Source organism: Chryseobacterium sp. (assembly GCF_029240215.1).
Lineage (GTDB): Bacteria > Bacteroidota > Bacteroidia > Flavobacteriales > Weeksellaceae > Chryseobacterium.
In genome coordinates, this window is record NZ_JARBTK010000013.1 from 1 (window position 1) to 50,491 (window position 50,491).

Here is a 50,491-nt window from a genome sequence, read left to right on the forward strand (position 1 = left end):
AGACAAATGTACAACCAACAAAAATTAGTAAGTTTATAAACCGAAAATCCTCCTTAAGGATTTAAACCAAAATGTCTAAGTTGGTTTGAAGACGTACAGCAGATCAAATTTGTAATATTCTTTCCAATAAAATTCCACTTTACCATCTTTCCTAAAGAGTTCGTCAAGGCCTGAAAATCCATGATGAATATAGCCTGAATATTCATTACAATACATATATCCTTTATAAACTCTGTCATAAAACAGAAATAATAAAACAAATATTATTGTAATTTTAAATACTTTTTTTAAATTTTTCATAAAAATCTGAAATAGTTTTGAATCTATTTTGAGGAATATAGTTTAACCCTAATGTCAGCAATTCTTCAATGCTATCATTGTATTTTGAATATCTAAAAGATAAAATTTCACTTCGTGTCTCTAAAAAGGTTTTTCCTTTAAAAGGAAAATCTAAATAATATAAATAATAAAGAATTAATGACAACTGATAAACTTCACCCAATCTATCAGATGGTGTTGTAAATTTTTTGAATATATTATCTCCTATTCTTTCGGGAGGAGTGAAATAAATATTTGCAGCATTCTTTTTTAATGTATTTTCATCATTATAAAAACTTTCACCAAAATCAATGATCTTAATATTAAGATATTCATCAATAAGAATGTTTTTAAGATGTATGTCACCATGAAAAAAATTTATTTCTTCAAATTTTTGATAAATATTTAGAATTTCCCCAAATATTAATAATCTACTTTCAAGTGTAAGATTATCAATTTTTTTGTCTTTTAGATTTTCTGCATCAAAACACTCTAAATATAAACCATGATCTATATTTTCAAGATTTAAAAGCCTAGGAACAAATTCAAATTTCTGAAGAGATTTTAATATTTTGTATTCATAATCTATAGCCTCCTTGTCAATAGTCAAATCTCTTTTATACAAAAGTTTGTTTATACAGTAATCTCCTCTTAAGTCCTTCAATTTGACGACGATTGATTTTGACGATTGATATAATTTTTCATCAATTATATATAGTTTTTTATCAATATAATCAGCAATGTCAATTTTCGGGAACTTAATAAATTCTTTACCTTCATCGTAAGAAAAAATAAGATTAAAATTTATTATATCATCAATAAAACTGTTTAATAGTTCAGTTACTTTTTTATTTTTTTCAATATTAAATTTGGTTATAAATAAATCTATAACTAATTCTACCGGAGATGGATTAATAAATAATTCTAAAATATCAAATATAGTTTTATTTATTTTGAAAAATTTAGTGTTAATTCTATATAAGAAAAAATAACCATCTTCATTACTTATTAATTCTATATTATTATTTAGAATGTATTTCATATCGTAAAAAATGAAGAAGAAAGGATTAAAAATCCTTTCTTCTATAAAATTAGTTAATCGAAGAACTTATATCTTGCTGACCACCTTGGATTTGTTTGTTCCAAAGATTTGTTGTGTCAGTAGCTCCCCCTTCTCCAGACGTGTTGGGTCCTCCAAACATACCTGTGGTCCAAGAAAATCCACCAACAACCTCATCAATTTGTTTGATGTCAAGATCCTCTACTAGTTGTTCTAATGTAATCATAATAATTAATTTAGAAATTATACAATCCTTGTTCTTTATTTTTCAAAATCCGTACACAAGGCTCTATAAAAATTTTGATAGAGCAAAGATGTAGGATAAAAAAGTGAAAAGCATTAAGAAAACATAATGCTTTTGAAAGATTTGGTTAATTTTTAGTTAAAATATGGTTAACATATTAACAAGTAATTCTTCATTCAAAAAAAGCATAGAATTCAATATTAATTTAGTAAATTTCTTTTTTGCAGCAGAACAATGCTCTGGAGTAGTATGTATAAATGATGCTAATATTTTATTTGAGATACGACCTTGTAGATTAGGGAAATACAAATCTATTTTTTGCAACCGTTCTTGTAAGGAAAGATTACTTATAAATTCAAATCTTTTGACATGGTATACTTGGAACTTTTCTAAAATTTTTGTATAAATTTTATTTAATGATTGAGAAGAATTAACCAATTGATAAAAATCTTTTTGTTCAACAAAGACCACTTCGCTCAACTCTAAACTCTGAATAAATTCATTATTGCTGGATAAATTATGAAAACTTGCCCAATTACCACAGAATTCATTCTCTAGCGCGATAACTCTTGTTTTCTCTGTTCCTTTTTCATCAATGGAATATGCTCTTAGCATTCCTTTTGTTACAAAGAATACTTTATCACAAATTTCGTTATTTGATATTAAAATTTCTTTTTTCTTGCAAATTCTATGTTTAAAGACTTTTTTTACTTTTTGTAAGTCTTGCTCTTCTATATTCTCAATAGTTTTTATATAAGCAATAAATTTTTCGATGCTCATCATTGTCGGTTGTGTTTTTTTTATTAGATAGCATAAACGAAAAATCATTATTTTTATTTCTTAAAATATAAGATTTCAAGAAATAATCACGTTAAAAGGGTGTGAATTAACTAACATCTTTCGTTCAGGTTACTGGTGTAACCCATCTAAAAAATGAAACAAAATACATCCAAATGGGTGCATCTCACAGTTGTTATTCTTAGATATTTTAATATTACCAGTATTTAAACGAAGAAAAAACTGCTAAACGCAATATTTGTAATATAAAGTTCCCTTAACTTGTATCTATAATTTTTCGATTTTGTTATTAGTACAAATGTAGAGAAAAAAAATAGTTTCATAATTTTTGAACATTGGATGAAATTTTAATCTTGCATTTTAGAGAATTATCATAGTATTCTATATTTGCAAACCATTTTATTTAACACAATGAAGCAAATTATTGAAAGAATCAGCGCTTGATTTGAAGCTTCTCTAAAAAAACAAGCCAACAAGTAGAAAAAAAGAAACAAAGAGACTGCAACAAGAGCAAGAACAAGCTGTATAAAGAATTCAGAAAAGTTTCTGTTGAAGAAATTAAAAATGATTCTATCTTCCTGATAGATAGGTGTTTTTAATTTTATAAAGTTAAAGTAGAAAAATTTAGTTTAAAAATTTTCATTTTTTATTGTAGAATAGGAAAAAATCTATATACCTGCACCATAATTTTTAACACAAAAAGATACTTTAGATAATATTTAAAAAGGTGCTAAGATGGAACATAAAAAATAAGATGTTTCGAGCCAAGTGTGGGTTGTTAAATTTGGCTAACATTCTGGTTTATAGATGTAAATGGTTCGAGATTATGTCAGCCAGGACCACTTTTTAAATCAAGCACTTACAGAAATGTAGGTGCTTTTTTGTTGACAGGCTTAAATTTTAGAGAAGTAAGGGGTTATATTCAATTGGTACAAATTGCTACGTCTCATATAAAAAAGGAATAATGTGGAAACGCTCTAAAAAACAAAATCCCCAGTTTACAATAAAACTATGGGGATTTTTCAATGAATATAATGATGATTTGGGTGTCGGTTATTTATGAAATCTTTTGCAATTGTTATGCCCAAAATATATTTAAAGATTTCTAAATATCATTTTTTATATATGTTCAAAATTATTTTGAGATACGATAGATATTAATGATGATGATATTTTTTGTCTTTGAGCATACGTGAATCCGAAAAGTTTGATTTTTACCGCATACTTTTTGTTTCTTTTGGATCTTACCTTTAATATCAGAGATCCCAAAACAATGTGATTATTAACATTGTAATCATGAATGTAGTTTTGTGGAAATTCAACTGCGGGAGATGTGAATTTCCTGAAGCTGAAAGGATGAATTTTTCTGATAGTTACACATCCGCCTGAAAACTCATACGTGACGATTCTGATTTTTGTCAATATGATACTCAGTAAAATAATTACAGCAAAAAATAGACTGTTTAAAAGAGTTTGATTGACAACTACTACACACAGTAACATGACCGTCATGATAATCAGAAGACTATACGCTGTAATTTTTGCAATGGTACAATTAGAAACCTTCATTTTTCTATTATAGTATTTTGTAATTGGTTTATTTGTTTTTTCCGTGTTATTACGGATTGTTTAAATCCTAATGATTTGGTATTGTCAAAGATAAAAATGTTAATCGTAATTTGCAATAATATTTTGAGTAATATTTATTTATGATGTAAATATTCATAAATTTTTACAATTATTAATATGGTAATCGTACTGATAACTAGTTATGTGTGGTTATTTTAAAATCAATAATTTTTTTTTGTTAAATGTTTTTATGTAAAAGTTTATCGTGAGAGATTAGCTTCATGTCAGATAAATCTGAATATTGAGCGAAGGAATTTTATCATTCAATTGATTAAACAATTATTTTTAAATATAATAGTTAAGACATAAAAACTCTTAAAAAGGAGATGTTTTAATTTTTTTTAAACTTCAATCATAGCGGTAAACTTAAAACAAACATAAACTTACAGCAACATTCAGTTGATAATGAAAACATACCTTTCAGTACTAAAATTTCTGTTTTGATAAATTCTTATACATATTCTTTTCTTCTTTTCATTTTTTCTTTATTTAATATAAGTGCCCAACAAAAACCTGTACAGATTGCATTTTTGGCAGACATCCATTTTCAGGATTTGTACGGAGATTTTTCGGATAACGCTTTCAAAGGTGTCGAAAATCCAAAAATAAAAAAGAAAACACTGTTAAGAACAATGGATTCTCAGTTGCATTCCACCAGAATATTTAATGAAAACTATTTTGCATTGTTAGCAGCTTTGGACGATGTTGCAAAAAAAGGAATCAAAATAGTAGCACTTCCCGGAGATTATACAGATGACGGACAAGCCTATAATCTTCGTGGATTAAAAAGAATTCTGGATGAATATCAAAAAAAATATGCAATAAGGTTTTTCATGACGACAGGAAATCATGATCCTGTAAGTCCGTTTTTAAAACAAGGCGGAAAAGATGATTTTTTAGGCGAAAACGGAAGTCCTGTTAATATCTTCAGTGATCAGAAGTTGGTGAAAAATAAAAATCGGGAAACGATCATTACTAAAGATATCGCAATGTCGGGTTATCTCGAAATATTGGATGAACTGAGGACTTTTGGTTTTACCCCGTCTGAAAAAGACCTGTTTTGGCAGACTCCGTTTGACAATGTTGCTTATAAGAATTATACATTCAGAAATGCTTTAAAAAAATCTGAGTATGTGGAGAGAATCTATGAGGTAAGTCCGGGATTTAAAGTTCCTGACCTCAGTTACGTCGTAGAACCAATAGATGGAATCTGGCTTTTGGCTATTGACGGAAACACATACATACCTAAAGATGAAGGTGGGGATCCAATGGATCCGGACAATTTTCACGGAGCATCTGTTGGGTACAACAATGTCTTATCAGGTAAAAAACATCTTATCGATTGGGTAAAGAAAATTTCACAGGAAGCCGAGAAAAACAATAAAGTTCTTATCGCTTTTACCCATTATCCCATGCTCGATTTTAACGATAATGCTTCTGATGATATTAAAAATTTACTCGGAAAAAATAAATGGCAACTCGACAGAGTACCAACTGATGAAGTCGCTGAGGTTTTTGCGGATGCAGGTTTGAAATTGCATTTTGCTGGACACATGCACATCAACGACACCGGAATAAGAAAATTTGAAAATGGAAAGATATTGGTCAATATTCAGGTTCCTTCATTGGCAGCTTATCTTCCGGGATATAAAATTCTGACTGTCAATTCTCAGACTGATTTCGAAGTACAAACGGTTTCTGTAAATAAGGTTCCGCATTTTAATGAGCTCTTTCCATTGTATCAGAAAGAATATGAAGTCTTAAAAAGTAATGGTGGTAATGAAATCTGGAACGCAGATATTTTAAAAAGCAAAACATATCATGATTTTACTTTGTTTCATTTAAAAGAATTGGTGAGATTGAGGTTTATTCCATCAGATTGGCCTAAAGATTTTATCGAAAAAGCAAGAAAACTTTCCGGCGAAGATTTACTTTGTTTAAGTGTTGATAACAAAAATTCAATTAAAATAAATTCAGTAAAATTCAATAAGTGGAATTTTGAAGACGCTTTGTTGAATCTCTATCAATTGCAGTCTGCAGACGAACTGGCAAAAAAAGATATTCCAAAAGATAGACTTTCACAGTTTAAAATACTGAATGATAATTTCAAAAATTTAAATACAAAAGATGAGTTTCTCTTACAATTGAAATTATTTTTTAAAATTTTGAATAAACTGTCTTCAGGCGATCCTGCACATCATTTTAGGGTTGATTTTAAAAAAGGCGAAATTTTTAAATTAAAGTGATTATGAAAAATTCTGGCAAATTATAATTTATGCAGCTTTTCCTGCGTCAAAATTTTCGCAAACCAGACAGTATAAATCCCGTCTCCAAATTCGGTTGATCTTATAATTTAATACAGCATTGATTTCCTTAATGATATCAATATTTTGTATTGCAATAGATGTTTCTGTATCAGGACATTTTTTTGTAGCTCCAATCCCCTTTGTTTTGTTCGCCACCGAAGTAGAATCTAAAAGGCTCTTTTCTGAATGATAAAAACAAAGATTTGTCGAATCTTGTTTCAATTTCTGTTCAGATATATTTGCAGAGCCTTGAGCAAAAATAAATTGACAGCAGAACAGAGCAATAAATTGTATAAGTAATTTCATCGATGATTATTTGTGAAAACTAAGGTATGAAAAATTACTTTTATTGATCTATTTATTTGTGTAAACAATTCTCCCTTCATTCTCCACCAGCAGATTCTTTGTAACCAAATCATCAATACAATATTTTATCACCGTTTCAGTCTGCGCACCTACTTTTAAAAAACCAAATTGTTTTGCAGTTACTCTGATTAATTCATCTTTATTAATACTTAAATTTGATTGCATAATTTCCATCATCGCAATAGAAATTTCTTCTACAGCAATATCATCAATCGCTCTTTTTTCAACGGAATTATCTCTGTAATTGGATAGATTTTTAGGTTTGATTACTTCTGTCCAGTAAAATTTGTGATACGTTTCCGTGGTAGTTACATTAGGAATAGAATTCAGAATTTCATCCAGATAAATACTAAGTTTCGTACCCGCTCTCGAAATATTCCAGAGTTTCAGGATTTTTTTAAGCAACATATTCTGGCTAATCGGTGCTTCTGTTTCAATGATCTTCGTAATCTGATTTTTCAAAAGACTTCTGTTCTCCGGAAAATAAATAGACTCAGAATTCGCATCTTTTGAAGGAAAAACCTCTGCAGAAATATAAGGTTGGCAAGAGGATGTTTTGTTTTCATGCTCAATCTCGCTCAAAATATTTTTTATCGGAATTTCAATTGCCGAATTTTCCTCCTCTTTGATTTTTACATTGTTTTTAATCTGTTCAAGCTGCGTTTTGATCTCAATAATGATTTTCTCCTTGTTTTTAATCCAGTCCAGCGTCCAGATTCGGAAAACATTCCAGCCAAGACCTTTCAGAACATTCGGAGCAAGAAGTTCACGGTCGTTTGTGGTGCTGATTTTAAAATAATTTTCGCTGTCTACCAGAATTGCGAGAAGATATTCACTTTCATTTTCAGGATCGATAATCCCGATGTCGATTTTATAATCTGATGTTCCGATGTTGGTTTTCACTTTCAGATCATGAGTTTCCAAAAATTGGGCAATCGAGCTGACAATCGATGTTTCATTTTGATTCTGAACAACCAGATTTTGATTCACCAAACCTTTTTCAGAGAAATTCAGGAAGTTTTTCAGACCTTTTACGCCTTCAGCATTGGTACGGTTGAGGTCAATCTGATCAGCTTTCAAAGATGAAAATACTTTCATTTCATAACGGGCTCTCGTTACCGCAACATTCAGCCTTCTCCATCCGCCGTCACGGTTCAGCGGTCCGAAATTCATAGAAACTTTTCCTTCTTCATCCGGTCCGTAACCCACAGAAAATAAAATAATATCTCTTTCGTCACCCTGCACATTTTCAAGATTTTTAATGAAAATCGGTTCTTCACTATTGATCGAAAACTCTTCTAAATGAGGATTTTCCTGAAATAATTTTTGTAACAAATCTTCAATTAAATTCTGTTGAGTCTGGCTGAAAGTTACCACACCAATCGACTTTTTATGGTTGTTTTCAAAATGATTTTTAATGAAATTAATGATTACCTGCGCTTCATTGATATTGGTTCTCGTTTTTCCTTTGTCATAGAATCCGTCCACAAACTCAAAAGTAACTTTTCGGTTGAGATCATCAGGAGAAGGGAAGGTGAGCAATTTATTGTCGTAAAAATGAGCATTGCTGAACGAGATCAGACTTTCATGTTTGCTTCGGTAATGTCTCAGAAGATAATTTGACGGAATTGAAAGAGCTAAACAATCATCGAGAATGCTTTCAAGGTCTTCCAGTTCCATATTGTCTTCGTCAATTTTTGAGGAAGCAAAAAAGCTTGTCGGCGGCATTTGTTTCGGATCTCCCACAATGATCGCTTGTTTTGCTCTCGCCAAAGCACTGATCGCTTCTGAAGTTGGCAATTGAGATGCTTCATCAAAAATTACAATATCAAAATGTTCCTGATTCACATCAAAATACTGCGCCACAGAAATCGGACTCATCAACATACATGGTTTCAATCTCGGAATCAATGTGGGAATCTGGTCAAACAGTTTTCTGATCGACAAGCCTCGACCTTTGTTCCGGATGGCTTTCTGTAAAATTCCAATTTCTGAACTTTGAGCGGCTTCCTGTACAAAATTTGGGATTCTGTCGCTCAGTTTTACGATGAGTTGATTTTTTGTTAATTGCGTAAATTCTTTATGCAGATCTTTATATTGCTGAATCTGAGATTCATAAATGCCTGCGTCGAAACTGTTTAATGTCTGGAATTTATAAATGGTTTTAATGAATAAATTCAGATGAATAATTTTCTCAAATTCTTGTTCGATAAAATTTGTGTTGAGTACATCCTGTTCCAGAAATCGTATAAACCAACCGAGTTCCAGATCTTTAGCCTTTGCTTTTAATACATTATAGTTGACCCAATTGTCGAGTTGGTCAATATTTTGAATGATGTTTTGAAGTTCATGATTTTCCGGAATTTCAGAAACAAAATGTAAAAGATGTATTCTGCTTTCCTGAAAACTTTTAATATCATTAATATAATCAGTCAGTTTTTGCTGTATTTCGGGTTTGTTTAAATGTTCTTTCAGCCAGATCTGCAAATTCTGAATTCCTGTTTTCTGACCGAGATCTTTAGTTATCTGAATGATATTAAAATCTTTTTCTATGCTCAGAATATCATAAGAATTTCCATTAAAATATGCTGTTGCAGAAGAAGTGATCGCTGCAAAATTTGCGTTGTTGAGTTGATTTTTAATTTGCTTAAATTCTTCAAGCTTTGCAAAAAGATCATCAATCTGCACATCAGATTCGATTCCCGATTTGCTGTAGCCGTTCAATTGCTGTTTTACTTTTCTCTGCTTAAACCACTTCGGAATAAACCAGGTGTGTTTCGCCTGATTCCATAATATATTCAAGGGCTGGCTGTCAACATTGAAAATCCCTGAATTGAATTGTAGCAAAATCTGACTTTCAATTTTCTGAAGCAAATCTTGCTGAGTCAGCCAGTTTTTAAACAGATTCGATTGCGTTTCGTCAAAGCTGATATCGATAAGATTGGTTTTAACTGCATTGGTGTGTAAAAATTCCAGCAAATCAGTTACCGAATTATTATCAGATTGTTGCAACTGAAGGTTTTCTTTGATTTTTAATGCTACATTTTCCTTATCTAGATATTGATTGATCGCATTAATAATCAGATTCTTATTTTCGTACTGATGACTTTCGGTTTTTATTAATTGTAAAGAATGCGAAGAGGGTTTCCCGATTTTCTGAACAATCGATGCAAATGGAATCAGCCAATCTTTCCAATTATTCCAGGTTGTAACGTCAATGTTTTCTAACGGAATATCAATTACAAAACAATCATCCATTTTTATCTGACGCATTTCGAGATAGGAAATAGTATCAAAAAGACTCCATCCGATTTTAAATTTTTTATGAAGCTGATTGATGTATTTTCCTAATTCCAATTTGCGGTTATCAAGACGTCTTGCCTCTTCCGCAAAATTTGCATTGATTTGATATTTCGGAACCTCCAAAGTTCTCTCAAACTGTTTCAGAACATCAGATTTTTTTGATTTGTTGGAATGAAGTTCGAGGCAGAAAGCTCCCAGACCAATATTTTCCAGTCTGCTGTGAACAACATCTAAAGCGGCTTTTTTTGCAGCAACAAACAAGACTTTTTTATCATTCGCCAAAGCATCTGCAATGATATTGGTAATCGTCTGCGATTTTCCTGTTCCCGGCGGACCGTGGAGGATGAAAGTTTTATTCTGATGGGCATTTTTTACTGCATTCAGTTGAGAATTATCTGTGGAAATTGGAAGCATCAGTTCTGCAGCTGACATATTTTCCAGACTTTCAGCGTCCATTTCAATCTGTTCCAGAGTTTCGGAAAGCTTCCCGTCAATCAGACTTTTAACAATCGAGCTTTTCTGGATTTCTTCAGAATATTTTGAGATGTCCTGCCAAAGAATCAGTTTATTAAACGAAAAAGTTCCGAGAACCATTTGTTCCAAAATATCCCAACCTTCCAGATTTAGAATTGCATTTCTGATAATTGCCAAAACTTTAGGTACATCAACACCAAAATCATCGGTTGGTAAAGTTTCTAAACTGTTTAAATTTAATTTAAATTCCTGCTTCAGATACTCAAGAAGCGTAATGTTGATCATTGTTTCTTCCTCACGGCTTCGAAGCATGAATTTGGAGTTCACTGATTTTCTCGAAAGTTCAACCGGAATCAATAGAATCGGGGCAAACCTAGGAACATCTTTATTTTTAGGTTCGTACCATTTTAAAAGTCCGATTCCTAAGTACAAAGTGCTTTTTCCGTTTTCTTCTTCAGCTAATTTTGAACTTCTGAAAAGATGAGTCAGAATGGCATCCAAATCATCCTGATGATAATATGTAAGGATTTTATTGTATTTAAATTCATCATCTGCCAATTGGAAAAGCGGTTGCGATGGATGAAGTGGCTCGTGATACAGATTATATTTTCTCAGAACCGGCTGATTGTTATTCGGGTGAATGGTAAAAGCTTTTCCATCCGCCAAACTGTCTTCGAGCAAATTGACTTTATAATCTACCAGTTGCAGCATACTTTTGGTAAAGCGCAGATTGAGAAGATTATTTCGTAGTGACAGATCGAGCAGTTTTCTTTCCCAGATTTTCTGTTTGGTGAGGTTTGAAGTGTCTGTCAGTTCGAGGTCGGAATATAAAGTTCCCATTTCAAAATCATCATCCAGATCGACATTATCTGCATGAGAATTTATCTTTAAATCTTCATTAGATACATTTGCAGTTTTCAATAACGGAAGAGGAGAAATACCGTTGGATCTTGCATTTTTTATATCAATCGACAAGATAAAGTTGTGAGAATCCATGATCTGCATTTCGGCACTATTCATAGCTTGTTTAAATGAAAGATTGCTTCCTTTACATAAATGGGTAGATTCTACCAAAGCAATTTCTTTGATTCCGCTGGCAATTCTTTTCGAAATGGCGGTCTGATCAAAATTGACCATCGTATCAAATCTTTGATTATCAAGCCAAACGCCGACAAAGGCGTGACCTTTTGTAATCAGCAAGATAGTATTGAGATTAATTGCCTCCAGACAAGCGGCAAAAAGGAGCGAAATATCAATACAATTCCCGAATTTGGTTTCGACAACCTGATCAATCAATCGAATTCTCTGACCGGTTTCCTCAAAACTTGGCGGCATTGAGCTGTAAATCAATTCTAAATTCTGAATAGACTTGTAAATAGCCGAAACCATTTGTAAAACACGTTCTTTATCTTTAGTCTGATAAGCTTCAAAAGAGGGATTCAGATTGTTCTGCTCAAGAATTTTTATCGCATCAGATTTTATTTTATAAATCAGCGAATTGTTGGGAGTGACGTATGAGGCCAGCAATTGAGGATACATCTGCAAACCACCGAAATAATCCACCGGAAGAACTTCTACAGAAAAATTTTTTCTGTAAAGTGATTCGTTATTTTGAAGAACCTCAACGGTAATGGTGTCTAAATCTTTTTCCGAAAGACTTTTGAGCAAGGCATTATCAAAAACAAAATCAAAAATAGATATTTTATACAGCGAACCTTTTTTCAATTGGTCGATATAAATAGTATAGGTTTCAAATATTCCCAGCGAAGATGAGATTTGAAGATTTAAATTTTCCAGATCTTCTGTGATTTCTCTGAACGAAAGATTTTGAAGGAAATTGTATTTGTTTAAAACAAATGTATAGTTGATGTATGAATTATGCTGTATCAGCAGTTCAAATTTTGGATCTTGGGTCATGAATTTTTGCTATTTTTAGACATCATTTTCAGGGTTTACTTTATGAAGCAACCAAAAAGCAATTTACAAATATTTGCCGAAAGCAATTTTAATTTGCAATTTAACTTAACATCCGGATCAAAACTACATCCAACCTATAAATCATTTAACAAAATTTACGATTTCTATTTAAACTGATATTCGAATATTTTGTTATTTTTACTCAAACTATAAATATGTTTTTAAGCAAAAAATCTTTTCTCAGAATAATTTGCGCAATCGATTGCATTGTTGGCGCTGATTTCATGATGGCGCAGAATTCTATTCAGGTGAAAAATACTCAGGATTTTGAAAGAAATGAAATTGTTTCAATTCCTGTAAGCCGGTTGACATCTTTTTTGAAAGAAAATAGAGAATCAGATTTAAGAATAAAAAATACTCAAAATCAATATATTCCTATTCAATGGATTGATTATGAAGGCGATGGAAAGAATGATGAATTGCTTTTTCAGACAAATATTGCTGCAAAGAAAACAAATTCTTACACAATTGTTGCTGACGCAAAAACACCGCTTCCGGAAACCAAACTGACGACCTATTCAAGATTGGTACCTGAAAGAGCTGACGATTACACTTGGGAAAATGATAAGATTGCTTTCAGAGTGTACGGTCCGAAAGGTCAGGCGGAAGCTTTGGCAAAAGTGAAAGGAAGCACGCTTTCAAGCGGTGTCGATATTTGGTTGAAAAGAACAGATCAACCCGTTATCAATAAATGGTACAAAGGATATTTGACAGATCCTATGTTTTACCACAAAGACACGAGAGGAGAAGGTTACGATCCTTATCACGTAGGAGACAGTCGCGGAACAGGTGGAGTCGGAATCTGGAAAGACGAACAACTTCAGGTTTCCCGAAATTTTATTACCTCCAAAACAATTGCAGAAGGTCCGTTGAGAACAGTTTTCGAACTAACTTATGCTCCGTGGAGTGAATTTGGAGTAAAAGAAACAAAAAGAATTTCTCTTGATTTGGGTTCAAATTTTTCTAAGTTTGAATCAACTTTTGAATCCGAAAAATCTGTTCCGAATTATACTGTGGGAATTACCTTGCACAAAAACGAAGGTGAAAGCAAACTCAATGATAAAAACGGATATTATCTGCACTGGGAAAAAATAGATGATGCTTTTGTAGGTGAAGGAATCGTAATTGATCCGAAAATCGTTCAAAAATCTGTAGCTTTCAAATCTGAAACTCCGGATCAGAGTAATTTGCTGGTCGTAACGGAACCTAAAAATAAACTGACTTATTACGCAGGATTTGCATGGCAGAAAAGCGGACAGATACAAACTCAAAATGATTGGGAGAAAATGCTTCAAAAGCAGGTGCAAATTGTTGCCAATCCTTTAATAATTACTATTAAATAACAAAATTTTAATGATTAATTTAAAAATCACAATAGCATCATTTTGTTTAATAACATCAGCAATTTCGGCTCAGGTAAAAGATACTTTGGCGGAGAAAATGATGATTTACCAGCTTCCGAACGGCGGTTGGGGAAAACATAACAGCGACAAAAAAAATGTTGATTACACTTTAAAAATAGATCCGAAACTTTTAAAAATAATCAAAGCGAACGACAATGATCTTGCAACAATCGATAATAATGCAACATCAAAAGAAATCAACGGGTTGATAAAAGCTTACGGCACAACAAAAAATCCGGCTTATCTGAAATCTGCAGAAAAAGGAATTCAGTATCTTCTTTCGATGCAGTATGAAAATGGCGGTTTTCCACAGTACTATCCGAATTCATCAATCTACAGAAAACAGGTGACATATAACGATAATGCGATGATCAATGCGCTTACGGTTTTGTATAATATAGCAGAAGGTAAAGACGGTTTTGATGTCGTTGATCCTCAGTTAAAAGAAAAGTCAAAAATCGCTTTACAAAAAGGAATTGCCTGTATTTTGAAAACTCAGGTTCCACAAAACGGAAAGTTATCCATCTGGGCAGATCAATATAACGAAATTACTTTAAAACCTGAAAAAGCCAGAGCTTTTGAACCGATGTCTTTAGCAACAGGAGAGTCAGTAAATATTGTGAAATTTCTCATGATGCAACCCGTGACTCCGGAGATTGAAAGATCAATTAAATCAGCAGTACAGTGGTTTAAAGACAGTAAAATAGAAGGCTACACATATAATGTTTCTAAAGACAGTGAAAAAGCAATTCGTACTTTAAGCAAAAAAGAAGGCTCCTCAGTCTGGGCGAGATTTTATGATATTCCGACCAACAGACCAATCTTCGGCGATCGTGACGGAAGCGTAAAGTATAATTATGAAGATGTTTCTGAAGAACGAAGAATGGGTTACAGTTGGTATAACGAAGCCGGAACAAAGCTTATCGCAAGTGACTTTCAAAAATGGCTGAAGAAAAATAAAATTTCTGAATAAAACATAAAATCCTGATATTAAAAGTATCAGGATTTTTTTACTTTAATAAAGTTAATGGTTACTCGCAAAGGCGCAATTTTTTTTAAAAATTACACATTATCAATTACTTATTAATTACCGTTTTCAGCCAGTCCGAACATAATTTTTTCCAGTTGTCCGTCAGTTCGGTTTTATTCATGATCCCGATTTTATGTTCCCCTTCAGGAAAAATAAACATAGCGCCTTTTACCTTATTTTTTGTCATTGCCTGATAATACAAAATGCTGTTCATCACAGGAACTGCTTTATCATTTTGTGCATGAATCAAAAGAGTAGGCGGTGTTTTCTCTGTCACACGGTTTTGCATAGAATATTCGCTGATTTTTTCCTGAGAAGCGTTCTCACCAAGCAGGCTGTTGCGGCTTCCTACGTGTGCAAACTCTCCCAAATCAATAACAGGAGAAACCAGAATAGCAAAATTCGGAATGGTAGAAAAATTTCCCCAATCGCCTTTTAATTCTGTATAATCTGTAAAAATATTACTTGCCATTGCAGCTAAATGTCCGCCTGCAGAAGTTCCTATAACTCCGACCTGATCGGGTGAAATACCATATTGATCAGCATTTTTTCTAAGATATTTTATCGCTGCCTGAATATCCTGTAACGGAGCGAGTTCTCTCTGTTTAACGTCAGGAGAAATCGGTAATCGGTAATTTAAAACGAAAGCAGAAATCCCTAAAGTATTGAACCATTTTGCAATTTGGAAACCATTCAGATCGTAAGTAAGTTTGTAATAACCACCGCCGGGAATGATGATGACAGACATTTGTTTTCTATCTTCTTTGGGAGGTAAAAAAGCAAAAAGTTCAGTTTCTTTAATTTGTGTAATTCTTCCTTCTTTTTCTTCGGTTTTTAAATATAATCCTTTGGAATTTGGCATCTCACCTTTTGGCCACACATTAATTTTTTCTTGTGCAGATATTTGATTAAAAAGCATCATTAATATAATTAAAACAGATTTTTTCATTGCTTGTCAATTTTTTAATTGCAATAAAGCATATTTCTCTAAGTCTCAAAGGTTTCAAAAACCTGTGAGGTTTGAATTTGATCAATTAATCTTTAAGAAAATCTTCTCTAAACGGTGTAAAAGCATCGATCAGCTGCCCTTCTTCCAGACATTTTACGCCGTGAAAAATATTTGGCTGAGCAAAAAATCCGTCACCTTTCTGTAATATTTTAACCTCACCATCAACGGTTACTTCAAATTTCCCGGAAGCAACATAAGTGATTTGTGAATGAAAATGCTGATGCAATGCTCCGACCGCATCTTTTTCAAATTTTACAATCACCATCATGACCTGAGAATTGTATCCTACGAATTGTCTTGAAACTCCTCCGCCTAAATCTTCCCAGCCCGAATTGCCGTTGAAGAATGGTTCTTTTTTGAAATTCATTTTATACTTTTTTAAATTATAACTAAATTTTTACATTCACTTTGTCATGCTGGAAGCATCTTAACAATGAAAAAAGTAATTTAGATCCTTTCAGGATGACAAACAGAATGTTTAATTGGTGAGTGAAATGAAAAATAACAAGAATGAAAATCCTTACGTCTTTGCATTTAAAACTATTTAATATATTTCTCCAAACCGATTTTCAAGCTCTTCAAATTTTTCAAAGCCAGTTTTGCAACCGTTTCTGCACCCAATTTTGATAAATGTGTATCATCATCTTTTCCTTTAGGATAATAAGGATTCTCTCCTTCTTTGAAATGCAGGTGAAGCAGTTTTGATTTTTCCGGACCGTTAGAGATTTCCATTTGTTCGGTCAAAAGCTGTAAATCTACGAAAGCAACTTTCATATCATTGGCAACCATTCTCACAACCAAAGGATAATCGGTATGGGTATCAATTAAAACTCCGTTTTCATTAAAATTTCTTCTGACAATTGACGTCATCAAGATGGGTATGGCTCCTTTTGCTCTGGTTTCGTTTACATACCTCTCAAGATTGGCTCTATATTGCGTATGAGGATTGGTGAATTTTGTAGAATCTTTCAGTTTCTGATCGTTATGACCAAACTGGATAACGACAAAATCGCCTTTTTTAAGCTGTTTCTCAACTTTATCCCATCTTCCTTCCGTTCTGAAACTTTTTGAACTTCTTCCGTTCATCGCATGATTCTGTACTTCAATTCCGGTTGTTAAAAATTGAGGTAAAACCTGTCCCCATCCGTGTTCCGGATTTTTATCGGGATTTTCCTTATTTGCCATTGTAGAATCACCGATTAGAAATAAGGTTGGTTTTTTCTGTGCCAATATTAATGTTGAAATTACAGTGCTCAGAATTAAAAGTATGTTTTTCATTTTACAATTGATTTTTACAAGATGCTTCCGACAAGCTTAGCATCTTAATTATTATTTGGGTTCCAGCCTTCAAAAATATTTTTGATGGTGTAATTTTTCATTTCTTTTTTAGTCAACTGATACGACCAGGGAACTCTTTGAGCAATATTTCCACCTTCTCCTTTGCTGTTGTATTCTGCGTAATAAGCTGTTTTTTCTTTTTCGGGGAACATTTTGTCACCTTTCCAGGGATTCCAGCCTTCGGGAACGATGTGTTTTCCCATTTCGGTATTGATGAACACTGTTTTTGCATACGGTCTCCAAGGTCTTCCGAGGAAAGCTTTTGTAATCCCTTCTTTTGCAATCAGCTTACAATCAAAAAATACATAACCGTATTTCTTGCTTTGATCCGTCGATGCGGCGGTAATGTAGGAATTGGCTAAATTTTTAATTGTACAATTTTTAAAAACAACTGTTGCCGAGCCAAAAATAAAGTCAGTCGTTCCTTCGATATAACAGTTTTCGTAGTATTGTCTGCTGTGATTTCCGCCTGTATAAATTGTGTCCTGACAACCTAGAATTTTAGAATCTTTTATCACAAACCTGTCACCTTCCACATGAAGTGAAACCGCCTGACCTTCATTACAAGAGCTGTTTTGAATGGTAATATTAGAAATTTTAATATCATCCGCCATCACCAAAAGGGTGTAAGAATTGAAAGTGGTCATTTTTTCATTCAATGGATCAAGTTTGCCGGAAAAATCATTGTTGGTGATGATTGTATTGTCCTTGCTTTCGCCCTGCAAAGTGATTTTATGTTTTGAGGATGGAATAACAATTTTCTCATTATAAGTCCCTGTTTTTATTTTGATTAAAACTTCACCGGGACCTAAATCTCTGACGGAATTGATGGCTTTCTGAACCGCTGAAAATTCTCCGCTTCCGTCTTTTGCAACTATTATAGTACGGTAAGGAATATTTTGAGCCAAAAAAAATTGAGCTAAGCTAATAAAGAATATTAAAAGAAACTTTTTCATATAAAGTTATTTTAAATTTTTATCTAAAAACTGAACCGTTAAATTTAAAGTTTCTGTGAACCAAGGTTCTGCTGACCAAAATGAATGCGGTGTATCTTTAATTTCATGAAACTCTGTCGGAATATTAAAATTTTTCAGTTTTTTCATCATGTCGTCTCTTCCGGCGTGAAAACGTGGTTGTGAGCTGTTGATGAAAAGGGTAGGAGGTGTATTTTTATTTACATATTCTAAAGGAGAGGCTTCTGTCCAATTTTTGAGATTTACATTTTTGTCACCTCCCAACCAGTATGCAGCATAAGTGCTTTCTTCAGCTTCGGGATGAATAAATGAAACAATTCCATCAACATTGACGATTGCCTGAATTTTATTATTTTTTTTGACACCGACCAAAGTGGCTATTTGTGCTCCTGCAGACTCACCCAGAACGGCTATTTTCTTTTTATTCAGAGAATATTTTTTATGATTTTTTTTTAACCAATTAATAGCTGTTTCAATATCTTCTATTCCTGCAGGATATTTTGCAACATCAGCTAATCGATAACCGACAGCAATGACAACATAACCTTTTGCTGCCAATTCCTGAGCCATATATTTTTCGTTTTCCCTGCTTCCGGAAATCCAGCCGCCACCGTGAACCAAAGCAACTCCCGGATGTTTTTGAGATTTATCGAGAGGATAATAGATGTCTGCTTTTAAAGATAATCCGTTGATGTTGTCATATTCTACATCCTTATCAATTCCGATATTTACAGGAACTGGTCTGTTTAAAGGAGTAATAAACGGATGTTTTTTCTTTAGTTTTTCATATGTTGCCTCGTTTGTGTAAGGAGTAGCATTCGGCCTTGTCTGACCGAATGCTTTTGCTCCTACAAAAAAAACAAAAAGAAAATATAGTTTGTGAAAACTCATTTTTAGTTTTTAAAAAACATTTGCTTAATAATTTTAAACGCAAAGTGTGATTATTTCACTGCATTTTTTGCAATCTCTTTGGAAACCTGCAATTGTTCACCAGTTACATTTTTGGGTAATTTTACCGCAGAAGTTTTGCTTCCTAAAACTTTTATTGTTGGTTTTTGAGTTGATTCTAACTGAAGTGTCGAGAGGTCAACATTTTTACTGTTGTAAACCACTGCACCGGTTCCTTCACTGTATTTCAGTTTAACATTTTTCAATACAATTCCATCTGCATCTACGATGGTCAATGCTTTTCTGGTGTCAAACTGAGAATCTTCTATTACGATATTTTTAATATTCATTTCAGCCAAACCATTGATGCTTATTGCTTCATCAGAATTAACTGCATTGATGTTTTTAAAATAAATATTCCTGAAAACAGGAGTTTCTTCTGTAACAGGGAATGTTTTTTCAGAAGCCTTATTGCCTTCCGCTTTTTGTCCGTCTTCCAAAACAGGTGAAGCTCCTTCATAGAACATATTGAACCCGATTGTCTGTGTAGGAATGTTGATCATATCAATGTTTTTCACATAAATATTTTCAACAACACCACCTCTTCCGCGGGTTGTTTTGAAACGAAGACCAATATCGGTTCCGATGAAAGTACAGTCTGAAACGTGAATGTTTCTTGCACCTCCCGACATTTCACTTCCGATCACGAAACCTCCGTGACCATGATAAACCACGTTGTTTTTGATGATCACATTTTCAGTAGGCATTCCTCTTTTTCTACCGTCTTCATCTTTACCGGATTTGATGCAGATGGCATCGTCACCGACGTCAAAAGTATTGTCATAGATCAGAACATTTTTACAAGATTCTAAATCTAAACCATCACCGTTTTGAGAATACCACGGGTTTCTAACCGTAAGATTTTTAAGAATAATATTTGAAGACATCAAGGGGTGAAGATTCCACGCCGGAGAATTCTGAAAAGTCGGTCCGTCAAGAAGAACTTTATCGCAACCTACGATGCTCACCATTACCGGACGAAGGAAATCTTTCACAGATTCCAGTTCAGATTTTGAGATTTTATCGGGAACATTGAAGCTAGAGCTGCTTTCAAATCCTTTTTTATAACTTTCTGAAGGATACCAGGTTTTTCCGTCAGCAGAAACAATTCCGCCTGATGCAACAAATTTTTTCCATTCAGTTTCAGAAAGTTTTCCTTTTTTTACGGCTCTCCATGCATCACCATTTCCGTCGATCACCCCTTTTCCTGTAATCGCAATATTGGTAGCATTTCTAGCAGAAATTGGAGATTGACAGCGGATTGTATTTAAACCTTCAAAACTCACATCAACCAAAGGATAATCATTTTTATCTTTGCTAAACATAATGAAAGCACCATCTTCTATATGAAGATTGATATTGCTTTGCAACACGATTGGTCCTGTTAACCAGATTCCTCTCGGAACCACCAATTTACCACCACCTTTTTTTACCAAAGCATCCATTGCTTTTTTGAAAGCTTCTGTATTTTTTACTTTTCCGCCTGCAATACCTCCAAAATCTTTAATTGAAACGGTATTGGCTGGAAAAGAAGTTTCTGCCACCTGTGGCATTTTAAACTCAATATTTTTGTAAATGTCTAAATTTTGCGCATAAATCTGTCCCGAAAACATTATTGCCGAGACAAGGCCAATTATTTTGAATGACTTCTTCATTATTCTTTTACTATTTAGTTTTAATTATATTTTTAAATTCAGTAAATACCATTTGTGCCACCGCTTTTGCTCCATCCGGCTGAAAGTGGGTATTGTCTTTCTGACCTTTAGGATACGCTTCATAAACTCCCTCCGGAAGATTCATAAAGTAATGACTGCTCACATAATCCTGACCTTTTTTTGTGAAAACTTCCATGGATATTTTATTTAAATCAATATATGGAACGTTCATTTCTTTCGCAATATCAATAGGAGCCTGCCCATATTCTCCGTGTACATTTTCAAGTTTTCCGTCTTTCCACGGGTAATTTCTTGCAACCGGAGTTACGATGATTGGCTTCCCTCCTTTTTGTAGCGTCTGAGTGACAAATAATCTCAAAAATTCTTTGTAGCCTTCGATATTCACGTAACGTTCTGTATGTTTTTCTGAACCGTCGTTATGACCAAACTGCATGATAACATAATCGTTGGGTTTCAAGTTTTCATAAACATATCTCCATCTTCCTTCTTGAAAAAACGTTCTTGAACTTCTTCCACCATGAGCTCTGTCGATAATTTTTACTGAATCTTTTAATCTATTTAAACCTTTCAAACTGTCTTTCACAAAAAACGGCTGAAAAACCTGTCCCCATCCTGTAATTGGATAACGGACTTTCATGTAATCTTTTCCCGGCTCGTAATTTCCTGTGTAATCTGCCATTGTAGAATCTCCGATGAGGTAAATATGAGTGACCTTTTTATCTGTTTTATTTTTGGCCATGGTATTTTGCGACTGACATGAAGACAGAAGAAAAACTGCAACTAAAAATAAAATGATATGAAAGACTTTTTTGTTCATACTTATATATTGTGGGTAATCGAAAAGACAGAGTTTATGTAGACTCTTTCACAGTTTTTTTGTCATTCCGGAGGAATCTAATGAAACTACTCTGTAGATTGCTCTGAAATAACAAACTTTACGGTTTCTTTAATATTCCTATTAATTTTTTGTTATTCTAAAATATTCAAAATCGGCATATCCACCACGGTTAGCTTTCTGTGTGCTTACAGAATATAATCCCACTTTGGCACCAATCCATTTTCCGGGTTTTGCCTGAAATGGTTCACCTGCTTTAATGAAATTTTTCCCATTTTCACTGTAGCTGAACGTGCAAATTCCGTTGGGTTCGTTGACGTTTACTTTAAAATAAGCTTCGTTTCCTTTTAATTTGGTTTCAAACAAAATTTTTTCCTCGCCGCCTTTTTCAGCCTTTTCTGCTTTTCTCAGCTGAATATAATATCCATCCGGTTTATTGGTAATCACAATTGATGCGTGATCCATGCCCATTACCAAAAGTCCTGCAGTTTTTCCTTCTTTGGCGTCTTCGGGAGTCAACTTAACTTTAGTGGAAGCCACAAAATTCGGAGCTGGGAATTTTTGAGTCAGAAGATTTGGAACGTTCCAAAGGTTTTTGTCATTTTCAGCCATTTTCATTGAAAATAATCTCAGGAATTTCTGTCCGGGAAGTTTTGATGACCAAACTATATTTTCGTTGGCGCTCCATTGCCATTGTAAACCTAATTTTTCACCATCAAACTCATCAGTCTCTGCTGGAGTAACAACAGGATAAGTTTTCCCTACATTTGGTTTTTTATAAGTAAGAACAGGTTCACCAATTCCATTTTTATCGTTGTCGATTCCCATTACCGGCCAGTCTTTTTCCCATTTCATTGGTTGCAAATGCACGATTCTTCCTCCTGCATCCACATCCTGAAAATGGTAGAACCAGTCTTCACCGGAAGGTGTATCTACCCAAGCTCCCTGGTGTGGACCGTTGATTTTTGTTTTTCCCTGTTCAAGAACTATTTTTTCTTCGTAAGGGCCGTAAATATTTTTTGACCTTAAAACCAATTGCCAACCTGTCGCCACACCTCCCGCAGGAGCAAAAACATAGTAATAGCCGTTTCTTTTGTACATTTTTGGACCTTCAACCGTTGGATGAGCATCATGACCATCAAAAATATGAACGCCTTTATCCAAAACTTTGGTTCCTTCAGGATTCATTTTATTTAATGACAACAAACTTTTCACTCCGGCACGGCTTCCTGCCCAACCGTGAACCAAATAGGCTTGTCCGTCTTCGTCCCAAAACGGACAAGAATCGATTAAACCTTTTCCTTCCATCACCAAGACCGGTTCGTCCCATGTTCCGAGTGGATCTGTGGTCTTTACCATGTAAATTCCGAAATCAGGATCACCCCAGTAAATGTAGAATTCACCATTGTGGAAACGGATACTTGGTGCCCAAACTGCATCTCCACGTCTTGGAACTGAAAAATGTTCTTTAGGCAAAACATTCTGAATAGCATAGTTTACCAATTTCCAGTTGATCATATCTTTTGAATGAAGAATAGGCAATCCCGGAGCTTCGTTAAAGCTTGATGCGGTCATATAATAATCATCGCCAAAGCGCGTAACGTCCGGATCTGAGTAATCTGCGTATAAAATCGGGTTCCTATAATTTTTTCCCTGATCGGCAGTCCAGACTTCTGAAACGTATGGTTTTTCCTGTGCGTTCAAATACGTTGAGGCAATGGAAAAAGCGGTGATTGAAAGTATATTTAAAATGTTTTTCGTCATAAAATCAGATTCATTGTAGGTTTTAAGAGATAGGCTGCAGACTTGAGGTTTTATTTTTCAAATTCTAAACTTGCCAAAATAAATGGTCCTGTTCCTTTTCCGTCATTCGAACGGATTTCTTCATTCACATAATATTCATAAGAACCGTCTCTGTAAGGTTTTCCTCCTAATCCAGCAACGGCACAACATTTATTTAAGTTTACAACACCGTTTTCATCCACTGTAATTAAATTTTTGATGATTCCTTCGTAGCCTTTTTTTGCTGCAGCTTTGTATGAATTTGGAAGATATCCTTTGTTTACCGATTTAATCATTGTATAGACGAACATTGCAGATGCAGTTGCTTCTTCGTAATTACCGTTTGCCAATGGCTTATCCAAAACCTGATACCAAAGACCGGATTTTTTATATCTTTAGGTAAATAATCCAAAACATCGACCATTGCCATTCCGTACCAACCCATGGCTCTTCCCCAGAAATTTGGTGAAAGTCCGGTTTCTTTGTTTGCCCAAGCTTCTTTTTTACTCTCGTCCCAAGCGTGATAAAGTAATCCTGTTTTTTTGTCTAAAAGATTTTTTTGAACCGAATCAAACTGCATAACAATATCATCATACGCTTTCGTTGCATCTGCACCTTTTATGAAATCTTTCGTGTAATGCGTATAAAAAGGCATTCCCATGTAAAGACCATCCAGCCAAACCTGATAAGGATAGATTTTTTTATGCCAGAAAGACCCTTCGTTGGTTCTTGGCTGTCCATCGATTTGTAAACGAAGCGTTTGAAGAGCTTTCAGATATTTTTCTTTTTTCTCTTTTTCGTAAAGATAAAGCAATACATTTCCACTGTTCAACATATCGATGTTATACTTGTCAAGATCGTAAGTAAGGATAGTTCCGTCTTCTTTGATCAGTTTTTCTCCGAAACCACTGATGTAATCGTAATATTCTTTTTTTCCTGTTTTGATGTAAAGTTGTTCAGCACCGTCTAAAACGATTGCTGAAGGATAGGTCCATTTTGGGCTTTTGCTGAAATCGAGCATCCACGCTTCCGGGAATCTTTGCATTTCTGAAAGCATCATTCTTTCAGACCATTTCAGGTTGGTAGGAACTACTTTTCCGGATTTTGAAGTTTGGGTTGTAGCTTTTGCAGCGGCTGCAGTTTTTGTCTGTGCACAAGCCAGAAACATTCCTGATCCTAAAACGGCAACAGCATATATTTTTAATTTTTGATTAATAAAACTCATTGTAAGTCAATTTTAAAGTTGATTGTTATTATCTAAAATTTCTAATTTTTTATCTAAATCTTTATAAAATTCTGCTTCGGTTTTAATTCCGTTGGGTTCCTGAGACCAAGCTCCCATAAAATAATACGAAACATTTTTGGTCTTTTTGAAAACTACGGTATGTGTAGATTTTGTCTGTACATATTTTTCAAAACTTTCGATAGGGTAGAAGACCACCATTCCCAGATTATCTTCTTTTTTGGCTAAAGTTTGTGTTCCGTACGTTGCAATGTAGCCCCATTTTTTGTTTTTACTGACCGCCTCTTTCATGGGAATATTTTTGAAAGCAACAATTCCGGTACATAAACCTGAAAGTGTTTCATTTAAATTTAAATCAACCCTTACAAAACGGTCTTTGTTAAAAATCGTCAGCTTCGATTGGAGGTCAACTGCTTTTCCCCATGTTTTCCAGCCTTTGTAATTGATGGTTGCGAAAGATTTATCACTTTCGTTCATGACTTTTGCGGTTGTGCTTTTTACGGTTTTAAAAGTTTCCACAAAATCATTCTGATCATCATATCTTCCGTAAGAACCAATTCCAATGGTACGACCTGATTTCAAAATATCCTGTCCCCAAGGTGAATCGTGATGATAAGATTCAAAACCGTCTTGTCCCACTTCCGGCAACACTAAAGTATTGACTTTTTTACCGAAAATATCTGTGGCATTTCTCCAGTCAAGATATAATCTGTATCCAATCTGATTGTTTTCCAAACCGATCCCTTCGTATCTGATGTAGTAAGAATGGTCGGTGTGTTCAGCAGGAAGTATTAACTCGTTGACGTTTTTAAAAGTTCCGCCGATGTATTCATTTCCCTGCCATTTTCCCCCTTCTTTTACGGACAATTCGGCGTAAGAAAACGGAGCTTTTGAGTTTTTACGGATTTTTTCGATCACATTATTTTGCGCGAAAGATGAACCGCCAGCGAAAACTGCCGCCACTAGAAATATTTTGAATACGTTTGATTTTATCTGTACTGACATTATTTTTAATTTAGATAACCGATGGGTCTGAAAGTTCAGTGACTATCGTTGATTTTCAGTTATTTTTTTAACGAGGCTATTCATGTACACCTCAATATTATCATAATTTTTATCTAAATCTTTTCCGTTGGCGTTTGCTGTTTTCGGATCAAGATTATTTTTGATTTCCCATTCATCGGGCATTCCGTCGTTGTCTGAATCAAGCAGAGCTTTTCTGGGTTTTAAATCAGGAAATCCTCCTACATCTTCCTGGGAATCGATGATTCCGTTATCACTTCCACGCGAACCTTTATAGGTAAATGTTCCGGTTTTAACTTCATTTAGTACCCGTAAATCTACAGCATCTCTTACTAAACTCGCCCCTCCGATTTTCAATAATTTTTCGTAAGCTTCTTTTGCAGAATGCGTCGTTACATTATGTTGAATATTGTGAGGTTGATTAATTTTAATTGAATTTTTATCAGCATCGGTTAAATTGTAAGATGGTTTCATTTGATTGAAAACCCCTAAATTCCAGTTGTCAGCGGTAACTTCCGGACTTCCTTCTACAACATTTCCGTTGATGTAATATTTCCCCCAGATGTTGTAAACTTCGGTTTCCGGTTTTTCGTTTTTGTCTATTGCAACAATTCTTTTATTGTTCATCGATGCAGGTCCCGGCTTGTAATAATTGTTGACCATATTTACATTCATTCCTTCACCACCGTAAACATTGTTGTGTCCCCAGTTGTAAATTACATTATTTCTAAAATCTGTCAAGTCAGTCAAAGCAAATTTACTTCCCGCATATTCTCCTAATCTAGGATTTCTGCTGTCGTGATTCGCATAAATATTATGATGAAAAGAAGCGAATTTTCCACCGGCAATTCCGCCATATCCGTGAGCACCTTTTTGGTGGGCAGAATTTCTCAAACTTTCTGCGATCAAACACCATTGAAGCGTAGTGTTTTCATTGACATAAATAGAAACCGTCTCGTCGGTAGACCAGCTCATCGAACAATGATCGACCATTAAATTTTTAATAAATCTTGCGCCTAAAGCATCACCTTCATACTTTTTCTTATCACCCATTCTGAATCTCATGTAACGGATGATAACGTTGTCTGCTGCTACAAAAGTTTCGTAGTTGGCAACAGTAATTCCGTCTCCGGGAGCGGTTTGTCCGGCAATGGTGACGTGGCCTTCTTTTATTCTTAATGGTGATTCAAGAAAAATAGTTCCGGCAGTTTTAAAAATAATATATCTTGAACCTTTTTGTTCTAAAGCGTGTCTTAAAGTTCCTTCAGAACCGTCATCTGTTAATTTAGTTACCAATAAAACTTTTCCGCCACGTCCGCCAGTAGTAAATCTTCCAAAACCTTCTGCGCCGGGAAAACTGATCAACTTTCCTGAAACCATCGTTTCAGAATCGGCTGAAGTTTTTATCTGGCTTGTACAGTTTTGTGAAGATAAAAGCCCCAAAAGTAAGAGTGAAGAAAAAGAAATTTTCATGATAATAAATTTGGAATGATTTACTGATTAGCTTTTTTGAAATTCCAATTGTCTTTTCCTGACAGAATATTTTTTGCTGTATATTTTTTACTTTGCTCTTTCGTTAGTTGATGTGACCATGAAACTCTTTTTTCAGCAGATGCTCCAGCACCTTTAGAATTGTATTCTCCGTAAAAAGTTGTTTGCTCTGCATCCACTTTTCCCCAATTGTGCCAACCTTCAGCTTTAATTGTGGAATCGATTGCGCAGTTGATGTAAACAGTCTTCGCAAAAGGTCTCCAAGGTCTTCCCAAATATACAGAATTTGCCAAAGCATCTCCCGTTAAATTACAGTTAATAAACACATATCCAAACTCACTTCCTTCCGGAGTAGAGGCAGCAGTAACATAAGATGCATTTTTTTTAGAATAAATCGTACAGTCTTCAAAAACGGCAGTTCCCGCTCCGAAAATGTAGTCGGTTGTACCTTCTATATAGCAATTTTTAAAGTAATTCCTTGAAAGTTTAGTTTTATCGGGATTGTCCTGAGTTCCTTTTGTATAAAGTGTATCTTGGAATCCTAGAAATCTGCAGTTTTCAAAGGCTATTTTATCTCCTGCTGTCAAAACTGCAACAGCTTGTCCGACTGGTCCAGCGTCGTTTTGAAAGGTGATGTTTTTTGCTGAGAAATCATCAGAAAAAATAAAGATTGTGGATGACCCTGTAGTCCCTATATTTTTTCCTTCTGTATTCTGCTTTGAAGCATAATCGCTATAAACTAAAATGGTGTTTTCTGCATTTTCTCCAATCAAACTGATCGGGCTTTTTGCAGCAGATACGGTGATTTTTTCTCTGTAAGTTCCGGGTTTTACAATGATTTTTGTTCTTCCTGTTTTTCCTTCTTCAACAGAATTGATGGCCTGCTGAATGGTAGTGTAATTACCTTTTCCGTCTTTCGAAACGATGATTATTTTCTCTTTTACTTCATTAATTCTGAAAGAAAGAAAACTGATGATGACTACTGAAAAAATTGATAAGAATTTTATTTTTCTGTAAAAACTTGAAATCCTCATAGATTTTAATTTTTCATTAGGAAAATACAGACTTTACTCCGGTGAAGAAGAAAGTCTGTATTGAAATTAATATGAATGTATCTTGATTCTAATAACCGTAATCTTGGGTAAGATTGTAGTTAGAATTTACAACGTCTAAAGCCAGTGGAAGCAATTCTTTCCTGTTTGGCTGGAAATAATGCGCATAACTCTTTACGGGATCTCCACTGATGTAGGGCTGCGTCATCGCAAGTCTCCAGTTTATTTTTGTATATCCGGAAGGTGTTGCCACACTTTGATTAGGACTGTAGAAAATATCTGTTTTTGCTACTCCTGTCATTGTATAGAAATCTATATCTGTAACGTTTTGCTGAGCGGTTTTGTCTTTACCATAAGCTACTTTTTTATAGAAAATATATTCAGGAACATTGGCGTAAATACCTGTACCATTCATGAATTGGGTAAGTTTAGCTTTCGTTTCATTAATTTTAGTTTCTAATAAATTCCAACGAATCAGGTCGTATTTTCTAAGTCCTTCTCCACCAAACTCCAATTGTCTTTCTTTTACAATATAATTAAAGAACCCTGTTTTGTCTGTAGGAATAGTTCCTACCTGTCCTAAATTTCCTGCATAAGCTCTTTGTCTTACAGACATCACTGCATTGATCGCTTCTGGAGAAGGTCCGCTGTGAAGTTCGTTATCTGCTTCGGCAAACATCAACAGAATGTCAGAATATCTTAATAATGGCCAGTCAATTCCAAGGTTCTGAGAAGTTCCTGTAATGGATGTCCATGATTTTCTGAATTTACCGTCATTCCAGTTGATTGATGTCTGAAGTTCTTGCTGTTTTGTGGTGCTTACTCTGAAGATGGCAATATTTACGTCTCTTCTTAGGTCGTATTTAGTAAACTCATAAAAATATACAGGAATTGCATTGATCCCTCCTGAAGATTTCCAGTCTGTATCATCATGTCTCAAGCCGTTGTAGTAACCAATTTTACTGTCTGTTCTTGAGTTTCCACCGAAGGCTCCGATAGCATAGATCACTTCGTTTGTTGCATCCGGAATATTGGTATGTAATGATCTGAATAATCCTTCATAACTTGGGTTCAGCTGATGTTGTCCGGAATTCATGATGTCTTTGCATTCATCGTATGCAATTTGATAATATTTCTGCGGATTAGAACCCTGTAACATTTGCTGCGGACTTCTTCTTAAAGAATATCCTGCTCTTGATAAAGCGATTCTTGCTCTTAAACCTTTTACTGCACCTTTTGAAATTCTCTGTGCTGTGGTTCCGCCTTCTGACCTCCAAGGCACAAGGTTTTCTGCTTTTAATAAATCTTCAAGAATTTTATCATAAATAACATCTCTGTCTGTTTTTGCAAGGTACAAGTCAGGAAGGTCTGCAGATGGAACCTCCTGAAACGGAACATCACCCCAGTTTTTAATCAGATCATAATAAAAATGGGCTCTTAATGTTAAAGCTTCACCTAGATATCTGTCCATTAATTTTTTGTCTGCTGCAGAACCTGTTTGGTAAACCGGAGAAATCGGAATGTTTTTAATCACAAGATTCGCTCTTTCAATCCCTGCATAAGTATCTAAGAAAGGTCTTAAAAGTTCTGTATTGGTAGGTATTGCACCAAAGCAACTAATTCCTCTTCTGTCATTGGCATTATAATCCCCGGAAGTTCTAAAATCGTCTCCGGATTGCGTAAGGATAAGATTCATTCTCTGACCATAGGTATTGTCACCCATAGTAGCGTTATAAACTCCCACCAATGCTGAAAAGGTATCAGAAGCGGAGTCAAATTGCTGTTCTTCAGCTGTATTAGATAAGCTTTCTACATCCAGATAGTCTTCACATGAATTTAAAGATATGAGTCCTACAATTGAAAATATAATAGCTAAAAATTTATTTTTCTTCATAATATTAGGTTTAAAAAGTTATATCTACTCCTGATAAGATAAATCTGCTACGTGGGTAAGCTGCGTAATCTACACCAGGTGTTAAAGGATTTCTTCTCGTGTTAGCCTCCGGATCATATCCGGAATATCCTGTTAAAGTAAACACATTATTCATTGTAAAGTATAATCTGAAATTTGAAAGACCTAACTGTTTAATAAATTCTTTACCCAAAGAATATCCTAACGTAACGTTATTTAATCTTAAGAAAGATCCATCTTCAATAGCATACGAATGTAAGAAATATGCACCAGCCGGCGGAGTCCACATGGTTGTATTGGCATTTAAAGCTGCCAATGCAGTTGGATCATTTACTTTTTCTCCGGCATCATTAAACCATCTCCATCTGTCGGCTACTTCAGCCAGCATATTATTGTCTCTGTATTGATATTGCGTTGAATACTCAACTTTATTGGCATTATATACTTTATTCCCGACAGAGAAATTGAACATTAGACTCATATCCCAGTTTTTGTAACGGAATGTTTGGCTAAAACCACCATAGAACTTAGGCTGTGCATTTCCCAGATCTGTCATGTCCTTATTATCAATGATGCCATCACCATTCAGATCCTGAAGCTTAAGATCTCCGGGTTGTATAGGTTTTGATCCGTTGGCTGCTGCGGAAGCATTCGGTATACCAGCTTTCAGAGTATATACTTGTGTAGCGGCATTATAATCAAAATCACTGATTTCGTATCTTCCTGCTGTTACATATCCCCAATAAGTACCTACCGGCTTACCAACCTGTACAAGAAAGTCATTTAAGTTATTTTGCCAACCTGAAGGATATGTATAAGAATAAGCACTTGCTGCGGCACTGCTTCCTAAACTTTTAATCGTGTTTTTATTTGATGAAATATTGGCGTCCATCTTCCAGGTAAAGTTATCTTTATTGATAATGGTACTTCCTACAGAGAATTCAATACCTTTATTGGTGGTACTTCCTGAATTCTGATATTGATATTCATATCCTCTGTCTTTAGGAATTTGTGCCAAAAGCAATAAGTCTTTAGTATCTGTCTGATAGAGGTCTAAGCTACCATATACTTTTCCTTTGAATAACCCAAAATCTAAACCGATATTTTTAGATGTTGCTGTTTCCCATTTTACATTTTTATTTGCCATGATATTTCCTGTTGTAGCACCAGGTGTTACATTGGTTCCAAAGGCATATCCATAGTCGGATGATGTTGTAAAAAAGGTATCATATAAAAATGCCCCGATTCTATTGTTTCCGGACAAACCGTATCCTGCACGAAGCTTTAATTCACTGATGGTTTTGCTGTCTTTCAGGAAATTTTCTTCCGCAATTTTCCATGCAACAGATCCTGAAGGGAAATATCCCCATCTGTTTCCCGGTCCGAAAACACTCGAGCCATCTGCTCTCATGGAAGCTGTAAGGATATATTTGTTTTTGAAAATATAATTGGCTCTTCCAAAAAATGAAGCTAATCTATCAGGTGCTCTTCCTGCTCTTGGTGCATCCTGTACCAATCCGGATGGTGGAGAAGCTAACTGGATATTGGCAAATGCTTCTTCAGAATTTATTGATTTTGGGAACCATTTTATTGTCATAGCTAATGATTCTCCATCTGTTTTCACAATTTCTTGTCCTGCCAATAAATCAAGCTTATGATTTCCAAATGTTTTTCTGAAATTTAATGTATTGGTATTGGTAATTCTTCTCGTCTGGGCCTGGCTTAAAAATACTACAGGTTGATCATTATTCTGTCTTGCAAGGCTGGTGATAGTGCCTGAAAACTGATTGATCTTTTCATCTCTCTGTACATATCCGATAACACTTCTGAATGTAAAATTTTTATTAATTTTATATTCCAAAACTCCGTTAAGAAGTAAATCATTCCTGCCATTCTCCTTAATTTCATTATTCGCTAAAAGAACAGGATTTACAAGATTGGTCTCATTGGCAAATAAAGGATCAAAATCATCAACATTTACTGTAGATCCTCCTTCAAATGGCTGATATCTTACGGCATTTCTTAATCGGTTGGTGCTTTGGGAGCCTGTAGAGGATGTTCCTGCTCCGAAAATGGTCTGTCGGCTGTATCTGGCATTCAATGTCATGCTTACTTTCTTGGAAAGATCATAATCATATTTGAAATTGACCATATTTCTTTTAAATCCGGAACCAATCATAATTCCGTCTTCCTGTACATTATTTAAAGATAATGAGAAAGATGAATTGTCGGATCCGCCTGTAACCGCAAGATTATGAGTGAAGTTGAAGGCTTCTCTTCCGAAAACTTCATCCTGCCAGTCTCTTTTCTTGATGTCTTTGTATTTAGTTGCAATTTGATCGTACGTTCCGTATCTTGCCTTAAAAGCATCAATATCAGTCTGTACACCACCTTTGTTGTAAACTTCGTACTGATACAGCACAAATTGATAAGGATCTAAGACATCAATCGTATTCTGGATTTTTCTTACTCCTAAAAATCCGTTATAATTAATGGATGTTTTAGCTCTTTTACGACCTCCTTTTGTGGTAATCAAAACCACACCGTTGGCGCCTCTTGCTCCATAAATGTTGGTAGAAGAAGCATCTTTCAGTACCTCGATAGATTCGATTTCTTTAGGTGATAAAATAGACAACGCATTGTCCATCTGAACTCCGTCTACGATGTAGAGGGGTGCATTGCTCCCTGTAATAGAGTTACCTCCTCGGATGACAATGTCTACATCAGCACCCGGAGCACCTTCACTTAATGCTACTTTTACTCCGGCCATTCTTCCTTGAATAGCTTCGGCCGCATTGGTCGATGGCATATCCTTGATTGCTTCTGCTTTTACAGATGATACGGCGTTGGTAACATCTTTTTTAGAGACTTTGGTATAACCTACCAAAACCACTTCGTCAATATTGGTTTCCTTTTCTTTGCCTTTCTCCTGCGCCATACCAAGTACCGGAAGCAGAAAGACAGATAGATATAACCACTTAATTGATTGTACTTTTTTATTCATTATTATATCCTTATAGTTTTAAAGTATGGTCAGAAGGCATTTACATACCTTCTGCTTAGTTTTTTTGTGGATTTAAGTACTCTGTATAGTTTCAAATGTCATTACGCATTTTATAGTGCAATCGATTGCGTAATTTTCACAAAACATATTATCGTGGCTTCTAAACTAATATTATTTTTCAATACGCAAAGAAAAAAATATTATTTTTTTATTAATTTGATTGTTTGATTTGTTTAAAAATACAAAATATATGAGCTTAAAATTAATTTAAGTAATTGATAATTAATATATTGTTATCGTTTCATGAAGTGTGAACGATTGTTAAAAAAAACTTTATTTTTTAACATGTTTGAGATTAAAATTTAATAAAATTACCCTTAAAAACATATAATTTTCTTGTTAAAAAACTCCCAAAACAGATACTCAATGATCGTATTTTAAAATTTTTCGTGATTTTTATCATTTTTTTTACATCAGAATAAATCTTTATTTTATAAATAACACCGAATTACAAAAATTTAACATCTTTTGATTATAAAAACCAAAATATCATTATGTATATAGCATTTAGGCTTTGAATATCTGTTTTTGTGGCATGATTTTTATTTTTCTAAACGTTTGATCACAATTTCGTTAAAAATCTTTTGAAATATTTTCTTAAATTTTCTTAAATTATTTACTTTATTTGGTTTTATTTATTTGATTTTCAATATTTTGAAAAAATAAAAGAATTTTTTGTTAACGGAATACTTATTATATATATATTTAACAACAAGTATTTCTGTACAGTTTTAGTGTAATTTAATGCAATCGATTACGCAATGTTTAACAGGTTTTTTAGAAACCGTAATTTAAGTTTAAAATCTAGAGTATGACAAAATCAGAATTTCGATACGCCCATCATCCCGAAGATGTAAAAAAATATACAACTGAAGATTTGAGAAGGGAGTTTCTAATCAATGATTTATTTAATGAAGATCAAATCAATGTAGTGTATTCTATGTACGACAGAATGATCGTAGGTGGCGCAATGCCTTTAAATAGTGCACTAAAGCTTGAGCCTACCGATGATCTGAAGGCTGGAAACTTCCTTGATAGAAGAGAATTAGGAATCATCAACGTTGGCGCTGCCGGAAAGGTAACCGTTGACGGAGAAGTTTTCGAACTTGGAAATAAGGAAGCTCTATACATCGGAAAAGGAGCAAAAGATGTTGTTTTTGAAAACGGAAATGAAGGTCAGACTTTATTCTATTTCAATTCTGCACCAGCTCATCATACTTTCCCTACAAAGAAAATCACTAAAAATGAAGCCGAAATTGTAGAATTAGGTGAAGCAAAATACGCAAACAGACGTACAATTAATAAACTGATTGTTAACAGCGTATTGGAAACCTGCCAGCTGCAAATGGGAATGACCGAGTTGCACGAAGGAAGTGTTTGGAACACAATGCCTTCTCACACGCATACCCGAAGAATGGAAGCTTATTTTTATTTTGATCTTGAAGAAGGGCAGGCGGTAAGTCATTTCCTTGGCCAGCCGAATGAGACCCGTCATATCTTTATGAAAAACAATGAGGCAGTCTTGTCTCCGGAATGGTCTATTCACTCAGGAGTTGGTACTTCCAACTACACTTTTATCTGGGGAATGGCAGGAGAAAATATGGATTATGGCGACATGGACGCTGTTAAAACTAACGAACTAAAGTAATTTTTTCTACATGAATTTATTCGATTTATCCGGAAAAGTAGCTGTTGTAACAGGCGGTACTCACGGATTAGGAATGGCAATGGCCGAAGGTCTTGCCTCTGCAGGTGCTGAACTGGCAATTACAAGTACAACTCCCTCAAAATTAGATGAAGCTTTAGACTATTATCATAGCAAAGGATATAGTGCTACAGGTTATCTTTTTGATGTGACAGACGAACGTGAAGCCGCTCAGAAAGTAGCATTAATGCTTGCAACCCATGGGAAAATAGACATCCTGGTCAACAACGCGGGGATCATCAAACGTGTTCCGGCTTTAGAGATGGATGTGGCAGACTTTAGAAAAGTAATCGATGTAGATCTTACCGGTCCTTTTATCATGTCTCAACTGGTTGGGAAACACATGATCAAAAGACAGTCCGGTAAAATCATCAATATTTGCTCGATGATGAGTGAGCTTGGCCGTGACAACGTAGTAGCGTACGCTTCTGCAAAAGGCGGTTTAAAAATGCTTACCAAAAATTTAGCAACAGAATGGGCAAAACACAATATTCAGGTGAACGGTATCGGTCCCGGATATTTTGCGACAACCCAGACAGAACCAATCAGAGTAGACGGTCATCCGTTTAACGAATTTATCATCAGCAGAACTCCGGAAGGAAGATGGGGGAACCCTGAAGATCTTGCAGGAACCGCTATTTTCTTAGCTTCAGATGCTAGTAAATTTATCAACGGACACATTATTTATGTAGACGGAGGTATTTTGGCGACCATCGGGAAACCTGCTAATGAATAACATAAGAATTTTACAGAAATGAAATCTTTTATTACAGATAACTTTTTATTACAAAATAAATACGCGGAAGAATTATACTTCAATTTCGCGGAAAAACAGCCGATCATCGATTATCACAATCATTTGATTCCTAAAGATATTGCTGAAGATACAGTTTTCGAAAATATTTCTAAAGTTTGGATTGCGGGTGATCATTACAAATGGCGTGCAATGCGTACAATGGGCGTGAACGAAAGATTCATCACTGGCGACGCATCAGACAAAGAAAAATTCGAGGCTTGGGCAAAAACGGTTCCATATACATTAAGAAATCCTTTGTATCACTGGACGCATTTAGAATTAAAGCGTTATTTCGGTATTGATGAATTATTAAACGAAAAAAACGCATCAGATATTTACGATAACATCACTGCACAACTTCAGACTCCTGAAAAGTCTACAAGAGGTTTGCTGAAAATGATGAACGTAGAATCTTTGTGTACTACAGAAGATCCGATTGATGTTTTAAATTACCATCAGGATTTGGCGAAAAGCGATTTCAGCATTAAAGTAAGTACCGCTTTCCGTCCGGATAAAGCGATTTTGATTGAAAACCACAACTTCGCAGATTATATTTCTAAGTTAGGCGAATCGGCAGGAATTGAAATCAATTCTTACCAGACTTTGTGCGATGCTTTATTAAAAAGAGTAGAATATTTCCACGAAAACGGATGCAGACTCTGCGACCATGGATTGAACAATATTTCTTTCGAGGAAGCTTCAGAAGCTGAAGTAAGTGCAATTTTCAATGATAAAATTTCAGGAAAAGTAATCGCTGAAAAGCAGGTGAATCAGTTCAAAACTGCTATTTTACTGTTCTTAGGCGAAATGTATCATAAGTTCGGATGGGTTCAGCAGTTCCACTTGGGAGCGTTGAGAAACAACAACGAAAGAATGCACAGAATTTTAGGTCCTGATACAGGATGGGATTCTATCGGTGACTTCGTACAGGCTGAAACTTTGTCTAAATTATTAAACGCTTTAGACGGAAAAGACAAACTGACCAAAACAATTCTATATAACTTAAATCCTGCCGACAACGAAATTTTCGCGACAATGATCGGGAATTTTAATGACGGCAGTATCAAAGGAAAAGTACAGTTCGGTTCGGGCTGGTGGTTTTTGGATCAGAAAGACGGAATGATCAAGCAGATGAACGCCCTTTCAAATATGGGATTAATCAGCTGTTTCGTAGGAATGTTGACAGATTCAAGAAGTTTCTTATCTTACCCGAGACACGAATATTTCAGAAGAGTTTTGTGTAATCTTTTCGGAGAAGAAATGAAAAACGGCGAATTGCCGGATGATATGGAACTGATCGGCAAAACCATTTCCGATATCTGTTATCATAATGCTAAAAATTATTTCGATTTTTAAATTTCGAATTAAATAATTTTAAACCATTAAGGATAATTAAGAAGTTAAGATTTTTAAGCTTAAAATCATAGATTTTATAAAGCAGATCGCTCAAAGCAAAGCTCAACTTAATTATTCTCAATTCCTTAATAAATCTTAATGGTTTAAATAATAACAATAATTTAGATATCTTCAATTTTTCTAAACTTGAAAAATCTTTGTGAGCTTGGCTGAGTAGAACGCCTTTGCGAACTTAAAAATATACATCAAGTTTTAAAAGAAAATCTTAGCGCACTTTGCGTTAAAATAACAACAGATATTAAAGAGTATTTAAAATATGGCTAGCAAAATACTTACTTTCGGTGAAGTAATCATGAGGCTTTCACCTCCCGGAAACAAAACAATGAAACAGAGCCACGAAATGGAATTCTTTTTCGGCGGAACTGAGCTTAATGTAGCTTCTTCATTGGCAACAATGGATTGCGACGTGACACACATCAGCAATGTTTCTGATGATTTTGTGGGAGAATCTGCATTGTCTTTCATCAAAAGTTTTGGAATTAATACGACTTTCATCAATAAAAATGAGCATCCTCTAGGTTTATATTTCCTTGAAGTAGGAGCATCGGTTCGTGCGAGCAGAATTGCTTACAACAGACTAAACGGTTCTTTTGCCAACATCAAACCCGAACAGGTAGACTGGAAAAAAGCTCTCGCAGGTTGCGACTATTTCCACTGGACAGGCATCAGCCCGGGAATTTCAGAAGGTGCTTACGAAACTTTGAAAGAAGGTTTGTTGACAGCCCGTGAAATGGGAATCGAAGTAACCACCGATCCGGCTTACCGTTCAAATCTTTGGAAATACGGTAAAAACGGAAACGAAGTTTTAAAGGAATTAGTTTCTTACTCAACGATTTTCATCGGTGGTGTAAATGAAATCAATGAAATTCTGGGAACTCAGTTTACTTCAGATCAGCAAGGTTTCATGGAAGCTTGTGAAGAATTGAAAGAACAATGCCCATCCATTCATAAAATTTTCGACAAAATAAGAATAGGGATTACGGCAAGTTCTCAGCAGACGCAGGGAAGAGCTTTAATTAACGGGAATTATTTTGAAACTAAATTTTTAGAAATAGACAACGTTGTCGACAGAATCGGAACGGGAGATGCCTTTGCCGCAGGTCTGATTTACGGCTTATTAAATTTCGATGACGAAAAAGCTTTAAATTTTGCCAACGCAGCCTGCGCCATCAAACACACCATTTTAGGCGACATCAATTACTGCAGCGCAGAAGATATTCTCGAAGTAATGGCGGGAAATTCCGGAGGAAGAATCAAAAGGTAATTCTCGCTTTTGGCTGTTAGCTTTTAGCAATTGGCTTAAGAAGTTTTTCAAAATAAAAAGATTATCAATAAAATTATAATGGTCTTTTATAAGCGAAGCGGCTCTGTGAAACTAAAAAACAGTTAGCAATTAAAAACCTTTGTGACCTCTGTGTTCAAAAAAATCAAGCTAATAAAGTCCTCAAGGGGACAGCATACTAAAGGATGGACAAACCCCCATCAAAGATTATTTTAACAAAATAATTAAAACAAAATGACAAAAATTCAATTAGTTACAAACACCATCATCAATCAGGGAGCTTTGCCTCTGTATTATAATGCTGATGAAACGGTAACTTTAGAGATATTGAGATCGCTTTACAAAGCAGGAATCCGTGCGGTAGAATACACCAGCCGTGGAGAAGCTGCTTTGAGCAATTTTACAAAAATGGTAGAAGTTCGTAATGCCGAAATGCCGGAAATGCTTTTGGGAATCGGAACCATTAAAAATGTAAAGCAAGCCGAAGAATATTACAATGCAGGTGCTGATTTCTTTATCAGTCCGGGTTTTGTGGCGGAAGTTGCAGAATTTTTAATTCCGAAAGACCTATTGTACAGTCCGGGTTGTATGACTCCAACTGAAATTATTGAGGCTGAAACAGCTGGCGTTACTTTCATTAAATTATTCCCTGGTAACGCTTTGGGACCAGGATTTATGAGTGCCATCAAAGATGTTTTCCCGAATCTGAAATTTATGCCGACAGGAGGTGTTGATACCACGAAAGAGAGCATTGAAAGCTGGTTCAAAGCAGGAGTTTCTGCAGTAGGAATGGGAAGCAAGCTTGTTAGCAAAGAATTGATGCTTGCGAAAGACTACACGACAATAGAAAATGAAACCAAAAAAGTGTTGGATATTATTCAGACTTTAAAATAAATACATTGACTATGAGTTCAGTTAAATCTATTAAGCCGACACAATACAGGTGGACGATTTGTCTCCTGTTATTTCTCGCTACCACGATCAATTATCTCGATCGTCAGGTTTTATCTTTGACGTGGAAAGATTTTATCGCACCGGAATTTCACTGGAATAACAACGATTACGGAAACATCACCGCATTATTCTCCATATTTTATGCGGTGGGAATGCTTTTCGCAGGAAAATTTGTGGATTTCATGGACACCAAAAAAGGTTTCCTTTGGGCAATCGGAGTCTGGTCGATCGGTGCTGTTTTACACGCATTTTGTGGAATCGCCACTTCAGGAATCCTTACCGGAACTTGGACGGCTGGTTTTCATGGTTCTAAAGAATTGATCGGAACAGTTTCAAATACATCAGCAATCATCAGTACAAGTGTAACCTTATTCATTTTTGCACGTTTTGTATTGGCGATTGGTGAGGCAGGAAATTTCCCGGCAGCGATCAAAACTACAGCAGAATATTTCCCAAAAAAAGATAGAGCATTTTCTACAAGTATCTGGAACGCAGGAGCAACTGTTGGAGCTTTGGCAGCACCGCTTACGATTCCGTTTATTGCAAAATCAATGGGTTGGGAATGGGCGTTTATCATCATTGGTGCGCTAGGATTTGTATGGATGGGACTTTGGGTATTCGTTTACAAAAAACCTCATTTACACAAGAGAGTTAACGAGCACGAACTGACTTATATCAATCAGGATCAGGACGATCTTCCGAATGAAGACACGTCAGTTCCTGAAAAAGTATTTACATTCAAAGAATGTTTCAGCTACAGACAGACATGGGCTTTTGCCTTTGGAAAGTTCATGACAGACGGTGTTTGGTGGTTCTTTTTATTCTGGACTCCGGCTTATCTAAGTTCGGTTTACGGAATGGATTCCACAGAAAGTGCATTGCCGCTATTCGTACTGTACATGATTACTTTGCTGTCGATCATCGGTGGATGGCTTCCAAAATATTTTGTTGAAAAATTAGGAATGAATGCTTACACAGGAAGAATGAAAGCGATGTTAATTTTCGCATTTTTCCCTTTGTTGGCATTGTTAGCACAACCATTAGGAACAATTACGTATTGGCTTCCGGTTTTAATCATCGGTGTAGCAGGAGCAGCACACCAGGCTTGGTCTGCAAATATCTTCTCAACAGTTGGAGATATGTTCCCGAAAAAGGCAATTGCAACCATCACGGGAATTGGCGGAATGGCAGGAGGAATCGGTTCGTTTATCATTAATAAATCTTCGGGTGTTCTATTTGATCACGCTCACAAAGCATGGTCAACCGTAGATGGAGTTCCCTTGTTGGAAAAATATCCACAGTACGTCAACGACCGTTTGCCGGATGGTTTTTTTGAGCAGTTAGAAAAATCAGGTGCAGTTGTTTCAGACGGAATAGACAAAGGATACATGATCATTTTCTCCATCTGTGCAGTCGCTTACCTGATCGCATGGGTTGTAATGAAATCATTGGTTCCAAAATATAAAGTGATTAGTAAATAAAATTTGAACCATTAAGGGAAATTAAAAAGATAAGAAATATTAAGAATTTGCAGGCAAATTTAAGTGCAGGCTTAAGAAATTTATTTCTCTTAATTAACCTAAACTTCTTAATAGATCTTAATGATTCTAAAAAAATCTTTGCGGACTTTGCGTTTAAAAAAAATCCTGCATCAAGATTTAATAGAATTAAAAAACACAATTTAATTCAAATTAGAAAAATGGAAAATCAGACAAAACAACAGTTAAACCGTCAAAACAGCGGTATAGATACAAAATTACCAATCAAAATCGTACAGTTCGGTGGAGGAAACTTCATGCGCGGATTTACAGATTATGTGATTGATAAATTAAACAAAGAAGTAGATTTTGACGCAGGAATTGTCAACATTCAGCCTACACCCAACGGTTCAGTTCACAAGCTTGAAGAACAGGGGAATCTGTACACATTGTTTTCAAGAGGCATTAAAAAAGGAGAAATCATCGATGAGAAATGCGTGATTTCAGCGATTCAGAAGTCGATCAATCCTTATACAGATTACAATAGTTTTTTAGATTTAGCAAAAGAAGAAGAGCTTGAGTTTGTATTTTCAAATACAACAGAAACAGGAATTGCTTACAACGAAATAGAAAATACCTACGAAGGTCCGCACAAAAATTTCCCTGCGAAAGTAGCGGTTTTACTTCACGAAAGATATAAGCATTTCAATGGTGCGGCAGATAAAGGTTTAAGAATTATTCCTTGCGAGCTGATTGAAGAAAATGCAATTGTTTTAAAAGGTATTATTTTAAAATATGCCCAACTTTGGAATTTAGAACAGGGGTTTGCAGAATGGGTTGAAAACAGCAATCACTTCCACAATACTTTGGTCGACAGAATCGTTCCGGGATGTCCCAAAGACGATCTTTCGACTTACGAAGATCAGTTGGATTATGAAGATCCGATGATGGTTGTTTCTGAAACATTCCTTTTATGGGTAATTCAGGGAGGTGAAGATTTAAAACAGAGAATTCCTTTCGATCAGATCAACGAACAGATTTTGGTGGTGGATGATATTCAGCCGTACCGTTTGAGAAAAGTTAGAATTCTCAATGGCGGACATACGTTGATGTTGGCTCCAGCAATTTTAGCAGGAAAAGAAATCGTAAAAGAAGCAATCGATGACCAGTTTATCGGAACTTTTTTAAGCGAATCAATATTTAATGAAGTGAATCAGACTTTAGGTTTAGATGAAACTGAACTGAAAGAATTTGCAGAAGAAGTGTTCGACAGATTCAGAAATCCTTTTATTAAACATCATTTGGCAAGCATTGCTTTATATTTTGTTTCTAAATTTAAAGTAAGAGTCGTTCCGAGTTTGTTGACGTATGTTGAAAGAAATAACAAACTGCCGTTGAACTTAACGTTCTCTCTGGCAAGTTTAATCAGATTCTATCAGGGAAGTTTTGGTGAAAAATCTCTTCCTCTTAATGACGAAGAAGCGATAGTAAACAGATTCAAGGAAATCTGGAAAAACGAAGATTACGAAATAGTTTCAGAACAGGCATTAAGCGAAAAACTGTTTTGGGATACCGACCTTACACAGGTGGAAGGCCTGAAAGCTGCAGTAGCAAAAGCATTGTACGAAATCGACCACAATGACATGGAAACTGCCTACAAAAATTTTATTCAATTTTATTCTTAAACAATCATGCAAAAGAAAGTACTGAAAGTAAATCCTAAAGACAACGTCATTGTAGCGCTGTTGGATTTACCTGCCGGAGAATCGGTGCATCTAGACGGTACAGATTATACGATTCTTAAAGATATTAAAGCAAAACATAAATTCGCTGCCGTAGATTTTGAGGATGGCGACCATATCATCATGTATGGCGTAATCGTTGGGAAAGCCAACCAATCCATCAAGCAAGGCGAAGTGATTACCACCGAAAACGTAAAGCACCAAAGTGCAAAAGTGGTCGGGAAAACCGCTACTTTGGGTTGGACTCCACCCAATGTAGACAAGTGGAAAGACCGTACTTTCATGGGCTACCACCGTGAAGACGGACAGGTAGGAACAGAAAACATCTGGCTGTTTTTCCCGTTGGTATTCTGCGAAAACAAGAATATCGAAACACTGAAAGATATTTTTGAAAAAGAACTGCTTCACGACAAAGCCAGCAAACATCAGTTATTGCTGCGTTCATTATTAAACGGCGGTGCAGCTGTTGAAGTTGAAGAAGAACAAACGGATACAAGAGTATTTAAAAATATCGATGCAAGATTCATCACGCACCAAGGCGGTTGTGGCGGAATCCGTCAGGATGCTGAAGCGTTGGGAAGACTGTTTGCAGGATATGTCAACAACCCGAATGTTGCCGGAGCTACGGTTCTCAGCTTAGGGTGTCAGAATCTTCAGGTGCAGATTTTCATGGATTCATTGCATGCATTGGCTCCAAATAACAAAAAGCCGATTGTCGTTTACGAACAGCAAAAATCGGGTACCATCGATGAAATGCTGACCGGTGTTATTAAAGATTCTTATGAAGGCATTAAAAAAGCCAACGAAATAGAAAGAAAACCTGCCTCAATCACCAAGCTGAACATTGGTTTGGAATGTGGTGGCTCAGACGGTTTCTCAGGAATTTCTGCAAACCCTGTTTTGGGTGAAGTTTCCGATATTATGGCGGCAGTTGGCGGTACAACCATGCTTGCCGAATTCCCTGAATTGTGTGGAGTAGAGCAGGAGTTGGTCAACCGTTGCATCAACGATGAAGACGGTGTAAAATTCCTGAAACTGATGAAAGATTTTGAAGCCTCTGTGGTTGCGGCAGGTTCAGGATTTGATATGAATCCGTCTCCCGGAAACATCAAAGACGGTTTAATTACCGATGCCATGAAATCTGCAGGAGCTGCCAAAAAAGGCGGCGCTGCCCCAATCGTGGAAGTTCTCGATTTTACAGAATACGCCACAAAACCAGGTCTGAATCTTCTGTGTACTCCCGGAAATGATGCCGAATGTACAACCGCTTTAGTCGGTTCAGGTGCAACAGTCGTATTGTTCACTACGGGTCTTGGAACTCCTATGGGAAATCCTATTGCGCCGGTTGTGAAGATTTCTTCCAACACTATTTTGGCAGAAAAAATGTCAGACATTATCGATTTCAATGCAGGTACCGTAATCAGCGGAGAAAAAACAATTCCCGAAGCCGCAGACGAACTTCTGGAACTCATCATCAACGTAGCCAGCGGTGAAGTAAAAACCAAAGCAGACGTTCTTAATCAGAATGATTTCATTCCATGGAGACGAGGAGTCTCTCTGTAATGGGTTAATTATATTAAATATTAGGGTTGAAAATGCTTCTTGCTTCGGTAGGGAGCATTTTCTTTTTGGGTTTGTTTGGAATTTCTTTAAAACACAAATAACACGTGTTTTTCACTGATGTATACAAAGTTGGTATCAATAGGAACGGTCTTTAGCCCTTTTTTCTATGAAGTGTTAGGATTGGCTTTAGCCGAAATTTGATTAAATAGTTTGTATATTTGAGTTATTGGTAATTTAATTAAAGATTATGTCAAAAGAGATAACAACCAAAGAACAAATTATTGAATATATACTTGCAGAATTAGAAAAGAAAATTGCGCCGGTGGACTTTGGTGATTTCTTTATGCAAATAGGTCCTAGTTTTGGGATAGATAATTTTAGAAATTTATTAGATGAACTTTATCAACAAGGATATTTGACAAAGTTGGAACAACCAGGGAGAATAGTTCCTTCATTAGGAATTAGAACCTTAGACCTTAGATATGGTATAAGTTTAAAAGGAATAGAATATTTAAAACAAATAAATAATAATATGGATTCAAACCCACCAAAAGATATGATAGATGTATTTGTGACCTATAGTTGGGAATCAGAAGAACACAATGAAAAAATCATTGCATTTACCAATTTTTTAAGGGATAATGGATTTAATGCCAAAATGGATAAGATGATAATTCAAGAAGAGACAGCAAAAGACTTTAAAGTAATGATGCATAAAGCAATGACTGATTACCGAAAAGTTGTTGTAGTTTTATCTTCAGGATATAAAGAAAAAGCGGAGCAATTTAAAGGTGGTGTTGGTAATGAATACACTCTCATTTTAAAGGATATTGAAGAGAATCCTAATAAATATATTTTAGTTTCTTTTGAAGGGCATAAAAAAGAAATAGTTCCATTATTTTTTAAGGATAGAGAAATTATAAATTTAAGTGAAAATAGTGAAGAGGAAAAAAGAAAACTTTTCGCAAAACTTTTAGACAAAAAACTATATCAATTTGTGGAAGTTGCCGATAAATTACCTGAGATAACTCCAAAAGTAACACCATCTTTATTTTCGGAAAAAGAAGACGTTCTAGATGAAATAAAGCTGAATATTAGTAGTGGGAGTGCTTCTTATTTTGCGAAAAGGCTTAAAAACATAGATATAGATTTAAGTTTATCATTTAAAAATATTAGTCAGAATACTTTAACTGAATATAGTATCGAAGTTTATTATCCTAAAAATACTCTTTCCTTTGAAGTTGATGGTAGAATTGAAGATGAATATAAAATTGTCACAATTGATGAGACAACAAGACTTTTTTCTCAACAGACAAAATCAATTAATCTTGAAAAATTGATTCTTAGAAGTTATAATATTACGCAATTAATTGATAAAGAGATAATAATCAAAATTTATACGGATTTTGGAGTTTACCAAAAGCATTTCCCTTTAAATGAGTTTAATATAAATGACTTTGATGGTAGAGAAACAAAATTAAGTGTTGATTTATTTAACTTGAGTGATTATTAAAAATTATAACCTAGCATTAATGTACATTTTTCTTGTGCCTATTTGAAAAGACACGAGCTAGACAAACCACCCCGTCAAAAATTCATTCGAATTTTCGCCACCCCTCCAGAGGAGGGGAATTTTTCACGTGTAGGTTTTTATTGAATATTTGTCTTACATTTTCTAAATTTGAATTAAAGTCTTATTTTTCTTACGCAGACTATAATTCCCCTCCCTCGGAGGGGTGGATTCTTTCAAAGAAAGAAGACGGGGTGGTTTAAACAGCACAAAAGAAAAAACACACAAAATGAAAGAAATTTTAACCCATATCAACGGAATCCCAATCCGTATAAACTTCGTAGAACATCTCCCTTACAATCCCCAATTAAAATCATTATTACACGGAAAGCGAAAAGCCGGAATTTTAAGTGAAGTGATTTTTTGGAATCAGGTTCGAGCAAAAAGTTTTCACAACATAGATTTTGACAGGCAGAGAATTATTGGAAATTACATCGTTGATTTTTATGTCAAAAAGTTAGGGTTGGTTATTGAAATTGACGGCTGGAGCCATGATGTAAAAAAAGATTATGATGAAGTAAGGCAGAAGTATTTGGAATCTTTAGGACTGAAAATTTTTAGAATAACTGATTTTGATGTGAAGAATAATTTAGGTAGGTTGATGAAAGATTTGGAGGATTTTATTGTTGAAAATTATGGCTGCTAAAACCACCCCGTCTCAATTTTCAGAGAAAATTGATCCACCCCTCCAAAGGAGGGGAATTTATCATGTATCGTCTATTGTCGAAAATTTTCATGTATTTTCTTAATTTGGTTACAATTTCAGATTGATTCCCCACAGTAATTCGGCTCCACCGGATTGCTTGTTTCGGACTGGAAATACCCACAGTTGACATTGGTGAAATGTTTAGTAAGATTAAACAAAAAAGGGATGAAGTGAAAATTTCAGCCCTTTAATAAAAATATATGGATTTTTATGGACAGATTTTTTATCCTGTTACTTTTAGATTCTGAATTTTTCCGTCAGCAATTTTAAAATGAAATTTCAAAATCAGAGGACTGCCCGGAAATGATCCTGTAATTTTTGCTGATAATATATCTTCTTTTTCATCATAATCTACCGGCTCCATTGTGGCTTTATAGTCTTTGTTGGATTTGTCGATCCACTTTTCAATTTCTGCCTTTCCATTATGCGTTTTGCCTTCATCAAATACCTGGGCATTTTCTGCGAAACAGTCTGCATAAGCTGCACTGTCAAATTCATTTTGGCTCTTTACTAATTCTGCAATTACTTTAGGTAAGTTCATAATATTATATTTTTTTGAGGTATTAAATAGTTGGTACGGTTCCTCCGTCGATTACATATTCTGTTCCTGTTAAATAGCTGGCTCTTGGAGATACAAGAAAACCTACAAATTCAGCGACCTCTTCCGGTTCGGCAGGTCTGCCAAAAGGAATTCCGCCCAGTGCATCCATCACGCCCTGTTGCGCTTCTTCTATAGTGCTGTTTGCGTTTCTTGCAATTTCGCCCAGCCAGTCTTTCGATGCTGTCGTATTGATCCATCCCGGTGAAACAGCCAAAACACGAACGCCTTTTGGAGTCACTTCATTCGACAGACTTTTACTGTAATTTCTCAATGCTGCTTTTGAAGCGGCATAAGGCAAAGTAGAATCATATAAAGGAAGCTTACCCTGAATGGAAGCAATGTGGATAATAACGCCACTTTTTCGCTCAATCATTTGGGGCAAAAATCCTCTATCCAATCGCACGGGAGCAAGTAAATTAGCCTTTAACGTAGATTCCCAGTCTTCATCAGATAATGCGTTAAAACCACCGGCAGGTGTTGTTGAAGAGCCGAGATTGTTGATCAGAATATCCAGTTGGCCGTATGTAGATATTATTTCACTGATTACTTTCTGTGTTCCTTCTACAGTACTCAAATCGGCAGCTATGAAATGCAGATTGCTGTTTTCTTCTTCCGGTGCATTTCTTGCGGAAATGATCACTGTTGCGTCGGCTTGCAATAGTCTTTCTGCAATAGCTTTTCCGGCTCCTTTTGTACCTCCGGTTACCAAAGCAATTTTGCCTGATAACTCATTATTGAAATTAAACTGTTCCATTTTTATAACTTATTTATAGGACAAAATTGGGGTATAAAAACAGTTTGTACAAGTACGGAATTACGATTCAGATAGGGATAAATTATTCCCCTATTGTACAAATCGGAACATACGTTTAATTTTGCAATATGTATGAGAGAAAAATAATACCGAACCTAAATTGCGGTCTTGATCTGATCGGTGAAGTGCTTTACGGCAAATGGAAAATTCGTCTGCTCTGGTTTATTGATCAGGGACATCAACGACCGAGTGAATTGCAGCGCAAAATCCCCGATGCCACAAGGAGGGTTTTGAATATTCAGTTAAAAGAACTGGAAGATCATGAATTGATTACCAAGAAAATTTATCCTATAGTGCCGCCCAAAGTAGAGTATAGTCTTACTGAATTGGGTAAAAGCGTTATTCCGGTAATTTTGCAGTTGGGAATTTGGGGCGATCAAAACGAAACGCATTTACGTACCGTTATTTTAAAGCGTTTGAACGCAGAAAGTGAGTCACTTCGCTTGGAAGAATGAGGATTGAAAGTTGAGCCGCTACGGTAAGATAGTGGTATCATTGCAAAATGTAAAATTCCCCTCCCTTGGAGGGGTGGCGAAAATTCGACAGAATTTTTGACGGGGTGGTTAAGAAGTATTAAGGTATAGAAGTCCCTAAAACAAATATTTACTTCCTCTTCGAAGACTTTCTTACACAAATCTTCGGTGCAAGCACAACTTTCTTCTCAATAGAAACTCCGGAAGAATTATCTTTAATATTATCCAAAAAAACCTGTCCGGCCATATTCCCCATAATCAGAGGAGTCTGATCCATTGAGCTCATCGGAAGTTCCATAAATTGGGTAAAAGGCTCATTCGAAAACCCGATCACTGCTACTTCCTGTGGAATTTTGATCTTACGCTTTTTCAATTCCTGACAGGCTCCTAACGCAGCAAAATCACTGGCGGAAAATATTGCATCTGGAATAGATTTTCTGTTCCACAATGTTTTGATAGCTTCAATTCCTGCATCAATCGAACTTCCGGTGGAGATGATGTTTTCTTCTTTTACTTGAAAGTTGTGGTCGATTAAGGCTTGTTTATAACCATTCAGACGGTTTTGATAAATCTCAAGATTCAGATCTCCGGAAAAATGACATATGTTTTTATATCCTTCATCAATCAAATGTTCGGTTGCCATATAGCCGGCTCTGTAATCATCAATCGTCACGGTGCTGATTCCTGGAATGTCTTTTTTTCTGTCAAAAAATATGATGGGCGTGTTGGTCGTATTTAAAATATGCTCAATATGTGCTGTATCAACAGTAGTTCGGGAAACCGACATAAAAATTCCGTCAACCTGAGCATTCAGTAATGTGTTGAGGTGTTTTTTTTCGATCAAAACATCTTCATGGCTTTGGCAGATAATCACATGATAGCCGTGAGGAGAAAGTTCTTCTTCAATTCCACGGATCACAGACGAGAAAAAGTTGGTATTGATATACGGAACGATGATGCCAATGTTTTTTGTTTCACCACTTTTTAATGCTTTGGCAAGATTATTCTGCTTATAGTTCATTTCCTTAGCGGTTTTCACTACAAGCTCTTTTGTTGCCTGACTTATTCTCGGATTATCGTTCAGAGCTCTGGAAACAGTTGCCACACTTACGTTCAGCTTCTTTGAAATGTCATAAATCGTGGCATTTTTCTTTGTCATAGGTATTCTGGACTAACGTTAATTCTCCTTCAGTATATACTCGTAAATTTAATCAAATTATATATACCAAAAGACCAGGAGGCTTTAATTTTAAGAGTTTTCATATAATATCTGTATAAATAAATTGTTTTGTGTGAATTTTTCAGCGTTAATCGTAGAATTACTACACCAAATCGTAGAACTACTACAAAATATGAATTAAAGCTGTGAAAACTTTTGTTGGAAGATCTTTGGCTCTATCTTCGCTATAGAAATAACATCACCCACAAAATATTAACAGATTAAAATTTACGCATCATGGCAGCAAATTCAAGAGGAATCTTAAAATTCAACGGCAGTGAAGGTCAGAAATTGTTAAAGCTGAACTACAGCGTATCTCGATCCACCGACGTTTCGGGACGTGTAGCTTCAGATCCTTCAAACGCACTGATCAAACTTACAATCGAGGCAACAGAAAAATCTGAAATCCTTGAATCTTTACTAAATGGTAAGTATAAGCCTACAACCGGCGAGATTACTTTTAACAAATCTCACGAAGAAGGCACGCTGATCACCTTAAACTGGGAAAACGGATACGTGATTCAGCATGAGGTAGACTTCGATGCGGTAGACGAAAATTCTATGTTGATCAGCTTTGTCGTAAGTGCAGAAACAATCAACTACGGAAACTCAGCGTATAAAGGTCTTTGGCCATCAAGCTAAATATGATCTTATCTTTTCAGTATTAATGATATACAAAATAATGACTGTCTTTATAGGCAGTCTTTTTTGACAGAATCATTGAAAATTTACAAAAAAACACTTGTAGTATTAGCTTTTGCATAATAATTAAGTTGAATATTTCATACGGGTTTGAATAAATTTTGTATATTTATCCTACCACACAATCACAAAACTATGTCAAATACCTCATCACCTTTTGGAGGCTCTGTGTTTCGTCCTTCACAGAATGCCTCTGGAGTTTCGGACCATCATCA

Annotated in this window: 37 protein-coding genes and 1 pseudogene; 15 read left to right on the forward strand and 23 right to left on the reverse strand. The window is 35.3% G+C overall.

The features are described 5' to 3' along the window. Positions 1-274: 274 nt before the first annotated feature. From K0R77_RS16820 to K0R77_RS16835, 4 genes are all read right to left on the reverse strand, one after another. Positions 275-1,360, reverse strand: a complete 1,086-nt coding sequence (locus K0R77_RS16820) for a protein kinase (protein WP_300355075.1) — start codon at positions 1,358-1,360, stop codon at positions 275-277. A gap of 49 nt (positions 1,361-1,409) precedes the next feature. Further along, complete coding sequence (locus K0R77_RS16825) at positions 1,410-1,604, reverse strand: hypothetical protein (RefSeq protein ID WP_300355078.1); 195 nt, start codon at positions 1,602-1,604, stop codon at positions 1,410-1,412. A 156-nt stretch (positions 1,605-1,760) separates the two neighbouring features. After that, positions 1,761-2,402: a Crp/Fnr family transcriptional regulator gene (locus K0R77_RS16830; RefSeq protein WP_300355081.1), complete on the reverse strand. Its 642-nt coding sequence runs from the start codon at positions 2,400-2,402 to the stop codon at positions 1,761-1,763. A gap of 1,137 nt (positions 2,403-3,539) precedes the next feature. After that, positions 3,540-3,989 (reverse strand): hypothetical protein, encoded by a 450-nt coding sequence (locus K0R77_RS16835; RefSeq protein WP_300355085.1) that lies wholly within the window; start codon positions 3,987-3,989, stop codon positions 3,540-3,542. Between the two features lie 500 nt (positions 3,990-4,489). Between K0R77_RS16835 and K0R77_RS16840 the strand changes: the two genes are divergently transcribed. After that, a complete protein-coding gene (locus K0R77_RS16840; protein ID WP_367182756.1) occupies positions 4,490-6,295 on the forward strand; it encodes a metallophosphoesterase in 1,806 nt (601 codons plus the stop codon). Between the two features lie 27 nt (positions 6,296-6,322). Here K0R77_RS16840 and K0R77_RS16845 read toward each other — a convergent pair whose 3' ends face one another. Then, a complete protein-coding gene (locus tag K0R77_RS16845; RefSeq protein WP_300355088.1) occupies positions 6,323-6,661 on the reverse strand; it encodes a hypothetical protein in 339 nt (112 codons plus the stop codon). Between the two features lie 48 nt (positions 6,662-6,709). After that, positions 6,710-12,415, reverse strand: coding sequence for a DUF3320 domain-containing protein (locus K0R77_RS16850; protein ID WP_300355091.1), 5,706 nt, complete (start codon positions 12,413-12,415; stop codon positions 6,710-6,712). 215 nt (positions 12,416-12,630) lie between these two features. Between K0R77_RS16850 and K0R77_RS16855 the strand changes: the two genes are divergently transcribed. After that, positions 12,631-13,818 (forward strand): DUF4861 domain-containing protein, encoded by a 1,188-nt coding sequence (locus tag K0R77_RS16855; protein WP_300355094.1) that lies wholly within the window; start codon positions 12,631-12,633, stop codon positions 13,816-13,818. Between the two features lie 10 nt (positions 13,819-13,828). After that, positions 13,829-14,851 (forward strand): pectate lyase, encoded by a 1,023-nt coding sequence (pelA, locus tag K0R77_RS16860; RefSeq protein ID WP_300355097.1) that lies wholly within the window; start codon positions 13,829-13,831, stop codon positions 14,849-14,851. A gap of 103 nt (positions 14,852-14,954) precedes the next feature. Here the strand turns inward: pelA and K0R77_RS16865 are convergent, their stop codons facing one another. The 14 genes and pseudogenes from K0R77_RS16865 to K0R77_RS16930 form a co-directional block, all read right to left on the reverse strand. Beyond that, positions 14,955-15,857 (reverse strand): alpha/beta hydrolase, encoded by a 903-nt coding sequence (locus K0R77_RS16865; RefSeq protein WP_300355100.1) that lies wholly within the window; start codon positions 15,855-15,857, stop codon positions 14,955-14,957. 85 nt (positions 15,858-15,942) lie between these two features. Next, the gene (locus K0R77_RS16870; RefSeq protein WP_300355102.1) at positions 15,943-16,284 is read right to left on the reverse strand and encodes a cupin domain-containing protein; all 342 of its coding nucleotides are present in this window, start codon (positions 16,282-16,284) and stop codon (positions 15,943-15,945) included. Between the two features lie 173 nt (positions 16,285-16,457). Next, positions 16,458-17,195: a rhamnogalacturonan acetylesterase gene (locus K0R77_RS16875; protein WP_300355105.1), complete on the reverse strand. Its 738-nt coding sequence runs from the start codon at positions 17,193-17,195 to the stop codon at positions 16,458-16,460. Positions 17,196-17,239: 44 nt separating this feature from the next. Continuing rightward, positions 17,240-18,211 carry a pectinesterase family protein gene (locus K0R77_RS16880; RefSeq protein ID WP_300355107.1) on the reverse strand — a complete coding sequence of 324 codons (972 nt, stop codon included), beginning with the start codon at positions 18,209-18,211 and terminating at the stop codon, positions 17,240-17,242. Between the two features lie 6 nt (positions 18,212-18,217). Further along, positions 18,218-19,120, reverse strand: a complete 903-nt coding sequence (locus K0R77_RS16885; protein ID WP_300355110.1) for an alpha/beta hydrolase — start codon at positions 19,118-19,120, stop codon at positions 18,218-18,220. 50 nt (positions 19,121-19,170) lie between these two features. Then, the gene (locus tag K0R77_RS16890; protein WP_300355113.1) at positions 19,171-20,832 is read right to left on the reverse strand and encodes a glycoside hydrolase family 28 protein; all 1,662 of its coding nucleotides are present in this window, start codon (positions 20,830-20,832) and stop codon (positions 19,171-19,173) included. Positions 20,833-20,842: 10 nt separating this feature from the next. Next, complete coding sequence (locus tag K0R77_RS16895; protein WP_300355116.1) at positions 20,843-21,670, reverse strand: rhamnogalacturonan acetylesterase; 828 nt, start codon at positions 21,668-21,670, stop codon at positions 20,843-20,845. Between the two features lie 141 nt (positions 21,671-21,811). Beyond that, the gene (locus tag K0R77_RS16900) at positions 21,812-23,452 is read right to left on the reverse strand and encodes a glycoside hydrolase 43 family protein (protein ID WP_300355118.1); all 1,641 of its coding nucleotides are present in this window, start codon (positions 23,450-23,452) and stop codon (positions 21,812-21,814) included. Between the two features lie 50 nt (positions 23,453-23,502). Beyond that, positions 23,503-24,695 (reverse strand): annotated as a pseudogene (locus K0R77_RS16905) (glycoside hydrolase family 105 protein). 12 nt (positions 24,696-24,707) lie between these two features. Further along, positions 24,708-25,718: a DUF4861 family protein gene (locus K0R77_RS16910; RefSeq protein ID WP_300355120.1), complete on the reverse strand. Its 1,011-nt coding sequence runs from the start codon at positions 25,716-25,718 to the stop codon at positions 24,708-24,710. Positions 25,719-25,760: 42 nt separating this feature from the next. Next, the gene (locus K0R77_RS16915; RefSeq protein WP_300355123.1) at positions 25,761-27,209 is read right to left on the reverse strand and encodes a pectate lyase; all 1,449 of its coding nucleotides are present in this window, start codon (positions 27,207-27,209) and stop codon (positions 25,761-25,763) included. Between the two features lie 20 nt (positions 27,210-27,229). Next, positions 27,230-28,261 (reverse strand): pectinesterase family protein, encoded by a 1,032-nt coding sequence (locus tag K0R77_RS16920; RefSeq protein WP_300355125.1) that lies wholly within the window; start codon positions 28,259-28,261, stop codon positions 27,230-27,232. Positions 28,262-28,349: 88 nt separating this feature from the next. Continuing rightward, entirely contained in the window at positions 28,350-30,173 is a 1,824-nt protein-coding gene (locus tag K0R77_RS16925; RefSeq protein ID WP_300355128.1) for a RagB/SusD family nutrient uptake outer membrane protein, read from the reverse strand. Positions 30,174-30,183: 10 nt separating this feature from the next. Continuing rightward, complete coding sequence (locus tag K0R77_RS16930) at positions 30,184-33,195, reverse strand: TonB-dependent receptor (RefSeq protein WP_300355131.1); 3,012 nt, start codon at positions 33,193-33,195, stop codon at positions 30,184-30,186. 871 nt (positions 33,196-34,066) lie between these two features. Between K0R77_RS16930 and kduI the strand changes: the two genes are divergently transcribed. The 10 genes from kduI (at position 34,067) to K0R77_RS16980 (ending at position 46,407) form a co-directional block, all read left to right on the forward strand. After that, a complete protein-coding gene (gene kduI, locus K0R77_RS16935) occupies positions 34,067-34,903 on the forward strand; it encodes a 5-dehydro-4-deoxy-D-glucuronate isomerase (RefSeq protein ID WP_300355134.1) in 837 nt (278 codons plus the stop codon). A gap of 10 nt (positions 34,904-34,913) precedes the next feature. Then, positions 34,914-35,696 carry a gluconate 5-dehydrogenase gene (locus K0R77_RS16940; protein ID WP_300355137.1) on the forward strand — a complete coding sequence of 261 codons (783 nt, stop codon included), beginning with the start codon at positions 34,914-34,916 and terminating at the stop codon, positions 35,694-35,696. Between the two features lie 18 nt (positions 35,697-35,714). Beyond that, a complete protein-coding gene (uxaC, locus tag K0R77_RS16945; protein ID WP_300355140.1) occupies positions 35,715-37,112 on the forward strand; it encodes a glucuronate isomerase in 1,398 nt (465 codons plus the stop codon). 316 nt (positions 37,113-37,428) lie between these two features. Further along, on the forward strand, positions 37,429-38,436 hold the full coding sequence (locus K0R77_RS16950) for a sugar kinase (RefSeq protein ID WP_300355143.1): 1,008 nt from the start codon (positions 37,429-37,431) through the stop codon (positions 38,434-38,436). A 252-nt stretch (positions 38,437-38,688) separates the two neighbouring features. After that, the gene (locus K0R77_RS16955; RefSeq protein ID WP_300355146.1) at positions 38,689-39,348 is read left to right on the forward strand and encodes a bifunctional 4-hydroxy-2-oxoglutarate aldolase/2-dehydro-3-deoxy-phosphogluconate aldolase; all 660 of its coding nucleotides are present in this window, start codon (positions 38,689-38,691) and stop codon (positions 39,346-39,348) included. Between the two features lie 11 nt (positions 39,349-39,359). Next, complete coding sequence (locus tag K0R77_RS16960) at positions 39,360-40,889, forward strand: MFS transporter (RefSeq protein WP_300355149.1); 1,530 nt, start codon at positions 39,360-39,362, stop codon at positions 40,887-40,889. Positions 40,890-41,107: 218 nt separating this feature from the next. Beyond that, on the forward strand, positions 41,108-42,571 hold the full coding sequence (locus K0R77_RS16965; protein WP_300355152.1) for a tagaturonate reductase: 1,464 nt from the start codon (positions 41,108-41,110) through the stop codon (positions 42,569-42,571). A 6-nt stretch (positions 42,572-42,577) separates the two neighbouring features. After that, positions 42,578-44,191, forward strand: coding sequence for a UxaA family hydrolase (locus tag K0R77_RS16970; RefSeq protein WP_300355155.1), 1,614 nt, complete (start codon positions 42,578-42,580; stop codon positions 44,189-44,191). A gap of 247 nt (positions 44,192-44,438) precedes the next feature. Further along, positions 44,439-45,704 carry an SEFIR domain-containing protein gene (locus K0R77_RS16975; protein ID WP_300355158.1) on the forward strand — a complete coding sequence of 422 codons (1,266 nt, stop codon included), beginning with the start codon at positions 44,439-44,441 and terminating at the stop codon, positions 45,702-45,704. A 286-nt stretch (positions 45,705-45,990) separates the two neighbouring features. Further along, the gene (locus K0R77_RS16980) at positions 45,991-46,407 is read left to right on the forward strand and encodes an endonuclease domain-containing protein (RefSeq protein WP_300355161.1); all 417 of its coding nucleotides are present in this window, start codon (positions 45,991-45,993) and stop codon (positions 46,405-46,407) included. Between the two features lie 283 nt (positions 46,408-46,690). On the opposite strand, the gene K0R77_RS16985 is transcribed toward K0R77_RS16980, so the two are convergent. Then, positions 46,691-47,008, reverse strand: a complete 318-nt coding sequence (locus K0R77_RS16985) for a nuclear transport factor 2 family protein (protein ID WP_300355164.1) — start codon at positions 47,006-47,008, stop codon at positions 46,691-46,693. A gap of 22 nt (positions 47,009-47,030) precedes the next feature. Continuing rightward, positions 47,031-47,822, reverse strand: coding sequence for an SDR family oxidoreductase (locus tag K0R77_RS16990; protein ID WP_300355167.1), 792 nt, complete (start codon positions 47,820-47,822; stop codon positions 47,031-47,033). A 128-nt stretch (positions 47,823-47,950) separates the two neighbouring features. Between K0R77_RS16990 and K0R77_RS16995 the strand changes: the two genes are divergently transcribed. Further along, on the forward strand, positions 47,951-48,337 hold the full coding sequence (locus tag K0R77_RS16995; RefSeq protein WP_300355169.1) for a helix-turn-helix domain-containing protein: 387 nt from the start codon (positions 47,951-47,953) through the stop codon (positions 48,335-48,337). A gap of 148 nt (positions 48,338-48,485) precedes the next feature. Here K0R77_RS16995 and K0R77_RS17000 read toward each other — a convergent pair whose 3' ends face one another. After that, a complete protein-coding gene (locus tag K0R77_RS17000; RefSeq protein WP_300355172.1) occupies positions 48,486-49,514 on the reverse strand; it encodes a LacI family DNA-binding transcriptional regulator in 1,029 nt (342 codons plus the stop codon). A gap of 297 nt (positions 49,515-49,811) precedes the next feature. Between K0R77_RS17000 and tssD the strand changes: the two genes are divergently transcribed. Beyond that, positions 49,812-50,216, forward strand: coding sequence for a type VI secretion system tube protein TssD (gene tssD / locus K0R77_RS17005; protein ID WP_300355175.1), 405 nt, complete (start codon positions 49,812-49,814; stop codon positions 50,214-50,216). Positions 50,217-50,491: the final 275 nt, after the last annotated feature.

Coding starts and splice junctions, on each gene's coding strand:
- K0R77_RS16820 (WP_300355075.1), bottom strand. CDS start 1,360: ATGAAATACATTCTAAATAATAATATAGAATTAATAAGTAATGAAGAT.
- K0R77_RS16825 (WP_300355078.1), bottom strand. CDS start 1,604: ATGATTACATTAGAACAACTAGTAGAGGATCTTGACATCAAACAAATT.
- K0R77_RS16830 (WP_300355081.1), bottom strand. CDS start 2,402: ATGAGCATCGAAAAATTTATTGCTTATATAAAAACTATTGAGAATATA.
- K0R77_RS16835 (WP_300355085.1), bottom strand. CDS start 3,989: ATGAAGGTTTCTAATTGTACCATTGCAAAAATTACAGCGTATAGTCTT.
- K0R77_RS16845 (WP_300355088.1), bottom strand. CDS start 6,661: ATGAAATTACTTATACAATTTATTGCTCTGTTCTGCTGTCAATTTATT.
- K0R77_RS16850 (WP_300355091.1), bottom strand. CDS start 12,415: ATGACCCAAGATCCAAAATTTGAACTGCTGATACAGCATAATTCATAC.
- K0R77_RS16855 (WP_300355094.1), top strand. CDS start 12,631: ATGTTTTTAAGCAAAAAATCTTTTCTCAGAATAATTTGCGCAATCGAT.
- pelA (WP_300355097.1), top strand. CDS start 13,829: ATGATTAATTTAAAAATCACAATAGCATCATTTTGTTTAATAACATCA.
- K0R77_RS16865 (WP_300355100.1), bottom strand. CDS start 15,857: ATGAAAAAATCTGTTTTAATTATATTAATGATGCTTTTTAATCAAATA.
- K0R77_RS16870 (WP_300355102.1), bottom strand. CDS start 16,284: ATGAATTTCAAAAAAGAACCATTCTTCAACGGCAATTCGGGCTGGGAA.
- K0R77_RS16875 (WP_300355105.1), bottom strand. CDS start 17,195: ATGAAAAACATACTTTTAATTCTGAGCACTGTAATTTCAACATTAATA.
- K0R77_RS16880 (WP_300355107.1), bottom strand. CDS start 18,211: ATGAAAAAGTTTCTTTTAATATTCTTTATTAGCTTAGCTCAATTTTTT.
- K0R77_RS16885 (WP_300355110.1), bottom strand. CDS start 19,120: ATGAGTTTTCACAAACTATATTTTCTTTTTGTTTTTTTTGTAGGAGCA.
- K0R77_RS16890 (WP_300355113.1), bottom strand. CDS start 20,832: ATGAAGAAGTCATTCAAAATAATTGGCCTTGTCTCGGCAATAATGTTT.
- K0R77_RS16895 (WP_300355116.1), bottom strand. CDS start 21,670: ATGAACAAAAAAGTCTTTCATATCATTTTATTTTTAGTTGCAGTTTTT.
- K0R77_RS16900 (WP_300355118.1), bottom strand. CDS start 23,452: ATGACGAAAAACATTTTAAATATACTTTCAATCACCGCTTTTTCCATT.
- K0R77_RS16910 (WP_300355120.1), bottom strand. CDS start 25,718: ATGTCAGTACAGATAAAATCAAACGTATTCAAAATATTTCTAGTGGCG.
- K0R77_RS16915 (WP_300355123.1), bottom strand. CDS start 27,209: ATGAAAATTTCTTTTTCTTCACTCTTACTTTTGGGGCTTTTATCTTCA.
- K0R77_RS16920 (WP_300355125.1), bottom strand. CDS start 28,261: ATGAGGATTTCAAGTTTTTACAGAAAAATAAAATTCTTATCAATTTTT.
- K0R77_RS16925 (WP_300355128.1), bottom strand. CDS start 30,173: ATGAAGAAAAATAAATTTTTAGCTATTATATTTTCAATTGTAGGACTC.
- K0R77_RS16930 (WP_300355131.1), bottom strand. CDS start 33,195: ATGAATAAAAAAGTACAATCAATTAAGTGGTTATATCTATCTGTCTTT.
- kduI (WP_300355134.1), top strand. CDS start 34,067: ATGACAAAATCAGAATTTCGATACGCCCATCATCCCGAAGATGTAAAA.
- K0R77_RS16940 (WP_300355137.1), top strand. CDS start 34,914: ATGAATTTATTCGATTTATCCGGAAAAGTAGCTGTTGTAACAGGCGGT.
- uxaC (WP_300355140.1), top strand. CDS start 35,715: ATGAAATCTTTTATTACAGATAACTTTTTATTACAAAATAAATACGCG.
- K0R77_RS16950 (WP_300355143.1), top strand. CDS start 37,429: ATGGCTAGCAAAATACTTACTTTCGGTGAAGTAATCATGAGGCTTTCA.
- K0R77_RS16955 (WP_300355146.1), top strand. CDS start 38,689: ATGACAAAAATTCAATTAGTTACAAACACCATCATCAATCAGGGAGCT.
- K0R77_RS16960 (WP_300355149.1), top strand. CDS start 39,360: ATGAGTTCAGTTAAATCTATTAAGCCGACACAATACAGGTGGACGATT.
- K0R77_RS16965 (WP_300355152.1), top strand. CDS start 41,108: ATGGAAAATCAGACAAAACAACAGTTAAACCGTCAAAACAGCGGTATA.
- K0R77_RS16970 (WP_300355155.1), top strand. CDS start 42,578: ATGCAAAAGAAAGTACTGAAAGTAAATCCTAAAGACAACGTCATTGTA.
- K0R77_RS16975 (WP_300355158.1), top strand. CDS start 44,439: ATGTCAAAAGAGATAACAACCAAAGAACAAATTATTGAATATATACTT.
- K0R77_RS16980 (WP_300355161.1), top strand. CDS start 45,991: ATGAAAGAAATTTTAACCCATATCAACGGAATCCCAATCCGTATAAAC.
- K0R77_RS16985 (WP_300355164.1), bottom strand. CDS start 47,008: ATGAACTTACCTAAAGTAATTGCAGAATTAGTAAAGAGCCAAAATGAA.
- K0R77_RS16990 (WP_300355167.1), bottom strand. CDS start 47,822: ATGGAACAGTTTAATTTCAATAATGAGTTATCAGGCAAAATTGCTTTG.
- K0R77_RS16995 (WP_300355169.1), top strand. CDS start 47,951: ATGTATGAGAGAAAAATAATACCGAACCTAAATTGCGGTCTTGATCTG.
- K0R77_RS17000 (WP_300355172.1), bottom strand. CDS start 49,514: ATGACAAAGAAAAATGCCACGATTTATGACATTTCAAAGAAGCTGAAC.
- tssD (WP_300355175.1), top strand. CDS start 49,812: ATGGCAGCAAATTCAAGAGGAATCTTAAAATTCAACGGCAGTGAAGGT.